The following is a 57671-nucleotide window of genomic DNA, read 5'->3' on the forward strand; positions in this document are numbered from 1 at the left end:
AATCAACACTGATGAAGATCGTCCACGGATCACTCGATACGGATGCGGGTGAGCGGATCAACCGTCAGGGAATAGAGATCAAAATGCTCTCTCAAGTACCGAAATTCGATCCGTCCCACACAGTACGCGAAGCGATCGAAGCGGGTCTTGGCGAGCTGAAATCGGCAAAAGTCCGTTTCGATGAGATATCACTCCTCCTCGCCGAAGAGGTTGACAATGCCTCACTTCTCGATGAACAAGCCCATCTCACCAATTTCCTCGATCACCACAACGCCTGGAATCTTGATGATAAAATCGAACGGGTGATGCACCACTTTATGCTCAAAGAGTATGAGAATAAAAAGGTCGATCTCCTCAGCGGAGGGGAACAGCGTCGTGTCGCCCTCGCCTCACTCTTACTCCAAAAACCCGATATTCTACTCCTCGATGAACCAACCAACCATCTTGACGTCTACATGGTCGAATTTCTCGAAGAGCTGATTCTAAAAGAGCGCTTCACCCTCCTCTTTATCTCGCATGACCGTTACTTCATCGATCAGGTCGCGACCAAAACCATCGAAGTCGAAGATTGTGCCCTGAGAGAATTTAATGGAGGCTACAGCAACTATCTGGAACAAAAGCAGGAATTGCTTCGTACCATGGCTCAACAGCATGACAACCTCCTCAAACTCCTCAAAACTGAGAACGAATGGCTCCGTCGCGGGGTCAAAGCGCGCCTAAAACGGAACGAAGGGCGGAAACAACGGGTCTTACAGCTGCGTGAAGATGCCAAGAACAACCCTAGCAAAATCCGAAAAATGAAACTCGAACTCGAACGTGAGGCAAAACACTTCAACCGCGGAGAAGGGGTAAACCGCCAAAAGATGCTTTTTGAAATCGAGCATCTCGGACTTACACTCGGCGATAAGATTCTCATCAAAGACTTTTCGACCCGAATCTTGCAAAAAGATGTTATCGCCGTCGTCGGTCCCAACGGAAGCGGAAAGTCAACTTTGCTTAAAGCACTTCTCGGACGTCTCAAACCCACCAGCGGGATTATCAAAATGGGGGATCTCACAATCGGCTATTTTGATCAACATCGTGAAATGCTCGATGACAATCTTAACCTCATCGAGACATTCTGCCCTCACGGCGGAGATCGTGTCGATGCACAGGGTCAAGATTACCATGTATATGGATACCTGAAAAACTTCCTCTTCCCAAGAGAATTTTTGGACAAAAAAATCGGTGTCCTCAGCGGCGGAGAAAAAAACCGTGTTGCCCTTGCCCTCCTCTTTACCAAAAAAGTGGACTGTCTGATCCTCGATGAGCCGACCAACGATCTCGATATCCCGACGATCAATATCCTCGAAGAGAAACTTCAAAACTTCCCCGGAGCCGTTATCCTCGTCAGTCATGACAGATATTTCGTAGATAAAATTGCGAAAAAGCTCTTTATTTTCAAAGGTGACGGAACCATCGAAGAGAGCTATAAACCGTACAGCGAATACCTCGAAGACGAAAAAGAGTTCCAGGAAATGGACGCTATGGAAGCAGAGTTTGCCAAGTCTGCAACTCCCGCTGTAGCGGTGCAGAGCGAAAAACAAAAAGTCTTCAAACTCACCTTCAACGAACAACGCGCCCTCGAAAAACTCCCAGCAGAAATCGAAGCCCTCGAAGCCAAGATCGATGAACTAAACGCCTCCCTCGCCGATCCGAAAAAATACGAAAAAATCGGAATCAGCGTTCTGGCCGAAGAGCTGGAAAAAACAAAAAAAATCTATGAAGAGAAAGTGGATGAACTCCTCGCTATTGAGGAAAAAGTCGAAGAAATCGAAGCGCTCAAAAACAGTTAAGGAAATCCAATGGACATCGAGACTCTCAATTCTCTGTATTCGCATGCAGGGTATGTCACCTTTAAAGAAGGGCCGAACGGCTTTCCGATTGCTTTAATCACGACACCTCACGCTACCGCAGCCATTACCCCATACGGTGCTCATTTGCTCTCCTATCGTTTCACCTCTGACTCGGACGATCTGCTGTTTCTAAGTGAAAAAGCGATCTTTCGTGAAGGAACTCCAATACGTGGCGGTGTCCCTGTCTGCTGGCCGTGGTTCGGCCCTGATCCGCAGCACCTAGGGCGAAGCGACCACGGACTTGTACGCACCCGTATGTGGAATGTTGTCTCTTCCGATCTTCTCCCCGATCAAGAATGCAGTATCACTTTTGAGTTGACCGATACCCCTGAAACCTATGCCCTATGGCCTCACCGATTTTGCCTGACTCTAAAGCTCACGGTCGGCAAATCACTTACCCTTGAGCTTACAACCAAAAATCTCGGAGATACACCGGTGGAGCTTACTCAAGCACTTCACACCTACTTTAACATTGGGGATATCACCCAAACAAGAATAACCGGTCTCGAAGGATTCACCTATACCGATAAAACCGATGACAGCCGAGAAAAGCCTCAAAAAAATGCCATCCGAATCGATGCCGAAACCGACCGTGTCTATCCTACCGACGGTAGAGATATCGTAATTCGTGATGAGACATTCAATCGAAACATACGTATTGAGTCAAAAGGAAGCAATACAGCTGTGATTTGGAATCCGTGGATACGGGTATGTGAGCAAAAAGCGGATTTAAATGCAGAAGACTACAAAAAAATGATTTGTGTCGAAACGGCAAATGCAGGCAATGATATTGTTACCCTCTTACCGTCTCAACACCATGTTTTAAAGACAGTTTATTCGATAAAAAGCTAGCACGTATCTGATGGGGAACGTTTAACGTCCTCCCATACCTCCGCCACCCATTCCGCCACCGCCGCCCATCCCTGAGCCCATACCGCCGCCTTGCATCATCCCTTTGCCTGAGCCTTGGTTTTTCATTTTAGGAACACGGTTTTCCGGTTTTTTCATAAACTTTTCATTTTGCTCTTTCGTCATTGTTTTCTGACGGCTCATAAGCTCATTATGAAGCTGTTCACGCTCCTGCTGAGTAGCCATCGTTCCCCGTTTTTCCAACAACTCATCCGTACTCATAGTTCGAAATCTATTTTGAATTTCGTTTTGAACTTGTACCCGTTCTTGATTCGTTGCGGCAGTTTCACCGAATGCGAATGAAGATAGTAAGGCCGCAGCCGATACGACAGTTAGTAACGTTTTCATAATGATACTCCTTTGGAAGGTTTCTACCATTATAAAACGGAAAAGTTACAAAAGAGTTAATGAATACGATCTAAAAATCAACTATCGAATATAATCGACAACTTTAGAGAGACTCGTCGCCTCTTTAATTACGCTGACAACCTCTTGGTGTGCCGGATGGGGAACATAGAAATCCAATCCTGCCTGATTCTCAAATATTGAGGTCAGAACCAAATCAAATGAACGCTCGCTTCGGCTGACATCGACACCGACTTCCATACTTTTAAGGCTATCTATCTTGGACGGAAGCGCTTCGAGCATTGCTTTTACCCGAGCCAGATTGGCCTCTTTGTTCTCTTCTTTAAACTGAAACATGACAATATGAACTAACATCTTTTTTACTACCTTTCAATTAAATCTTTTAAACTTTGTCGAGGAGATTTCCCCTCTAAAATGGCATATACCTCTGCGGCAATGGGAAGATATACCCCTCGTGCTTCTGCAATCTCATGGAGTGCATAAGCTGTCCCGATCCCTTCACTCACTTCACCTATTTCCATGCATACTTGTTCTTTGTTTTTACCCTGTGCCAATCCAAGCCCAACCCGGTAGTTACGCGACATCGAAGAACTGGCTGTTAAAAACAGATCCCCGGCACCGCTCAAACCTAAAAAACTCTCTTGTGAAGCTCCGTATGCCCGTCCGAAACGTTCCATTTCGACAAGGCCCCGTGCGATCAAACTGGCAGCTGCGTTATGGCCCAGTCCAAGTCCCTCGCAAATCCCGGCGGCAATAGCGATAACGTTTTTATACGCTCCCGTAATCTCCGCTCCGATGACATCCTCGCTCACATAGGTACGGATAAATTTTGGGAACAATGCGGCAAACTCACGTGCCGTAGAAAGCGAAGTCGAATTAATCACCAATGCAGTCGGAAGCGAACGGATCACTTCAGCCGCAAATGAAGGGCCGGAGAGAAAACAGAGATTTTCGCTGGGAATATACTGCATATAGATTTCATTCAAAAATCGGCCGCTTGAGGCTTCGATCCCTTTTGCCGCAACAAGGATTTTTTGTCCCGAAAAAACAAAATTTTCCTCAAGCCATTTCCCGATCTGTTGTGCTGGAACGGTTATGATGAGATATTCGCACTTTAACACTTCTTCGAGAGGTCTAAAATTCGGCCAGTTCCGAGGAGTGCGTGACGTAATAATAACCTCATTTTTTTCACTCATCGCAAAACTGAGCGCTTCACCCCATTTGCCTGCACCGATAATCCCTACTTTTTTCATACCGATACCTCCATTGCCTTCGAAAATGCGGCTATTTTATCCTCATAACCGATAACCACCAAAATGTCGTCGGGATCGATATGGTGATTGTGCCCTCGTGACGTAAAGCTGAACGTTGCTCCCAACTGAAAATCCACAATGGCTAAAACCAATACATCGTACTCGTTTCCCCAATCAATATCATGCAGATGTTTTCCCACCACAAAACTCCCTTTTGAAACGGTTATTTGTGCTATTTTTAGTTTTGAATCTTCATAAAAAATATCATGGAGTACTTCGGTAACCGTCGGCTTTTCAAGCATTTCGCTTATAATACCGGCAGTAATCTGCAAAATCGGCATCACTTTGTTGGCACCGGCACTTTTCATTTTCTCGGCACTTTCATGATCCCCGGCCAAAGCAATAATAGGGAGATTTTCAAACGTTGCACGTAAAGAGATCGTTAAAAAGACATTTTCTGCATCGTTGTCCAATGCACAGAAGACGATCAGTTCATTGATATTAAAACGTTCTTCAATACTCTTCCAGTCTTCACTGAGATCAAACAATTCCGCTTCAAAACCGGCTAAGCGTGCAAATGTTTTTTCCGCTTCAGTCATAACAAATACGGCAAAAGAGGGGTATTCACCGGAAATTTGCAATGCTATTTGTTTGGCATATTCATTAAAACCGAACACCAATGCGCTTTTGTAAATCATCTCTTCCCTTTTTGGTACATGAGCGTTTGAAATTCATCGATCAAGGAGCGCGTAGCAATGACAATTGCGACATCCCCCTCCTTGATGATTAAGTCTGTCGAAGGGTTAAATAAAAATTTTCTATCCGATGTTTTGTATATTCCCAATACGATCAACCGTTTATGAAAGAGCGGGAGTTTCGCAATCTCAAAAAAGCGTTCTGCCATCGTCGCATCCAATCCAATCTCTTCGATAAACACCCCGCTGTTTTCAGATCGCAGCGCATGAATAACCTCAAAGGCTACCGGCCGGCCGCTCACCTCTTTACTGATAAGACCGATTAATTCTTGCGTATAAACAATCTCATTAATCCCTGCAAAAGAGAGCTTGCGGCGGTTTTCATCTTGATGCAAAATTGAGAGTAAAGGCACTTTTTTAGAGAGTTCACGAATCGTCAAAGCCGTATAAACATTTAAAACATCACTCTCCCGCAGCAATATAACGGCTTTCGCCTGACTTGGGATGTCTATTTTGATCGCTTGATAAGAGTGCAGCGATCCTGAATCGTATGCTAAAGCGGTAAACCCGTCTTTGTGTGCCTGCTGGACTTTTTCTTTATCGAGTTCCAATATAACAATCTTATTTCCATGACGTATAAACTGCCGCGCCACCTCTGCTGCGAGTGGAGAATATCCGCATATCAAATAAAACTGATCGATCTTGCCTACATCATCGATTAATTTTTCCTCTTTAATCTGATCGAGTTTTTCCGTAAAAGCCGATACAACGATCGATGTTGCAAAAGAGATAACAGCAATCCCTGCGATGATTATCGCCATAGCGACGATACGGCCTTCATCCGTAACCGGAACAAAATCCCCGTACCCTACAGTGAAAATCGTTACGACGGACCAATACAAGGCATCAAAGAGCGTATTAATCTTCGATTCCGGATTATGCGCTTCCATAACGTAAATCAATACAGAGGAGACCAGAATAATGACTGCGGCAAAAATCCCGAGAGTGAAAATCTCAAATTTTTTGGATGAAAGAATCGAAACAAGCTGTGACAAACTTCGGGAATAGCGGAAAAGCTTGAACACCCGGAATAAGATAAAAACACGCAATATCCGAAATTCATGGAAAAACGGCATAATTGCCAACATGTCAATGATGGACGATGTAGACGTTACGAAAGTAAGCTTATTTTTAAAAATGGTACGTAAGGCATTAAAGTAATTAAATGGGCGCTGTATAAATACATCATGTTCATACTGTTCGATAACTATTTTCGAGGTGTCACTGTATACCCATAATCGGAGCATATATTCAATAAAAAAGATAAATGAAACAACATAGTTATTGAAAAAAATCCATTTCGGACTCACTTCATGTTTGACATGCAGGATCAAGATATAGACGCTGATAACAATCAGCACCATCATCGTATAATCAAAAAATCTTTTATAAGGATATGCAGGATTTTCGAGAAGATTGTAAAAAAACTTTTTGGCATGCCGATAGCGGGGGGACGCATGGAGAAAAAAAGCGATCCCTACCATCCATTGGCTGAACATCCCTAGCCTTTATTGCGCTAGTTTGGATTGGAGAATCTCATTCAGCGTATTAGGATTTGCCGAACCTTTCGATGCTTTCATAGCCTGTCCGACGAAGAATCCGAACAGTTTGTCTTTACCCGATTTGTATTCTGCCACTTTGTCGGTATTAGCCGCTAAAATCTCATCGATCAGCGCTTCGAGAGCACCGGTGTCGCTGACTTGTTTAAGCCCCAGTTTTTCGATCACTTCATCGACATCGCCCCCCTCGTTCTCAAGGAGATGGTCGAGAACTTCTTTGGCTGCTTTACCGCTGATAACACTCTCCTCGATCCGTTTGACAAGGGTACCGAGGGTTTGGGCACTGACCGGAGACTCATATGCACTGATCCCCCCTTTGAGACGCCCCTGCAACTCTACCGTGAGCCATGTGACTGCATTTTTTGCCGTAATACCGCACTCCAGCATCGATTCGAAATAATGGGCATTTTCCAAATCAGCCGTGATCACAGCCGCATCGTATTCACGAAGACCGAATGCGGTTACAAAACGCTCTTTTTTCGCATCCGGGAGTTCAGGGATATTGAGGATATTTGCATACATCGCATCATCCACGATCACTTTGAGCAAATCGGGTTCAGGGAAATAGCGATAATCCGCCGCTTCCTCTTTGCCGCGCATCGAGCGGGTTTCTTGTTTCACCTGGTCAAACAGACGGGTTTCCTGAACAATCTCCTGCTCATACACACCGTCTTCCCACGCCTCTTTCTGACGTGCTACCTCAAGCTCGATCGCACGTTGGATAAAGCGGAAGCTGTTGATGTTTTTGATCTCGACACGGGTATAGAGTTTTTCATCCCCTTTTGGACGAATAGAGACGTTTACGTCAACACGGAATGATCCCTCTTGCATGTTCGCATCGGAGATATCGATATAACGGACAATTGAGTGGAGCTTTTTAAGATACGAAATCGCATCTTCGGCTGAACGCATATCCGGTTCGGAAACGATCTCAAGCAACGGTGTCCCCGCACGGTTTAGGTCCACTTTTGAAATAGGACCGTCATGGATGTTTTTCCCCGCATCCGCTTCGATATGGGCACGGTTGATACGGATGGTTTTATGGCTTCCGTCTTCGAAGTCGATCGTCAGTTTCCCGTGTTCGACGATGGGAGTATAAAGCTGAGTAATTTGGTACGCACTCGGGCTGTCCGGATAAAAATAGCTCTTACGGTCAAAAAACGAGGTTCGGTTGATCGTGGCACCAACTGCCGTACCGAACATTCCCGCTTTACGAACCGCTTCTTTGTTGAGTACCGGCAATGCACCCGGCAATGCGAGACAGGTCGGACAGGTATTGGTGTTTTGTTCGTGGTTAAAGCTGGTAGGACATGAGCAAAAAAGTTTAGACTGGGTATTAAGCTGGACGTGGACTTCCAAACCGATAATGGTTTCAAACATACGAATAGTTTCCTTGGTTTATATAAAATATCGGATCGAAGCGAAGCCGAATACTCCGCATTTTTCGACCGCGTTTATTTGCTCATCGGTCGTAATCCCGCCGAGCGCAAAAATAGGTATACTTATTTTATCCACTATTTCTTTTAAATCCTCTAAACCCTTGGGTTCTCCTTTGTTCGGAGACGCAAATATCGGACTGTAAGTGATCGCATCGGCACCTAAATCCTGAGCTTTGAGGGCTTCTTCATAGGTATGGGTACTGATAATGACATAAAGACCCAAAGCTTTTGCGTTAATGATGAGATCAGACTGTGCAGACGTCAAATGCACTCCGTCAGCTTTTAAAGCATTCGCAAGTATATAATCACCGTGTAAAAGAACATTAGGGACGTGATGATTTCGGCATACTTCGACAAAAGTTTGTGCAAGATTAGGATAATCAGAGGTTTGTTTGTCTCTAAGTAGAATAAAATCCGGAAGTGTACGGGTAAAAACAGTTTCGAGAGAAGATGTGAGCACAAATGGCTCACTTCCATAGTAGGCGGGATCAGTGATCAGATAAGTTTTCACGCGTCTTCTGAAACTTCCTTGACACTGTCTCGGATCTCTTCGAGAAGTGCCGTTTGTTTGAGCATCATTTCATGACGATCACGATACATCGACATTGTTTCCAATACCAAAATCAAAAAAAGTGCTAAAAAGAGGAAAACAAACGTAAACATCAATGCGGGGACTAAACCCAGAAAGAGAAAGGATTTAAATGTTACCAAGGCTCCAACGATAACGAAGGCCCAGGAAACCCCGCCAAGGAAGCTTAAAAGTGCGTCAAACGTACTTCGCTTCATAGGTATAGACTCAGTGTTCGTCGTGAAGAAGAACCGCACCACCGAGGTAAACGTAGGTGAGCATCATGAAAATGAATGCTTGCAAGAATGCCATAAATGTCAACAATGCAAACGGAACGATTGGAAGAATCCATGGAGCCAACATCAACAATACCATCAAGAACATATCGTCCCCTTTGACGTTACCGAATAATCGGAAGCTCAAAGAGATGATACGAGAGATATGTGAAACTATCTCGATCGGGAACATCAACCATGCCAACCACCATACAGGACCCATAAAGTGTTTGAAGTAGCTGATAATACCGTTACGACGGATACCTTCGAAGTTATAGTATACGAAAACGACCAAAGCAAGTGCTAGCGTAAAATCCAAAAACGCACTCGGCGCTTCAAAACCCGGAAGGACTCCGATAACGTTTGCGATACCGACGAAAAGACCGATCGTCGCAACAAGAGGAAGGTAACGGCGAGCTTCCGCTTTACCCATTACATCCGCACCCATAGCAAGAACGCCGCTAAGATATGCTTCCATTACGTTTTGTGCTCCGGTTGGAACAAGACGAAGATTTGACGTCGCCATTTTTGCGATCACAAGAACAATTGCCGCTGTTAGCAACATGTGTGTGAGGAAAATGAACGTGTGTTCGTGGCTGATAAGGCCGAAGAAGGTAAACAACTCACCCATAAGTAGCGTTCCTTTGCATAGAAAATTAGTGGAATTCTACCTTTATTGAGATTAAATTCCTATAAACTCTGAGGATGAAATCCCCTCTTTACGCTTATAATATTATCATTAAGCGGTTTTTTAATCAATTTACGGGAGATTATTTTCTCTCTATTGTGTAAAAAATTGACAAAAGAGGAAAATGTCAGCGGTTAGCCCCAAAAGGGGCTGAAGGGAGGAAAAAAGTTATTTTTGACCGAATGTCGTAACGATGTACTCTGCCATTTTTTCGTCTGAAAATTTACCTTCACGCTCTTCAACTTTCTTCAAGTTCTTTTGCATTACAGAGTGCGCCGATTTACTGTCAAAATCTTTATTTCTTAAATCTTTCAATTTAACTACAAGTTCTTCTTTACTCAAAGTGTTTAGAGGAGGACCGTAAATATCACTTTTTTCTTGCGATGCCATACCGTTGGCTGCAGCTTCTTCCACCGAAGTACCCGGCTGTTCTTTGAGTTTTGGCACTCCGTTGGCTTTCAAACCATGACAGTTAGCACAACGGTTTTTATAGATCATACTCGGCGTTTCCAATGTTTTCGCGCTGCAGAAACTCGACATTAATAAAGATGCAAGACCAACTACAAATATTCCACGTGTTTTCATTTACGGCTCCTTAATGGGTATTCTTAATGATAACACCTTTGGTTTAAAAATATCTTATATTTTATAAGCTCAAATGACGCAGTTCTGTCTTGGCAAATGCAATATCGTTTTGAATCGCTTCTTTGAGAGCATCAAGGGATTCAAACTTCTGATTTTTACGTATAAATTTGACGAAACTGACCGATGCGTTCGAACACGATTCTATTGTCTCACCCAAAATATGGCTCTCGATCGCATAGCTCCCATCCGTAGTGACACGATGGCCTACAAACACGACTGAAGGGTGAAAATGTTCTTCATTATCGATACGTGTAAACGCTGCATACACTCCCTCATAAGGGAGCAAATAACCCGGGCACTCCAGGTTGATCGTCGGTACGAGTTCGGTTTTACCGATCCCCTGCCCTTTTACCACGGAGCCTTTAATGGTGTAATTATGTCCCAAAAAACGGTTTGCTCCTGTAATATCTCCGATTTGGATTTTATTTCGGATTTTATGGGAATGGACGGAATCGTTATCAAGACAAACCTGCTCGATAACCCGAATTTCACCTGTAAAAAGCTCATGCAGATTGGCGTATGAATAACGGCGGTTTTTCCCGAAATGGAAATCATATCCGACAACTATTTTGGCCAAGCTTGGGAATCGGTGTTTGAGGATGGCGATAAACTCCTCCCCTTCCAAATGGCGAATATCTTCAAGGGAATAATAAAATATCGGATAATGGGTGTAGTGTTCACGTTCGCTGCCGGGAGTAAGGTTGGCATATCCTGTCTCAATGACGACGATCGCGCCGTTTTCACCCAGTTCCTCAAATAACCGCTGATGCCCGATATGCATCCCGTCAAATCCGCCGATACTGATCGAATCAACCTTTGATAAAGGCATAACATGTCTCCTGATTTCCCTCTTTGCCGCTGATGTGGGCTACCTCTTTTGCAATACACTTCCATCCCATCAAAGCACACGTATCTTCAAAACGGATCATTGCTTTACCGATGGCTTTGTCATCTTTGACCACGCCGTTTTTATCCCGTTTGACTTCACGTCCCACTTGGAACTGCGGTTTAAAGAGGAGGACAATATAGTTGGATGCCAACCGATCGATTGATTCGAGTATCAGTTCCAACGGGATAAACGCCACATCACAGGTGACAATCTCAAACGGCACTTCACTCGAAAATGTCCGTATATCGGTATTTTCATAAAGGCTGATGCGTGCATCACCCCGCAGACTCGGATGAAGCTGATCACTCCCAACATCGACACAGGTTACACTTGAAACGTCATTTTCTAAAAGCACTTGGGAAAACCCGCCTGTACTCGATCCGATATCCAATGCCCGCAGGTTTTTTAAATCCCATCCGGTATACGGGAGGAATCCTTTGAGCTTAATTGCAGCACGGCTCACATACATCTCCGTATCTGCAACGTTGACGTCCATCCCTTCGGTAACGTCAAAAGAAACTTTATCGACAATCTTTCCATCTACGCTTACCGCATGCTCTTTTATCAGCTGCTGCGCTTTATTCCGGCTCTCAACCAGCCCTTGTTCTACTAAAAAACTATCAAGTCTCATATCAATCCATTATCTTTTAATATGTTATCGTGACATAATTTTGTTTAGGATACCATTGCGCGAAAGTTTTAACCAAGGTAAATCAATGCGATCAATTCATGTGGTAATCATCGGAGGGGGGTATGGCGGTATCCGTGCTATGGAGCATCTCACCCATCACAGTCAAATCGCTATTACCCTGATTGATAAAAACCCTTACCACTATATGCAAGCCGAAGTGTATGATTTTATTGCCAACAAGGTCGACATGTCTCATATCATGATCGATCTCCCGTCTCTGTGCAAAAGTTTCGGGTTGGTGGAATTTGTATGCGATGAGATCATCTCTATCGATACTCCCGCTTCGATCATCTCAACCGGGACTCGAAAAATCCACTACGATTATTTGATTATCGCGACTGGAAGCCGAACCTATTTTCCCGATTTTATCACCGGTCTTCGTGAGCATTCGCACGGCGTTAAAAGTGTCCCTGCCGCCCTCTATTTTAAACAGCAATTTGAAAGAGCCCTGCTCAACCGGATTGACGCCCAAAAACAAGGCTGTGACGTACAGCCTTTTAATATCGTTATCGGCGGAGCCGGGTTGTCGGGCGTCGAAATAGCCGCAGAAATGGCGGCCTATGCCAATAAGTTTTATAAAAACGGTAATTTCGGATGCCGCGGTATCGACGTTTACCTCATCGATGCGTATGAAAGTATCCTCTTCGGTATGGATCCTTTTCTGATTGAGAGTGCCTTTGAGCGTCTCACCCATCTCGGGGTTCATGTCTGGCATAACAATCGCATCAGCGAAGTGCGTGCCAATGAAATTCTCCTCGATAACGGCAAAACTCTCGGGTTTGAATTTATGATTTTTACCGGAGGGATCGCCGCATCGACTATCACCCAATATCTGGGGTTTGAAACCAATACCAAAGGGCATTTGATCGTCGATGAGATGCTCAACATCCCTTCGCATGAGAATATCTATGCGATAGGCGACATTACCCAAGCGCTGAACGAAGAGGGCAAATTCATCCCTCCGACCGCCCAACTCGCAGAACGGGGGGCGGAACACGCCGCACGCAATATCCTCCGTTCACTCAAAGGAAAAGCAAAACGGCCGTTCCGTTTTAAAAATCAGGGGGTGATGATCGCCCTCGGAGGAGAATACGGAGCGGGATTATTGCCGGGCGGGATCAAGGTAAAAGGGTATCTCGCTTTTCTAATCAAAAAGACTATATTTTGGCTCTACACTGCTCCCCTGCGTCGCCGAAGCACCATCGGAAAGCGGCGTTAAGGCACGAAACTCACTCTCGGTGAGCAAAGTGACACCCAGTTCTACCGCCTTATCGTACTTGCTCCCCGCATCTTCTCCGTACACCACATAGTCGGTTTTTTTCGAGACCGATGAGGCGACTTTTGCCCCTAGTTCTTCCAGTATCGCTTTGATCGCGTCGCGCGGTACACTCATCGATCCGGTGATGACAACGCTTTTGCCTTTAAACGGATTTTCGACCGCTTCAACTTTGACGGGTGCGACAGGATTTAAAATCGCACGCAGTGTTTCGATCTTGTCGCTATTGACACGGACAAATTCGAGGATCGATTCGACCATCTCCCCTCCGAATCCCTCCAGTGCCAGAATCTCTTCGCGCGTTGCCGTATCAAATGCGGTTCCAAAGGCTCCACACAGTGTTTTGGATGCCACTTCACCGATATGTTCGATTCCGAGTGCATTGATAAACCGCCAGCAGTCACACCCTTTTACCGCCGCGATCGCCTCGATCAGGTTACGGCTCTTTTTCTCTTTGAACCCTTCCAATGAAAGGAGCTGATCCATCGTGAGACTGAAAAGATCGCTCACCTCTCTCACCAATCCCGACTGATGAAGCGCCTCAACGATTTTATCCCCCAATCCGTCGATGTTAAGGCATTGTTTGGAAGCAAAATAGATGATCGAATTGACAACCCGTGCTTCGCACCCGAGGTTTTGGCATTTGATCAATGCCCCCTCATCGAGAAGCTCGGATCCGCACACGGGACAGTGAAGCGGACGAGGAATGATCTGCTCATTTCCCGTCCGCTCCGCCGTAATGACTTTCACGATTTTGGGAATGACGTCACCGCTGCGCAGGATGATCACCTTATCCCCGATGCGGATATCTTTACGTGTGATCTCGTCGAAATTATGGAGTGTCGAGCGCTCGACCGTCACCCCTTCGATATCGACCGGCTCGACGATGGCGACGGGGGTCACGACACCGCTGCGCCCGACTTGCATGATGACCTCGCGCAGGGTTGTCAGTTTTTCGATGGCGGGGAATTTGTACGCCGCCGCCCAACGGGGGGTTTTAACCGTATATCCCAGCTCGTCCTGTACACTAATCGAATCGACCTTAATCACCATACCATCGAGGAGCATCGCAAAATTATCCCGCTCCACACGCATCTCATGGTAAAAGGTCTCGATCTGATCCGCACTTTTGCACAAATGGGTCATATGCGGATTACGAAATCCCAGAGCATACACCCACTCCATCCGCTCGCTCAGATTTTTGATTTCCAAGGTGTTTGAACCTATCCCATAGGGCATAAATACGAGTCGGCGTGACGCAGTGATGCGGGTATCGAGCTGACGCAGGCTCCCTGCCGCCGCGTTGCGCGGGTTGGCAAACAGCGATTCGCCGTTGCGTAAGCGTTCTTCATTGATCTTTTCAAAATCGTCTTTGAAAATAACGACTTCCCCCCGAATCTCTATTCGCTCCGAATAGCCGATCGACAAAGGGATACTCTGGATCGTTTTGGCATTTTGGGTGACGTCTTCCCCTTCGACTCCGTCGCCTCGGGTGATCGCCTGAGTGAGTACGCCGTTCTCATAGATCAGGTTCAGGCTCGCTCCGTCGAATTTCGGCTCACAGTAAAATACGACGTCACCGTAGCTTTTCGTAATGCGGTTGACCCATGTCTCCAGCTCTTCACGGTTAAACAGGTCTTCCAAACTCCACATTCGGTTGAGATGCTGTGCTTTGTCAAACTTATCCTGAGGGACGTCCCCTACCCGCTGTGTCGGAGAATCGGGGATAATATCATTGGGATGTTCGTGCTCGTATGCCACGACTTTGTGATAGAGGATGTCATACTCCTCATCCGTTGTGATGGGGTCATCGAGAACATAATAGTGATAAGAATATTTTTTGAGTTGTTCTACAGTACTTTGGTATTCGGTATATGTCATTTTTTTTAATCTCTTCGTCTAAACGTATTTAATCTATCGATGCGGGGATCACTCTTGAACCGTACTCTCAATCCGTTTCCATAACTCTTCAGGTTCTTTGGTCAGCGAATGGGCTTCTTTGATCTGGTCGGAATTAAGCTCTTTTGCAATCACATATCGGATATCTTTCGCCGTTTCGTTTCCGCCGGCTGACGCCATTTCCAGCAGCGCATAGGATATAATCGAATTTTTCATGATATCCTGTCCGACACCATACATCAGCCCAAGATTGGTTTGGGCAGTCGCTTCTCCCTTTTGTGCTGCTAGCAAATACCAATATAACGCTTTTTTAATATTTTTCTCGGTTTCATAGTAATCCCCCAGCAATCTCTGCGCAAGGACATATCCTTGATCTGCGGCTTTTTGATACCATTCTAGGGCGATACACATATCTTGTGCGACACCATGCCCCTGCGCATACATCATCCCCAGACTCGTTTGAGCGGGAGCATATTCCTGCTCCGCAGCTTTTCGAAACCAAATCAACGTCTGGATGTAATCTCGGTTAACCCCTTTGCCCGAATCGTACATCACCCCGAGATTATACTGTGCGTCAGCCTCCCCTTCCAGTGCGGCTTTGCGGTACCAATTTACGGCTTCGACATAGTTTTGTTCAACCCCTTTGCCTTTTTCATACATCCATCCCAGAGCATTTTGGGCATTTGCCTCACCCTGTTGTGCGGCTTTGGTGTACCAGAGGACAGCCTTTTCATCATCGCGTGTAATCCCTAACCCGTATTCGTACATTTCCCCTAAATTGGCTTCTGCTTGGGAATGGGCTTGGTGAGCCGCTTTGGTATACCAATAAACGGCTTTTTTATAATCTTTGGGAACGTAGGAGCCTAGATGGTACATGACACCCAGTTTATTTTGTGCATCAGCATCTCCCTGTTCAGCACTCTTCTCCAATTGCTTGAAGTTTATGGCATTTAACAAAGGACGAAAGAGAGATTTGAACACACTATTCTCCTACTTTTTAAAAGTAACCATTTTATCTGTTTTATGATTTTAGCGTTTTAAAACCAAAATCAAAGACTGAAGACTTTCGTATCGAATCCATCTATTGGTTAAATTCTTAGCACAGTGATGGATTCTAAGCATATTTTTGTTGTTATAGCATTTAAACTTTTCTCGCTTCTATTTTCCCGAGTAGGCGTGTGTAGTATTAGCTTGTATTCCCACTTAGAAAGTGGAAATAAGAGAAGAAATTTACTATACTGCTTTTAATAAACCGATAATAATTGCAGTGATACCAGCAAGTAGTGGAAATATATAGTGAAACAAAAGCCAGCTTAAATATTTAAAATCAAGACTAAATCTCCACCATTCAATTTCCCACCAATGCACATTACGCGATATTAACATTGCCTTTTTTGAAATGTCTCTTTTAGCTTTCAATGTGGTTTTAAACTTTGGATAACCGTAAACCAAATAAGCAATTAAAAAATATGAAACTAAAGCGACCAATCCCAGATAAAAGTGCATTTCTTTTAGGTGTTGGAAAGTAATACCTAGAATATTTCCTGTAGTTGGATTAATTTTTGTTAGTGCAGAGAAAAACACTATAGCTGAAACCAAAAGCAGATTTCTTCGTTCAAGCTGAACCAATTGATCATATGATTCAATAATAAGTTGATCTATCTTCTCAGGTTCATCTGGGCTGTAAGTGTACGATTTTTCTCTCACATCTATTTCACTTGTGATTATGTCTAATTATTATTCAGTCCAAAAATATACCTTTTTCACCCATTTCCAAACAGCTTATCAAATACATAAAATATCTGAATATTAAAATTAAACAAAAAGACATATTTTTAAAGATTGTACTGTGAAATGAAAAAGTTTGCAAGGGAAAATGAGATAGATCACGTATCGAGCCTTAAAGGATTTCCTACGGTCATACGGGATGGCGGAGAGCTGGATTCCCGATCAAGTCGGGAATGACGAAGAGTGTTTCGTTTATACTTTAACGGTTATTGCCGTGACCTCTGTCCCCATGATCATTGCCCCGGCCTCTGTCACCATGATCACGGTTGTCATACCCGCGATCACCGTGTCTTTCTCTATAACGCGGAACATACTCGCGTTCGTACCAGTCATCACGTACAAAAAAGACCCGCTCGCCGCAGGCATGGTATTCACGACAGTGATGCTTCCAATTTCTGGCATGGCTCCGCGGGACGCGCAGATAGACTGGCGGACGATTCATTATTACCCCCCGTTGAATGATTCTCGGTTGAGCGTAAATAACCCTTGGTTGCGGGAAATCGCCGATGTCAATTTGGCCATAAAAGCCGGGTTGTCCGACGCTAATCGAAACACCAACGTCGGCTGCAAGTGCCGGAGCAGTGAGAGTGGCAGCGGCTATTACCGCTGATAGGAGAAAACGCTTCATTGTGACCCCTTGTTTTGGATATGCTTTACTATAACATAAAATGATATAAAATGATATATTTTTTAGATTCTACTAGAGTCGAACGATTTTCGCCCCGAATCCGCCCAAATGCTGAGGAGCATCGCTGAAGCTCTTGACACTCGGATGTTCTTTTAAAAACTCTTTGACAGCAAAAGATAGTTTCCCCGTTCCGATACCATGATAGATGATCACCTCATCAAACCCCTGCAAGAGTGCATCGGAAAGAAATTTATCCATCCTTTCGCACGCTTCCTCGCCGCGTAATCCGGCACGCTCGAACAGATCATCGACGTTTTGGGTCAGGACATCGATTTGATGAGGATATTTCGCTTTTAGATGCGCGATCGTCTCATGGGCGGCATTGGGATGTTTATCGGCCAGATCACGGCGGCGGGCATCATAGAAATCGGCGACCAGTTTGGGATTGCGCTCAAATCCTTTGAGCGAGCACACCTCCATCACGTCGTACTCTTCCCACAGCCCGTCGGCTTCGCGGAAGGTTCCGATACCGCTCTCGGCACTGATCCCAGCCCCACTTAATATTAGAATTTTTTTCATGCTACAAAAATCTTTTTGACATTTTCTTTGATTCTTGCCTTTTTACCTTATTTATCTGTTTTTTCTTTCCATTTCTCCTCTAAGACAGGAGCCTTAATAGCATCTTTGCTAATATTATTTGGGGGTTTCATTTCTACAATTAAGACATGTGTATCGGTTTTACCAGTATTTTCCCCGACATGCACTTGCTCTTCCATCCATATAACTTCCCCTTTTTTAAACTCTCTTTCGACTTGTTTTCCATTTGGAAAAGTTAATTTTCTTTTGAATGGTTCGAGAGCATACAACATAAAAGCCGGATGGTGATGTTGATGCGTCTTGTCTCCTGGTTTATCATTGTATTCAAGGACACGTATCTTTTCATTTTCCAATATTACTTTGTATTTATCCCCGTCTGTTTCTACTGCATCTTGAGCAAATGCACCCATTGTTAAACATGCCGAAAATATTACAATCCACTTTCCGTATTTCATGATATTCCTCCTCATTCAGTTTGATAATACCCTTTTTTATCTCTATTCATTCCCTGACTAATTTCTATTCATTACCAAAAAGCATCTTTTATACATTCTACTATTCAATTATTAAGTTATATATAAAAATCTAATACATAAAAAAATTTTAAACTGGATTGTGCCTATGCGGGAATTACAAAAGAAAAAAGAGAAAAAAGAAAACGGATCTAGAGTTCAAAGATCCGTTAATTATCTACAACCGAACGATTTTCGCCCCGAATCCTCCCAAATGCTGAGGAGCATCGCTGAAGCTCTTGACACTCGGATGTTCTTTTAAAAACTCTTTGACAGCAAAAGATAGTTTCCCCGTTCCGATACCATGATAGATAATCACCTCATCAAACCCCTGCAAGAGTGCATCGGAAAGAAATTTATCCATCCTTTCGCACGCTTCCTCGCCGCGTAATCCGTGAAGATCGAGTTTGAGACCGCTCTTTTGATCCACCTGCGACGTGACCGTCACCTTCGGTTTTTTCGGGAGATTTCCGCTCGGTTTGAGATCGGTTAGTTTGACCCGTAGGCGCATCCCCTCAACCTCGATCATCGCATCTTTGGCTCCGACACTCACTACCGTACCGCGCTGGGTTCGGTATTTGACCGCCTGCCCTACTTCGTAACGGATCAGTTCGGGTTCGGCGATTTTGATCGGCTCGGGCTTAGGGAGTTTCGCCTGTGCTTTGTTGAGCTGTCTATGAATCGCCGCCATGTCCATTCCGCGTGCCGCCTCTTTGGCCTCGCGTACCGCTTCGTCATACCCTGCACGGAGCTTCGCTTTTTCGGCATCCAACTCCGTTCTCAGATGTTCCCGCGCCTCTTTGAGGGCACTTTCCTGTGCTTTGAGCGATTCGAGCCGCTCATCCGCTTCGCGGTTTTTTCGCTTCAGTTCGCGTTCCAGCTCGCTTCCCCGCTCGATCAGGACGCTCAGTTTTTCGTGATTTTCGCCGTAAAGCGCTTTGGCACGGGTGATGATGGCAGGGTTAATCCCGTAGCGTGACGCCGTCTCAAACGCGTAACTCTTCCCGATCACCCCTTGCAAAAACTCATAGGTCGGCAAACGCCGCTCTTCATCATAGAGTGCCGCCATCAGTTCCACGTCGTCCCGATCGGCCATCAGTGCGGCGAGGCGTTTATGGTGGGTGGTGACGATGATCTTCTGACCGCGTTTGATCAGTTCATCGAGAACGATGGCAAAGAGTGCCGCCGCTTCGTCACTGTCGGTTCCCAGTTCGATCTCGTCGACCCCGACAAGGGCACTTTTATGCTCGAAGAGATGGCTGAACTGCACCATCCGTCCTGCAAATGTCGAAATATCGTTGCTGACGCTTTGGGGATCGTCGATGACCGCCTCGATCCGTTTGAAACTTCCGATCCGCGATTTGTGCGGATTGATCTTCATCGGGATGAGATATTTCGCCATCAGACTCGCCGAGAGGAGCGATTTTAGGAGCATCGTTTTACCCCCCGCATTGACCCCCGTAATCATCAGGAGGTTGGAGCGGAAATCGACACTGATCGGTTTGGGTTTATGGATCGCGGGATGAGAGAACTCTTCGAGGACGATATCGGCGTTGTTTTGGGGTTTGAGGATCGCAAAATCTCGTGCACGCGCAAACAACACCCGCGCCTGATAGTGGTCATACCGTTCAAACTCGCGGTCGATAAATCCGATGAATGGGACGAGATTCGAAAGCTTAGAGCTAAAGCGTTTCGCATATTCGTAAAGTTTAGTTTCACGCTCTTGCATCGCGTAGCGCAGCTGCTCTTTGGAACGCAATACCGCATCAGGGGCAACATAGAAAAATCCCGCTCCCGTCCGTCCGACGACGGAGCCTTTGAGGACATGGTTGAACCCGCCGCGCACGAGCAGACACTCTTCATCATTGACATAGTGGATTTGGGTGTCCACGAGATACGGGGTGAGTTTTTGGGTATGAAAGAGCCGTTTGATGGAGTCGTTGATCTCCGTTTTGATCGATTTGATCCGCTGTGCAATTTTATAGAGTTCCTCATCGCGCGATTCGATAAAGTTCCCCTCATGGTCGAAATACTCATCGATCTCGCTAAACGTCTCGGGAATGACGATCGTCCCCATCCATTCGCCGATCATGCCCGGAAAATCGTTGTTGCGCATCAGTCTAAAATAACGAACCACTTTGAGGAGTTCGAAAATCTCTTCAAAGCGCAAAACACCCTGTTTTTTCAAATGGTTGATGATGGTTTCAAACGATACACTTTTCGGTGGAGCTTTAAATTCCAACGCATCGAGGGCTTGGATAAAGCGGAAATGGCGTTCCTGATCTCCGGGGATGGCGATATTTTGTTCTCTGGAAAAAAACTGCTCTAACGAGGAGATATGGGCGAGAAGATCGAGCTTGCCGAAAAGCTCGGCGAGGTTAGAGGAGAGTGAACTCATAGAGGGTACAATCTCACTTTGTTCCCCGCAGCTGATAGGTCAAATCTCCTGCTCCGAATCCGACGATCACGTTTTTATCGTACGTTTTCACTACTTCATCTGCGACAATTACTTGGATCGTATCCCCTTCACGATGAAGTTTATCGGCCATAATGAGGTTATAACGTCCGAAACGTCCCTCAAAATCGATCTCGCGAGGCTCTTCGCTCGCTGCCCATACCGGAAGGATAATCAACTCGTCACACCCTTCGAAACACTCTACAAACGCATCGAGGTTATCGATCGTACGGGAGTATTTGTGCGGCTGCCAGATTGCAACGGTACGATCAAATCCTTTTAATTCTGTATAAGTTTTGATGGACTGCATTGTCGCTTTGATCTCCGTCGGATGATGGGCGTAATCGTCAATGATCACACGATCGCTTCCTTTGAAAATCACGTCAAAGCGCTTTTTGATTCCGCGGAAGTTGAGCAAATGGGCACGGATAGAAGCGATACTCATCGTCTGCGCTGCCGCCATGATTGCCAATGACGCATCCATCGCGATGTGTTCACCGAATCCCCATACTTCAAACTCTCCGAACCCTTTGAGATGGAAACGGGTATACGGTTCGTCATCGATTAAAATGTAGGTAATATTGGTGATATCGACACTCGGATACAGGCGCAGGGCATCGCATGTCAATGTGGCCATAAAAGGATCTTCGGCATTGATAACCCGAATGCTTCCCATCTCAATAAAACGCTTGTAGGCGCTATGGAACTCATCGATGTTGTAGTTGTAATACTCCATATGTTCCGGTTCCGCATTGGTCACGATCGAGCAGTACGGGTTGGAGTTGAGAAAACTGCCATCTGATTCATCCGCTTCGAAAAGCATAACGTCCGTACTTCCGTCATATCGTACGTTGGAACCGAATCCCTTGGACTCCGCACCGATAATCGCACTTCCGTCCATAATCGCCGCCAAAATAGCCGTCGTCGTACTTTTACCGTGTGCACCGCATACGGCATACACTTTTTTCTCGCTCAGGATTCGCAGCAATGCGTCGCGGCGATGAAGTACTTCGATACCGCGACGGTGCGCTTCAACAATCTCAGAGTTGGTCGGTCGGATAATCGCCGAATGGATTACCAGCTCGCACCCCTCCGGAATATTTGCCGCATCGTGCCCGATAAAGACTTTGATCCCGCGATCAATAAGACGTTGTGTGATATGGGTGGCTTTCATATCCGAACCGCTCACTTCATGTCCGCTGAAACGCATATATTTTGCCAATCCAGAAATGCCGATACCGCCGATGCCGATAAAATGAATTTTCATTGTGCAATTTCCTTTTTAAAAGTGCTGATATAAAATTTTCCGCCGTTTTGTGTCGCGGCCATATCGACATACTCATCGATAAAATCATCAAACGGGATTTGTGTATCACATGCCGCACGATGCACTTTCATCGCTTCTGAAAAAGTGTCATCATTACTTAAACCACTGAGGACTTCAAACAAAGCACTCGCATCGGTTACGCTTCCCGCACTGTAATGTTCGATCGCATATTCGTATAAAGCCCGCAAAGTTGCAAAATCCTGCACCTCATTCATGTCTAGTTTTTCAAGATTTTCCAATGCATTGGTCAAACGCTCTAGCGCCAGATCGAGGATGTTAGCATAATACGCCATCAAGGTATCTTCATCAAATGTCTCATGGGCCTGAGCTTCGAGGACGTACAACGACGCTATATCTCCCTCACTTTGTGCCTGAAAAATTTTTTCTTTAAGTTCTTTCATTTTAAAGCCTCCTTTAGGCGATTGAGCGCATTAATGGTACGTACCGTCTCTTCGACGAGAGCGATACGGATATAGCCGATCCCCGGATTTTCACCTCGGGCATTCTCACGGGCCAAAAACTCTCCCGGAAGGACTTTAAGATTGTACTCGCGATACAGACGCTGAGTAAATTCCAAAGCATTATCGACTTTCAGCCAGATATAAAAGGTCGAATCCGAAGTCGTAATCCCTAAAATTTCCTGTGCCGCTTTGAAATTCGCCGCATACACTTTGCGTGCCGCTTCAACATGGACCTCATCCGCCCATGCCATTGCCGCCGCCGCTTGCAGAGGCAATGGAGAAGCGCATCCGACGTATGTGCGGTATTGTGCGTACCCTTTTAAAATCTCAGCGTCTCCCGCGATAAATCCGCTACGAAGCCCCGGTGCGGAAGAGCGTTTGGAAATCGAGTTGATAACAAGGACATTTTTAAACGAGGTGTTCCCGACATAGAGTGAAGCTTCGAGGAGCGAAGGAACTTTTTCTGCCGTATAAATCTCACTGTAGCACTCGTCATTGATGAGACAGAAATCGTGTTTGAGTGCGAGTTTGACCCACACCCCCAACTCTTCGAGACTGAGCACCGATGCCGTCGGATTGTTCGGAAAGTTCAAAATCACAAGATCGCATAGAGCCAGTTCGTCTTCATCGATGTGGGGTTTGAAACCGTTTGCTTCGGTCAGGTTCAGATGGATCACTTTCGCACGTGACGCGATTGCAGCCCCTTCGTAAATCTGATAAAACGGATTCGTATAGGCCATCACGGGACTTTGTTTGTCAAACAGATAATATTGTGGGAAATTAAAAAGCACTTCCCGCGTCCCGAACGAGCTTATCAGTTCATTGGGTTTGAGCTTGACGCCGAAACGGCTCTCAACAAAACCGCGCATCGAATCGTTCAGGTACATTTCTCCTGCCGTTTTCGGATATCGGCGCAGCTCTTCGGAATGCTTTGCCAGCGATTTTTGGATAAATGCCGGAGTCTCGAACTGCGGTTCCCCGATCGTCAATGCGATGGGTGAGTATGCGGGATTCGGGGTGATTCCCTCTAAAAGCTGAGTCAGTTTTTCAAATGGGTACGGTTCAAAATGCAAAGGACGGTCTTTGTAATGGAATTTGTTCTTATATTATAGCGTTGTGAGGCTGTAAATATATTATAGTAGCTATCCAAATATCATTGTAGTGCAAAATCAGGATTAAATTTTTACCTTCATGAACAAGACCTTCCGTCTCATCGATCGTATCATTGGTATTATCGATCGTTGCGGATAATTTTTCGATGACATCGGCTTTTTTTTATCTCTTGGACGAGAGATGAACTCTCTTTTGCCAGCGTTTTGGTCTAAAATTCCGCTGTAGCCGGTAATTGCGTTTAGTAAACTACTGCCTCTTTTTTCCCGTGTGCACTTTTTTCTTCCGCTCCGTTTACCATATTTTCGAACGCTTTAATATCATGCTTGCTAATCACCATATAACGCCCTTGAGCCATCATGTTAGCACTCGAAGCGGTATGACGGCGATCAATCGTAAATGCCATCTCATAACCTGCTTTTTTCGCATCCACCAGCAGAGCATCATCGTAAATACCGAATACCCATGCAAGATATTTGATCTCGTGTCCCATGCGTTCTTCGAGTTTTTTCTTCGCACCGCCGAGCTGTTTATCGACAAACTTAGCATACTCTTCGGGTGAGAGTTTTTTCTTCTCATGGTTGAAATTCGGATGCCAATAAGTGTGAGATTCTACATGAAACAGTTTGGTCGATTCGAGCTCATGCAGCTGTTCCCACGTCATCGCATACTTGGCATTGGAGATCGCGCTTGGATAGATGAACAGCGTCACCGGGATTTTGTATTTTTTGACGATCGGAGCCAGATCGGTATAAACGCTTTTATGACCGTCATCAACGGTAATGACAACTGATTTTGCGGGAATTGTTTTTACTTTGCCTTCCAGATACGCCGCTGCGGTATCAAGAGGGATAACCGTATAACCGTTTGTTTTGAGCCACTCCATCTGTTCCGTAAAAGCAGAGGTTTTAATTGTCATCGAATCAACAACCTCAGTTCCGAAACGGTGATAACACAAAATCGGAACTTTTTTCTCAACCGTTACACCCCATAACGAACCTATAAATGCAACTGCAAGCAAAAACAATCGTAGCATGTACTTTGAAATCCTTCCCCATAAAAATCGTCGGATTATAACGCATATCGTCTCCTTAATTATTAATATTATTAACAAATCGCCCTTGACTTTCAGCAAGTAAATAAAATAGAATTCGATCAATTAGTTGCATATTCAACTATTTAGGAGAATTTTATGAATCGATGCGAATGCCCGACCGAAGAGTCACTAGGTTGTCTAACCAACCTCTCCGCCATGGCTGCACGCAACTATCTCAGCCGTAAACTGGCTCTTCACGGAATCGATATGACGATTGAGCAGTTCAAAGTAATGGTCGTTTTATGGAAAGAAGGAAGTTCAACCCAGCAGAATATCGCTGATTTCGTCGGCAAGGACAAAACCAGCGTTACCCGCCTGATAGCAGGTTTGGAAAAACGCTCACTCATCCAAAGAGCGACCGATTGTCAGGATAAGCGATGCAATCTCGTCACCCTCACCCCTCAAGGAATTGCCCTTGAAAAACCAACGATGGATGTTTTGGCGCAAGCGACATACGATCTTCATCGAGGAATCGACCCTGAAGAACTCGTTATCACGCTGCGTGTCTTAAAACAAATGTGCCTAACCTTAAACTACACTATAAAGGAATCCGAATGAATCGCATCACTTCTCTTGCCCTATCATCTTTTTTACTACTCGCATTAAACGGCTGCCAACGCCCAAAAGCTGCCGGTATGGATAAACCACCGGAAGGTCCGGTACCCGTCACAATGACAGAGGTCAAGACCGGTAATTTTCCCGCTGTTTTGCAAGCAACCGGTCAGACTCAAGCGTTTTACACCGTACAAATTTTTGCTCGTGTTAACGGTTACCTCCAAAAACGTGCGTATACGGAAGGCTCCTTTATCAAAAAAGGGGAGACTTTATTTGTTATCGATCCAAGCGATTTAAAAAACTCCCTTGAAAGTGCCAAAGCAGCGTATGAACTCGCATCTGCCAACTACACAAATGCCAAAGCGGTCTTAAACCGTATCAAACCTCTTGCAGAAGCGAATGCCGCAAGTCAACAAGATTTGGATACGGCAACCGCAAATGAGCGTAGCACCGCTGCAGCGGTATCTGCAGCTAAAGCCACACTCGAGCAAGCCAAGCTCAACCTCAGCTATACCAATGTAACCTCTCCAATCAGCGGGTTTGTCGATAAATCCAAAATGGATGTCGGTACGTACGTTGCTGCGGGGGCAAACGGATTGCTAACAACCGTGTATCAAACCGATCCGATGTATGTCAACTTTACCTTTAGCGAAAATGAAAAAATTGCCCGACAAAATGCGATTGCCAGCGGTAAACTCACTGCACCGAAAGATGGGAAATACGAAATCGAGCTGACCCTCAGTGACGGAACGACATTGGCCCGTAAAGGTTCCATCAATTTCATCGCACCGTTTATTGATTCGACAACCGGAAATATCACGTATCGGGCTGAGATCGATAACAGTGATCATAAACTTCTTCCGGGGCAGTTTGTTCACGTAAAAGTGAAAGGGATGGAGTGGAAAAATGCCCTCTATGTTCCTCAAAAAACACTTCTGACGGGTGAAAAAGGGAAATTTGTCTACAGCATCGAATCCAATAATACCGTAACGCCGAAACCCGTTGTTGCGGGAGAGTGGGTAGGTGAAAACATTCTCATAGAGAGCGGTATCAATGCAGGTGACAAAATTGCGGCAGACGGACTTCCTAAACTCAAACCGGGAGCGGAAGTAATTCCGAATACGAAATAATGATGTTTAGTAAATACTTTATTAACCGCCCTATATTATCGGCTGTTATAGCAATGATTATCATGCTGCTCGGATTTGTAGCGATAAAATCGCTCCCTATCTCACAGCTTCCGAATCTAACTCCTCCTACGGTTGTCGTTACGGCACAATATCCGGGGGCGGATGCACAAACCATTGCTAACAATATTCTCACTCCGCTAGAGTCCCAGATCTCCGGAGCCGATGGGTTAATGTACATGTCTTCCAAAGCAGCTGCCCTCCCAGGAACGGCGACGATCACATGTACCTTCAATATCGGTGTCAACCAAGATTTAGCGGCAGTCGATGTCCAAAACCGTATCAACTCGGTCATTTCCCAACTTCCCCAAACAACCCGTGATTTGGGTGTGACCGTTCAGAAAAAAACGTCCGATATTTTGTTATTGGTAGCGATCACGTCACCGGATGGAAGCTACGATTCAACCCAAATCAGTAACTATATTTCGGCGAACCTCATCGACGAGATCAAAAAAATTCCGGGTGCCGGACGTTCACAGATTTTCGGACAGCGCGATTATGCAATGCGCATATGGCTTAATCCGGATAAAATGGCATCCTTAGGGGTCAGTACATCTGAAATTGCTGCTGCCATCAAAGATCAAAACCTCCAAGTCTCACCCGGACGTTTGGGACAAGCCCCTACGAATGATGAGCAAATGTGGACAATGCAGCTCACCTCAAAAGGGCGCTTCTCTACAGCTGAAGAGTTCCAAAATATCATCGTTCGTGCAAAAGGTGACGGGTCTATGATCCGTTTACGCGATGTTGCACGTGTTGAACTCGGAAGCCAAAACTATGAATTCTTCGGTCGCGTAAACGGAAAACCTGCAGCCATGATCGGTGTTTTTGCCGATGTCAATGCCAATGCGCTCGACACCTCTGCAGCTGTTGCCGCTAAAATGGAAAAACTCTCTAAAAAGTTCCCTCATGGAATCGCATACGATATCCCTTATGATACGACCGATTTCGTTAAAATCTCGATTGAAGAGGTCCTTTTCACCTTATTTGCTTCAATCATATTGGTCAGTTTGGTTATTTACCTCTTTTTACAAAGTTCACGTGCGGCGATGATTCCGATCATGTCGATCCCGATCGCTCTTACGGGTGCCTTTATTGGTATGTATCTATTGGGCTATTCAATCAACACCCTTACTCTCTTCGGACTTGTACTTGCAATCGGGATCGTCGTCGATGATGCCATCGTTGTCATTGAAAATATGGAGCGGATACTCCAATACGAAAAACTCTCCCCGCGCGAAGCGGCGATCAAGGCAATGGGGCAAATTTCGGGTCCCGTCGTCGCGATCGTATTGGTTATGTGTGCCGTCTTTGTTCCTGCCACGTTCATGGGTGGAATGACCGGACAGCTTTACAAACAATTCGCCGCAACTATCGCTATTTCCGTTGTTTTCTCAGGCTTCATGGCCTTGACGTTTGCCCCGGCTATCGGAGCATTACTGCTCAAACATCATGAAAATGAACCGGCGGCATTCTTCCGTTGGTTTAATCGTGCTTTCGGAAAAATGACCGATAACTATGTCCGACGTTCCGGTTTCATGATCCGGAAATCGTTACTATTTTTAGTGATTTACCTGTCAACTTACTTTTTCATCGGATTTTTTCATAAAACGCTTCCGACAGCCTTTTTACCGATGGAAGACCAAGGATATTTTATCACCAGTATCAATCTTCCTGACGGTGCAACGGCCAACCGTACTCTGGAAGTAGTCAAACAGGTTGAAGCGATACTAAGTAAACAAGAAGGGGTTGCAAAATATACCGCCATTACCGGTATCAATATTCTCACCTTCTCCCAAGAGCCGAATTCTGCCGTTGTCTTTACACGTCTCAAACCGTGGGATGAACGAACGAGCAAAGAACTGAAAGTCTTCGGTATCCTTAACTCTCTCGGACCGAAATACGGTGCCATCAAAGAAGCAAAAGTATTTGCAATGCCTCCGCCTCCGATCCGAGGTATGGGACCATCGGATATGTTTGTGTTACGATTGCTGCAACCGGGAAGCAATGATTATAATAAGCTTGCCGAAGCAACAAACAACTTTGTAACGAATTTGCGAAGTGATCCTGGTATCAAAAATCCGATCACGACGATGAATATCAACACTCCGACACTGTCGATTGAAGTAAATCGTGAAAAAGCTAAAATGATGGGACTCTCGATCAGTGATGTGTACCAGACACTTCAAGCAACAATCGGGGCAATGTACATTAACCAGTTTGATAAAAACGGTAAAACTTACTGGGTACAAATGCAAGCGGATTCGCCTTATAGAGCAACACCTGAAGACATCGGTCGTGCATGGGTCCGTTCCGCTAACGGTCAGCTTGTCCCGCTCTCATCAGTTGTCACGGTCAAAATGTCGAGTGCCCCTTCATCGATTGAGCATTTTAACGGTGTTCTCTGTACTACTGTTATGGGTTCACCCGCCCCGGGATACAGTTCAGGAGATCTGATCAAAAATTTGGAAAACAAAGGGGATACGATACTCCCTTCTTCCATGAGCTACGATTGGGAAGGATTGTATCTTCAAGAAAAACTTGTCGGATCCAAAGCACTTATAATTATGGCGTTTGCCTTGGTTATGGTTTATCTTATCCTGGCGGCACTGTATGAACGATGGACATTGCCAATATCGATAATGCTCGCTGTACCGTATGGTATCATGGGGGCATATACGGTAGTATGGTTGATTCCATTTCTAAACAACAACGTCTTTTTCCAGATCGGTTTGCTCACACTCATCGCTCTCTCGGCAAAAAATGCGATTTTGGTTGTCGAATTTGCAGAGGAACAACGACATAGTGGCAAAAGCATCTATGATTCAGCAATGGAAGCGGCACGTTTACGTTACCGTCCGATGATGATGACCTCATTTGCCTTCTTAGCCGGGATGCTTCCGCTAATTTTCAGTTCGGGTGCCGGAGCAGCCGGACGGTTCTCGATAGGGGTAGCGATGTTCGGAGGGATGTTAGCAGCAACCTTTATCGAACGTTACTTCATTCCGTTCCTGTATTATTGGGTTTCAACCATCAAAGAAAAAATTGCCCCGGACAAAGGAGTCATTCATGAATAGAATATCCCTCTCACTCATCCTAGCAGGACTGCTAGGAGGGTGTGCGATCGGTCCCGATTACGTACGCCCGGAGGTAACCGCTCCTGAAACATTTATTTATAACGATGTTAACAAGACAAACATAACAACGATAGATACACAATGGTGGAAACAATTCAATGACCCCGAATTAACACGATCTGTGGAAAGTGCGCTCTCCGCAAACTACGATCTCCAGGCATCCCAAGCGTCTGTAGACGCTATTTTAGGTAAATTCGATCAAGCTAAATCGTATCTTTATCCGCAGATCAATGCAAACGGATCATTAGATCGGAAGTCTGTAGACAACGCTACTAGCGGCGGATATCAACTTCGTGAGGGGATAACATCCACCTATGCATCTTCCCTTTCGTTAGTCAGCTATGAAATTGACTTGTTCGGTAAAGTACGTCGTGCGAACGAAGCGGCACGCGCGACACTTCTCTCTACGGAATATGCTTCGCAAACACTCAAAATTTCTATAGCATCCAATGTAGCGGCATCGTATATCAAACTCTCCTCCATACAAGGACAAATTGATTTGGCTCGTGAAAATCTTTCTGTTACACAGGAAATTGCACACCTCAATGAGTTTAAGTACAAACATGGTGTTATCGCTGAAAGTGTTTTACTCCAATCTCTTTCAGAAGTAGAAAGTGCCAAAGCGACACTCTCCCAGCTCGAAGCCGCTAAAATATCTGAAGAATCAACTTTTAATCTCTTGTTGGGACGCAACCCGTCAAAGGTTGCGGTATCAGACTTAAATGCTATTCTCCTTCCTGACGTCCCGGCAGCGTTGCCTTCGGATGTATTGAACAAACGACCAGATATTGCATCGGCAGAACAAAACCTGATTGCGGCAAACGCTCAGATAGGTGTCGCACGCGCCGCATACTTCCCAAGCATTAAACTAACAGGTATGTTAGGGATTCAAAGTATGGAACTTAGTAACTTTGTCTCTAATCCTGCGAAGATATGGGAGCTAACACCGTCAGTCAGTATCCCTGTCTTCTCAGCAGGCTTGATTTCAGGACAAATCAAAACTGCGGAAGCCGATCGGAACCAGACCCTTGCCGTCTATAAAAAAACCATCGTAAGCGCTTTTAACGATACGGACAATGCCATCGGACAAACAGCCAAAGCAAAAGAACAAATTACCTATCAAACGGCACGTACGGCAGCGATACAAAAAGCGCTGATGCAAAGTAAATTGCGCTATCAAGTCGGCACCATCGCTTACAGTGATATGCTCCTTGTCCAACAACAATGGCTACAGGCTTCTCAACAGTTGCTCATTGCCAAACAAAATGCCCTTACTTCGACCATTGCCCTTTATAAAGCATTGGGAGGCGGATGGAATCAGAATCAAACACCTCCATTGCCTAATCTCCTTCCTGCAGGACGATAAACCGTTTCACCCGATCTCCTGTTCTGCTGCTTTTTGCAGTAGTACCCTTACAACGAAAATCGAAAAAATCAATTAAAAATAATCATAAAACAGTCTCATTCCTCTATCCCAAATGCCGCCAAAAAGATAACAGTTGGTAAACAGACTTGAAAATCCGCAAAAAAAGTCAAAAAACAACTCTTTTAATGTTGACATTTACCCCATTTTTTCGCCTAAAATTAGAAAAATTCAATCCGATCAAAGTCCCTATTTTAGGGACTTTTAAAAAAGATTTCAAAATTTTGCAAAAACCACTTGACAAGAATGGGGTGAGTAGTGGTATACTTCCGCCATATTTTTTAAGGAGCCTTACATGATGAAAATCGTATCTGCACTACTTTTAGCTGCAATGTTTATCGGATGCAGCGAGTCTGCTAAAACTGAAGAAGCTGCTGCACCAGTAGCTGAAGCTGCTATGCCTGCTGAAGAAGCTGCTGCACCTGCTGCTGATGCAAACGCTGAAGCTGCTATGCCTGCTGCTGACGCTGCTGCACCTGCTGCTGAAGCACCTGCTGCTGACGCTGCTGCAACTCCAGCTAAATAAGTTTTCCTTAGCAAGTTGTTTCGCACTTCGGTGCGAAACTTTTTACACTCTTCTTTCTTCTTTTAAAACAAAATCAAACTAACTTATCGTAAACTACCCTAAACTATTTTAGGAGTACTCTTAATGAAATACATATTACCCCTTATTTCTTCTCTTCTTATCATCGGTTGCAGTGATTCGACTCCGGCAAACGCCCCTGAAGCACCCAAACAAATAACAACACAGTCAACTTCTCCCGCTTTGGAAGCAAACGAAAGTTCAACAGTTGCAACAACAGCGGCTGAACCTGTGGCTGCATCCACTCAACCATCTGAAGCAAAAGCACCTATACCTGCCGCAGCTCCTGCTGCTCCTACAACAACAGCCTCGATTGACGGGGGAACGCTATTTGGGCAAAAATGCAGTGCATGCCATGGAAGCAAAGCTGAAAAATCTGCACTCGGAAAATCACAGATTATTGCCGGATGGAAAGAAGACCAAGTCAAAAATGCCCTCAAAGGATACCAAGACGGCACCTATGGCAAAGAGATGAAAGGTGTCATGCAAGGACAAGCCAAAGGGCTTAGCGATGCACAGATTGACGCTTTGGCTAAATATATTTCGACCCTTTAATTTTGACTTTTCGGTAACGCAAATTTTTGCGTTACCAACTCACCCTCTGCATTAAAAAAAAGATAATACAGTGTATCTTTTTTAACCGATAATCCTGCCAAGTATCGTAAAGCCAAATTAGCTTGAAGCGAAGCAATATGCATGACAATCGGAGCGGCAATCCCTGCAGGCGTTTTTTGCGTTATTTTAAAAAGCTCATTAAACGATGCCTCTTCGAAAAAACAGATTTGCCCGTTAAATGCTTCGACCGATCCGTATACCCATGGCAATCCTTTAGATTTAGCATACATATTGATTGCACCGCGTGAGGGGAGATTATCCGTCGCATCGATTATAAGATCAACCTCTATATTTTTTTGAACAAACTCATCGAAATTGCATACATGTGCATATGGCTCGACATAAGGACAACGTTCTTTTATCAGTGTTGCACACACCTCTGCTTTGTATTTCCCCTCATCTCCCATTTTAAACGCAATTTGCCGATGGATATTGTGAAGACTTACCTCATCAAAATCCACCATATGGATCGCACCGATGCCTGATGAACCCAAAGCAAAAGCCAAGGAACTTCCTAGCCCACCACTGCCTATTATGGCAATTCGTTTACCCTGAAGAGATTGTTGTGTCTCTTCACCCCATAACTGAACCTGACGGTGGAAATAATGCATCATATGTTTCTCCTGTGACTCTCATCGTGAATTGGTAATGCTTGTTCTTCTTCCCCAATAAGAAAGATAATAAAGCGGGCCCCACCCGGAATATTTTCGACTGAAATTTTCCCTCCGAAACTCTCTTCAATAATATATTTTGACATATGTAATCCCAAACCGGTACCATGATCCGGATCCTTAGTCGTAAAATAGATATCAAAAATTTTCTCCATTACATTTGGAGATATTCCTCCGGCATTATCTTCGACACTAATTTTAACCCCTGATCCGAAATCTTCCACATTGATTGTAATTTTTCCATCGCTTATCCGTTGTTCTACAATCGCATCATGGGAATTTTTTATCAGATTCATCAATACATGAACCATTTCATTTTTAGCAATGTTCACTTTATTGACTGCGGAGACATGTAATTCCGTCTTGATCTTTGCGTATTTTAAAAATACGTCACTCAAACGCAGTGCATCAACAGCCAGCTTTCCTAGGTCTTCAAGTGATTTAGACTTATCCGTTTTGTAAAAATTTCGAAAATCATCAATGGTTTTGGAAAGATATTGAAGATGTTCATCTATACTGCTGTGACTTTGTTCAAAACACTCGTTATCGCATTTTCCCAGCTTCTGGTTGATATACATATCTTGATTAATCAAAGCCAGTGTATGAAGTGGCTGTCGCCATTGATGGGCGATTTGTTCAATCATTTCCCCCATTGCCGCCAATCTGGATTGTTGTACAAACAAACGGTCTTTCATCCGTGCTTCATTCAATGCAACTTCTACTTTTTCCGTGAGTGTATCGTTTAGACGATTGAGCTTACCGATGTATTCACGCTGCAAAAGATAAACCCGATCGGCTAACGCAAGAGAGAGAAAAATCATCTCAATCGCCGATCCGATCTGCTGTACATGATTCACTCCGTAAAATGTCGGGATAAGATCAAATTTGTTGAAAGCAAAAATAATGGTTGCAATTAAAAAAGAGCTCCATCCTGCCACATAAAACCGCGCAGCCCTGTGTTCATGCTGCATCACAACTACGCCCGCTATCAACAAAATGATCGGGATAAACGATGCCAGCGCGGCATTGATCGGAATGACATCGCCGTACGGAAAAATTGCGGAAGCTACTGACATGACCAGACTAATCAACATCACCAAAATAATCGCTTTGTCTATTTTAGGTGCATACATGGCAGTGTTTAAAAAGTGTCGGCTGAAATAGAGAGCACAAAAAGCCGTAAAGGCGATGAGAGCGCTCGATCCATGATCAATCAACCATCTACCATCCCCCCAAAGATATTTGATCCCTAAACCGTCAAAAGAGAGTTGCCAAAGGATAAATGAGGTAATGAAAAGTATATAGCGAAGATAATTTTGATCACGTGTATAAATATACAAAACGATGTTATACAGCAAGACGATAAAAAAGATGCCGTAATATCCGCCTACAAAGAGATTATTCTGTTCCGTCTCTTCAAGTAACTTTTCTGATGAGAGGATCGCAAGCGGGAGCTGCATCGAGCTTTGTGTTTTCACACGTATCAAGAGAGTTGCATTGGAAATATTTTGGAGAGGAAGCTCGGAAATAAAATTATGTGATGCTATTTCACGCGACGTAAAAGGCTGCGATGTTCCCATCCGTTTATATTTAATCACACGGTGATCGGGGCCGATCAGATAAATATCGATTAACTCCAGCAGCGGGTAATCAATTTTAATCCACCAATGGGTGTCGTCTTGGGCTGATATGTTTTGAAGATCAATTTTAAACCAATACACCGACTTCGTAAATCCAAAGTTTAGACTTCGTTCTTGCGTATACGGAATAAAGTGGGAATGTTGTACTTGTTGATAGGTCAGGTCTCCCTTTGTATCTTCCATATATGAGATGGATTTTTCAATCGGAGACTGAAGAGCGTTTTGCAATATATGAATGGAAGCTTGAAGGGTATATGTAAAAACTATAAAGAGAAAGATTAGCTTTTTCAACCTATTTTCGCTTTCGTAACGCCTCTTTAAATCCCCAACCTTTTCGCGATTCAGTAAGACTTTTACGATCTAAATCCATAATCAATAACTCTTCCGTATTGCCAAGATCCGCTTCAATCTCCCCATCGGGAGAGACAACCATCGAATCACCGTAAAACTTCCATGCATGTTTCTCATCAAAATATTCTCCGACACGGTTTGCACGAAGAATGTAGCAATTATGGGTAAATGCCCGTGTTTTAATCAGTTCGCGCCAACGATTATGCGACTCAAACGTTGAAGCGCTTGGGATCAATACCGCATCAACTGCTTTAGCGCTTACAGCTTCCCATAATGGATCGAAATGGGTCTCAAATCCCCCCATAACAGCAAACTTAAACCCTTCACACGCAAAAATCATCGGAGGTTTGACCGGCTCAATCGGGTTGTTAAAAAACTTCTCTTCGTTCCAATGGGGATAATTGATCAAAAATTGCTGAGGGTAATACATAACACTGCGTCCATTGATCTTTGCAATCATCTTCGTACACTCTTTTTTCTTGACCGTAACAATGGGTGCAACAAACGTAAGATCGTATTTGAGGGCTAATGCCTTAAGGATTTCGATTTGATGGGCACTTTGTTCCGCAATCATAGAGACCGGAGTCTGAACCAGCTCTTTAAAAAATGGGTTGAGAAGGTATTCCCCCATCAAAATAAGTTTTACCCCTTTTTGATGGGCAACGCGGGCATAATTTTCGAGTTTATTGCTCCCCATACCGATGGAAGGGAGCTGGAGTATTGCGACACGCATTATTGCTCCTGATTTTTGATGATTTGAATCTGCAACTGCGCATCTTGGAGCATTTTTTCAGCGACACGAAGTTCTTTCATCCCTTCTTCGTACGCCTTTACACTCTCATTCATCGGTAATGCAGGATCCATTAGTTTTTCCAAAATCGCTTTTGCATTCGTAATTTTTGTTTCAAAACTCTCTTCCGTACTCATAGTGCCTCCCGAACGTATTGCTCTATTTTATCAATTTCTACTAAAAAAGCATCATGACCGTAATCGCTTTTTACCTCGAGATAATCACTGTTGGATTTTCCTAATGTTTGCATAATCGTATGGACATTTTCCATCTCGGAAGGGAGGAAAAGAATATCTTTTTCAAATCCGACCAGATAAAGTTCGGCATTGATTTTTCCTAAAGCCTCTTCGAGTGAATCAAACCCTCGTGAAAGGTCATAGATATTGATCGCTTTGGTAATATAGAGATATGAGAGCGGATCAAACCATTTGGTAAAATTGTACCCGTTATACTCCAAATACGATTCGACCTGAAACTTCCCGAATAATTCAAACAAACCATCCGTCCGTTTGTATTCACGTCCGAATTTCTTAGCCATCGATTGATGCGATAAAAAACTGATATGCCCTGCCATACGGCCGATTGCCATACCGCTAAGACCGTTTTCACGGATGACTTCAGGATCGTAATAGCCGTTTTTAAACTCAGGATCTTTGAGAATCGCCTCTTGCGCCACTTTGTTAAACGCAATAGCCCACGGTTGTGTTGCCGCCGTCGTTGCCATAGCGATGATCTTTTTGGCAAAATTCGGGAAAAAGACACCGAATGCAAGCGCCTGCATTCCTCCCATCGATCCGCCGATTATCGCATGGACCTGATGGATCCCCAAACGGTCAAACAGAATCCTCTGTGCTTTGACCATATCTAAAATCGTCACAACCGGAAATTTATAGCGATACGGTTCATTATACGGGTAACGAAGTGACATCGGTCCGGTAGAACCGAAACAGCTCCCTATTACATTGGTACAGATCACGAAAAATTTGTCGGTATCGACCGCTTTTCCCTGACCTATGAGTCCATCCCACCAACCGCTTTTGTTATCCCCTTCATACGTCCCGGCTGCATGATGAGACCCTGTAAGGGCATGGCAAATTACAATCACATTATCTTTCGCTTCATTGAGCTCTCCGTATGTCTCGTAAACAATGTCATACGGTTCTAAAATACGTCCGCTCTCCAAATAGAGCGGATTGGTAAAATGTTCAGTGTGAATTTGCAGATTTAACATAATACCCTTTACGCGTCGAACGCCGCTTTCAAATCAGCGATCAGATCATCATATGCTTCCAAACCGATACTAAGACGAATAAGCCCTGATGGTACACCGCATGCAATCAATTCCTCATTCGAGAGCTGTTGATGGGTCGTTGATGCCGGATGGGTAATGATCGATTTTGAATCTCCAATGTTTACAACGAGAGAGAAAAGTTTTGTAGCGTCTACGATTTTTTTCGCCGTTTCAAAACTCTCTACCTCAAAACTGAGCAATCCGCTCGACATACCGTTTTGGAAGTAGCGTTGTGCATTCGTGTAGTTACTGTTACTTTGAAGCCCCGGATAGTTTACTTTTTTAACTAACGGATGAGACTCCAAAAACTCTGCAACGGCTTGAGCGTTACGTGAATGTTCTCTCATGCGGAGCGACAATGTTTCGATCCCCTGAATAAAGAGCCATGAGTTAAACGGAGACACAACAGCACCCAAGTCGCGTAACAGCGATAATCGGGCACGCAAGGTAAACAACGGCAACGGTACATCCACATAGACCAGTCCGTGATAACTTTCATCCGCTTCGTTAAATTGAGGATAGCGAGGATTTGAACGGATCATATCGACTAATCCGGTACGTTCAACCATAATCCCGCCGATCGCAAGCCCTTGTCCGGTAGTGTACTTGCTTGCACTGTGAACGACGACATCCACTCCGTATTCGAATGGTCGGCAAAGAACCGGAGTCGCTACCGTATTGTCCACAATCGTAAGGATGCCATTTTTTTTAGCGATAGCCGTAATCGCAGATATATCGGCTACATCAATACTCGGATTGGTCAATGTCTCAAAAAAAATCGCTTTGGTTTTATCATCTACCAGTGCTTCGATCTCACTCGGGTTTTGAACATCAAAATAACGTGCAGTAATGCCGAAACGTTTTAATGTATACGAAGCTTGGGTCAGTGTTCCGCCGTAAAGCTGACGAGCACAGATTATGTTGTCTCCTGCCTCTGCAGCATTGGCAATTGCGTAAAAAATAGCCGCCATGCCGCTGGCAGTTGCTAAACCGGCTGCTCCCCCCTCGAGTGTCGCAAAACGTTTTTCAAACACATCGGTCGTAGGGTTATTCAAACGGGTATAGATGTTTCCCAGTTCTTTTAGAGCAAACAAATTTGCCGCATGTTCAACGTCTCGAAACTCATACGCGGTTGTTTGATAGATGGGAACGGCCATCGTACTTTGAGAGTCTTTGTCATATCCCGCGTGAAGTGCTTCAGTTTGGAGTTGCATAATCATCCTTTACATTTTTTTGTAAATTATTGTATCGTCATCCCACATTTTTTCCCAAGTATCCCTACTGATTTTATAGGGATTATTCTTGAAGAAATAACTTAGATATGATAATTCGGCGCTTCTTGCGTAATAATGACATCATGAACATGGGACTCTTTAAGACCGGCACTGGTGATTTCAACAAATTCCGCTTTATCCCAGAACGCTTCGATACTTTCCGATCCGCAATACCCCATAGACGAGCGAAGTCCACCCATCATTTGATGAACAACGGCTGCAATACTTCCGCGGAACGGTACACGCCCCTCGATCCCTTCAGGAACCAATTTATCCGCTGCAGTCCCCTCTTGGAAATAACGGTCCGTTGAACCTTTGGTCATAGCCCCGATCGAACCCATACCGCGATATGATTTGTATTGACGCCCTTGGTACATGATCGTATCTCCCGGAGATTCTTCAGTACCTGCGAGGAGCGATCCCGCCATAATTACGCTCGCACCTACAGCAAGAGCTTTGGCAATGTCACCTGAATAGCGGATTCCGCCGTCGGCGATGATCGGTACTCCGTGTTGACGTCCGACTGCGGCACACTCATCGATAGCTGAGATTTGAGGAACCCCTACTCCGGCAACGATACGAGTGGTACAAATAGAACCCGGTCCGATACCCACCTTAACACCGTCAACTCCTGCTTCGATCAACGCAAGCGTTGCTTCACCTGTCGCAACGTTTCCTGCAATGACGTCGACAACCATATCTTTTTTGATCGCTTTGACTGTATCGATAATCCCTTTTGAATGACCGTGTGCCGAATCCAAAACAAGTACATCAACACCGGCATCAACAAGAGCACGTGCGCGATCAAGCTGTCCGACACCGATCGCCGCACCGACACGAAGGCGGCCGAAGTCGTCTTTGTTCGCATGAGGGTATTCAATCCGTTTTTTGATATCTTTGATCGTAATAAGACCTTTTAAAAATCCGCTTTCATCAATAATCGGAAGTTTTTCGATCTTGTTTTTGTGCATGATTTGCTCAGCCTCTTCGAGAGTAATACCCGCTTTTGCCGTAATAAGAGGCATAGGTGTCATTACCGCTGATGCCAGCTTTTTCAAATCTTTTTCAAAACGCATGTCACGATTGGTCAAAATTCCCAGGAGCTTATTGTGTCCGTCCACAACCGGAACACCGGAAATTTTGAATTCGTTCATCAACTCTTCCGCTTCTGAAAGTGTTGCATCCGGGTGAACATAGATCGGATCGATAATGATTCCACTTTCGGATTTTTTCACTTTTTTGATCTGTTTCACTTGGGTTTCGATATCCATATTTTTATGGATGATTCCGATACCGCCCAAATGTGCCATAGCAATTGCGGCTCGGTATTCCGTTACCGTATCCATCGCCGCAGAAACCATCGGAATATTGAGTGGAATGTTACGAGTCAACATTGTTTTCAAACTCACCTCTTTAGGAAGAACCTCAGAGTATTTTGGGATGAGCAATACATCTTCAAAAGTGAGGGCACGTTTACGAATATTCATGATAATTATCCTTTGAGTTGAGTTTCGAGGCTAAGAGCCCCGTTAAATAGGGTTTGCTCCGCATATGGAGCCGCTATGAGTTGAAGACCTACGGGCATCCCGTTTTCAGCAATATCCACCGGCAAAGAGAGTGCCGGGAGTCCTGCCAAGTTGACTGAAATAGTATAAATATCGCTCAAATACATCTCGAGCGGATCGCTGAGCGCACCGAATTCATAGGCTGTACGCGGTGCTACCGGAGTAAGGATCAAATCGACCTCTTCGAAAATCTTATTATACTCCTCTTGGATCAATCGACGTACTTTTTGAGCTTTGACATAATACGCATCATAATACCCGGACGAAAGGACAAAGTTGCCGAGCATGATACGTCGTTGTACTTCCGGACCGAATCCTTGCGATCGTGTTTGAAGAAACGTATCTTTGAGATTTCCTCCCTCTACGCGATTACCGTAGCGGATACCGTCGTATCGGGCGAGATTGGTGGTCGCTTCCGCCGTAGCGGTAATGTAATAAGCCGAAATATCGTATTTCGGGTCCATAAGAGATTTTTCAACGATGGTATGGCCTGCATTTTTAAGCGCTTCAACGGCTTTAGTATACGCTTTACGGACATCTGCTGAAGCATCTTTGACATAATCAGGGACAATAGCGATTGTAAGTTTAACGTTAGTATCAAGTTTGTCGCTCACTGTTCCGTCATTACGATCTGCAGAGGTCGAATCTTTCGGGTCATACCCTTGGATAATGTCATATAAAATAGCCGCATCTTCGACATTTTGGGTCATAGGGCCGATTTGATCGAGCGAACTGGCATACGCACCCAACCCGTAACGGCTGACACGCCCGTAGGTCGGTTTCATTCCTACAATTCCGCAAAAAGCGGCCGGCTGACGGATCGATCCGCCCGTATCGCTCCCCAGTGCCGCTACCGCAAGCCCTGCCGCTACCGCTGCAGCCGATCCGCCCGAACTTCCGCCGGGGACACAGTTGTGATTAAGCGGGTTAAGGGTTTTGCCGTAACAGCTGCTCTCAGTCGTTGAACCCATCGCGAATTCGTCCATATTGGTACGTCCGAACGGCGACATATTCGCGGCTAACAGTTTTTCGATAACAGTCGCATTATAGGGAGCAATATATCCTTTCAAGATATTTGATCCCGACGTGACCGACCAGCCGGTTACTTGGATGTTATCTTTAATCGCAATGGGAATCCCTTCGCCGACGTTAAGAACATCGATATACGCATTTAATTCAGGGTTTGCGGCAATTTTTGCTTTTAATTCTTCTTTGAGTGAAGCAAGTTCTTCTTTCGAGAGCTTTAACGCCTCTTTGAGTGTTATCATACACTTTCCTTTCTACGTTTTGCTTGTTTTACCATCACAATACCCATGGCAATAACTGCGAAAATTACACCGACCGTTTCAAAAACAAAGCTCATCGGTACAGGTTGTGATACATCGATCATTCAGCGACCATCCACCCTGAAATAACGCCGCTGCAGCGTGGGCATACCATCTCTTCTTTTTCACTGTGGTATTTCCAACAGCGAGGACATTTAGCTTTTGTCGCGAGGGCAATATTAAATGTATCCCCTTCATATTCAAACGATCCTAAAACATCTTTCAATTCACAAGCGCACCATTTTGAAATCACCAGATATTCTTCGATATCCGCTTTTTTCATTGATTTGGCGCATTCTGACGTCGTTGAGATAACAAGTTCAAGGGTATTCTTGATTACTTTCTCTTTTTTAAGTCCGTCAACGATCTCATTGAATTTTTCACGAATCACTTTCATCGTTGCATCATCCCAGCTGCTCTCAACCGCTTCGATGGAACGATAGGTAATATCAAAAATATCGTTTGCGGACCCTTTTAAAATCGCCGGGGCATTTTCAAAAATTTCATCCGCGGTGTACGTCAAAATCGGTGCGATAAGGCCGAGCATTGAACGGGCGATAATAGCCATCGCACTTTGGGTTGAACGGCGCTCAATTGAACCTGTCGCGTCGCAGTACATACGGTCTTTTGTAATATCGATGTAAACACCGCTGAGTTCATTGACGATGAAATAATTAAGCCCGCTCATTCCGTGAACAAAGTTGTATTCTCCGAAAAGACGATGGGTTTCGTCGAAAACCTCTTTCGCCTTTGAGACAATCCATTTATCGATTTCACCCATCTCACTGTAGGGAACGATCGATTCCAATCCGTCAAGATTCGCAAGCATAATGCGGAATGTATTACGAAGTTTACGATATTGATCTGCTGTTTGCTTGAGGATATTAGCAGAGATTTTCAAATCACCCTGATAGTCACTCATAGCTACCCACAAACGCAAAATCTCTGAACCATACTCTTTGAGCACGGTTTCAGGAGCGACAACGTTTCCTTTGGACTTGGACATCTTCTCACCCTTCTCATCGACGGTAAACCCGTGGGTAAGAAGTGCTTTATACGGTGCAATATGCTCAACTGCCGTACTCAAAAAGAGAGAGGACTGGAACCATCCGCGATGTTGATCGCTTCCTTCGATATACAAATCCGCCGGATAGGTTCCCGCATCATAATTTCGTGATTTGAGAACCGCATTCCAGGTTGATCCGCTGTCAAACCAGACATCGAGAATATCTGAAACTTTTTCAAGTTCATCCGCTTTATACGCACATCCCGGGTAGAGGAGTTCTTCGATACTCATCGAGTACCATGCATCGGTACTGTGCATTTCGAAAATCATTGCGATGAAGTTGAGAACTTTCTCATCCAAAATTACTTCACCGGTCGCTTTGACACGGAAAAATGCGATCGGTACACCCCAGTCACGCTGACGTGAGATACACCAGTCAGGGCGGTTTTCAACCATTGAGCCAAGACGGTTGCGTCCTGACTCTGGGAAGAATGATGTTTTTGCCACTTCAGCCTGCGCAATTTCACGAAGGGTTTTCGATTCGCCCTCAGGAGTTCCGTCTACACTGATAAACCATTGCTTCGTCGCACGATAAATCAGAGGAGTATGCGACCTCCAGCAGTGCGGGTAGGAGTGACGGAATTTGGACACTTTCAACGCTTTGTCACCTAACAGCGAAATGATCGGTTCGTTCGCTTTGAAAATATGCATTCCGACAAACGCTTCAGCATCCGGAAGGAGATTTTCACGAATCACCGTTTGATCGTAACATCCCGTCTCATCGACCGGCATAACCACTTCGAGGTTATAACGAAGCCCGATTCGGTAGTCGTCTTCCCCATGACCCGGTGCGGTATGAACACATCCCGAACCGTTGTCCATCATAACATGTTCACCCAAAACCAAATGGGAAGCACGTCCGTTAAGAGGATTGATCGCATAGAGGTTTTCAAACTTTTTCGCTTCGATTTTTTGGACGACCGTTCCCGTAAAGACACCCTCTTCAATGAGAGCGTTATAACGTTTTTCGGCAACGATATAGCCATCCGACGTTCGGACATACATCTCTTCCGGATTGAGCGAAATCCCGGTATTGGCAGGCAATGTCCACGGAGTCGTCGTCCAAATAACGACAGCGGCTGAACCTTCGATCCCTGCTCGGACTTTGGCTTCATCGCTCAGTTCAAAAGCGACATAGATCGAATAATCTTCTTTGTCTTCATACTCGACTTCCGCTTCTGCGAGCGCCGTACGCTCCGCCCAGCTCCAGTAAACCGGTTTTGAACGCTCGATCAACAGCCCTTTTTTGGCAACCGAACAAAGAGTTCGATAAATATTGGCCTCAAATTTGGAATCCATCGTCAAATAAGGGTTGTCCCAATCGGCGATAACACCCAATTTCTTGAATTCTTCACGCTGAATACCGACAAATTCGCTTGCATGTTCGCGGCACATTTTTCGCACTTCAGCAGTGCTTAGAAGCTCTTTTTTCTGTTTTCCGCCGAGTTTTTTCTCTACTTGCTGCTCGATCGGAAGACCGTGACAGTCCCAACCTGGGGTGAAACGTACCGATTTGCCGTTAAAATAGTGATATTTGACAATAATATCTTTAAGTATTTTATTGAGTGCATGACCGATATGGGTATGTCCGTTAGCATACGGAGGACCGTCATGCAGTGTAAAACTCGGAGCATCTTTACGATTGGCTTTCATCTTGCCGTAAACATCGTTGGCAATCCACGCCGCATAGCGTACAGGCTCATTTTGGACCAAATTCCCGCGCATCGGAAATTCGGTCTGAGGTAGAAGGAGGGTCTCTTTATAATCCATCTGTTACCTTATATAAAAAGTGGTGCATTATAGCGTTCAGGTGATTAAATTTTGCTGTCACTATGCTATACTATCCCAAATTTATCATCTGGGAACTTCATGAATCGCGATGTTATTTTCGTAGGTAATCGGCTGATTTTGAATGAAGCATTCGAGCGATACATCCTCCGCAGCATTAAAAGCCGTCTCGCTTCTATCGACTCAATCAGCTATTTCGAAGAATCGGACAAAGGGCTTTTTTTACACTTGGAAGGGCTTTTAAAAAATGACTCCAAGCTCATCATTGTAACAACCAAAAGCACCTTTACGATTGTCGGGAAACTCCTCAGTACCGTGACGGCAGACAACCAGATTTTAAAAGAGCAAATGCTCATCCCGTCGCGTGCCAGCATTCTCGAAAACGGCAGCTATTTACTGAGCCACAATACGTCGGAGATCAATGTTGTTTTAGCTACAGAGGGAAAAACTCTCCCCCCGATTCTGATAGACGATGAATCACGCCAGGCTACCATTCATCTTTTCAATGAAGAGCTCCTCAGTGCACAGACCCTTCTCGAACCGTTAGCCCAAAATTTTGACGTGAAATTGGAATTTAGCGAACTGGTAGAGGGATGGCTTAAAATCCGTATCCACACCCGTCGACATGGAAATCTGTCTCAATTTATCGCTTCAGCACGCGGACTTATGCATCATAAAGTAATCAGTGCAACCAATATCGCCGCATTTATTATCGAACGTCTCGGGAGTCATCATAAAAAACTCTCGTTCGCCGAAAGCTGCAGCGGAGGTTCGCTTGCCCATTTTTTCACGTCTCAAAGCGGTGCTTCCAATGTTTTTGAGGGTTCGCTCATTACCTACTCCAACACTCTCAAAGCCAACTGGTTAGCCGTAGACGATGATTCTATCGAAGCACACGGTGCGGTAAGCGCAGAAGTCGTTCTCCAAATGTCAGAAGGTTCCATGAACGTCAGCTATGCCGATTATTCCTTGGCTATCAGCGGTGTAGCCGGACCTACCGGAGGGACAGACGCAAAACCGGTCGGTACCGTATATATCAGTGCACGCTCTAAAACATCGGTTCATACCGAACGATTTCTTTTCGAAGGGGATCGTAATTACATCCAAGAGCAAAGTGTCCTTATGGCGGTAAAAATGCTCCTAAATATCGATCGAGAATTATTTTTTAGTTAATCCGACATTTTTCCTTGACAAAAAGAGTTCTTTCCCCTATAATTTCGCCCTCACAATCACCGAGTTTGGATGGTTGAAGAGGTCTCGTTAGCTCAGCCGGTAGAGCATCTCACTTTTAATGAGGGGGCCGATGGTTCGAATCCATCACGAGACACCATTGTGTTGATTCAGTGACCCTTTCGTCTAGTGGCCAAGGACACTATCACTTCATGGTAGGAACAGAGGTTCAAATCCTTTAGGGGTCGCCACTTGTTCAAGTTATTTTATTTATAAACTCATGGGAGTTTAGCTCAGTTGGTAGAGCGCTACCCTTACAAGGTAGATGTCACAAGTTCGAGTCTTGTAATTCCCACCATAATTTTTGGCTGCAGCGGTAGTTCAGTTGGTTAGAATGCCTGCCTGTCACGCAGGAGGTCGCGGGTTCGAGTCCCGTCCGCTGCGCCATATGTTATTTCGATTTCTTTGTATTAAAACTCTGGGAGTTTAGCTCAGTTGGTAGAGCGCTACCCTTACAAGGTAGATGTCACAAGTTCGAGTCTTGTAATTCCCACCATTCGTTTAGGTTGCAGCGGTAGTTCAGTTGGTTAGAATGCCTGCCTGTCACGCAGGAGGTCGCGGGTTCGAGTCCCGTCCGCTGCGCCACCTTTACTTTCCCTATTCTCTTTCTTTCACAACAAACAATTTCACTAACAATCTTTATAGTCTTAATCGAAAATGACCAATCCCCGTCCAAACGGAACTTTTGCTTTTCGCGATAATGCCCATAGTACTTCATAATTCGGCGGAATCCGCGGGAATGAGCCTTCTCCATCGGTAAAATAGAGCAGCATTGTCGTCATCGGCAGATTGGCTTCGACGTAATCAAACGTCGGTCGATAATCCGTACCCCCTCCCCCTTTGAGACGAAAGTCCATCTTCTCTCCCCCTTGGAACGTGTGATGAGCATGAACCTTTGCATCGGCGATGATGAGTTCAATCTTGACCGAGGGAAAATTTTGCATGATGGTCTTAAACTCCTCCATAAATGCTCCCAAAAGCGCATCATCGATAGAGCCGGATGTGTCAATCGCAACACATAGACTAAGGGTATCACTCGTAAGCGAAGGAAGTGCAATACCGCGATGGATATGTTTTTTATTCGGCGGCATAAAAGCGTAGTTGTTACGCATATGGCGATTGACCGCATTATAGAGTTCAAAACGCCAGTCTACATCGCTGGGCTTGACCTTTTTGCCTAAGCGCTCCAACCCCAGAGGCATCGCCCCTTTGCGCTGTGCGACTTCTTGTGCGATGGATGCGGCGTATTGCCACTGCGATTCATCCTGCGAATCCATTTCATCGCTGATTCCGTCAATGTTGGCGAAACCTTGCGAATCATCCGCTTCCTGAGACATACCGGCTTCTTGAGGTGCCGCGTCGCCGCTTTCGCTGAATGCATCTCCCCCCTCGCCGAAATACTCTTCTTTTAGAGCATCATAGATCTCTTCGGCGTACATCCCCTCAAATTCTTTGTTGTAGTTTGCCCCTTGCGGAATCGCCAAACCGTTTTTTGCGAGGAGATTGTTAATGGCATAATCGGTTGCCAACTGCCATAATCGTCCTCTGCGGTTTAGTTTTCTCTGTTGATGGGAGAGAACATGGTGCATCACGGCATTGGTGAGGATAAACATCACCTCCTCGACACTTCTGCGCTCCAAGAAATCGCTGTTGTAGATAAAACGTTTCCCGTTACTGGCATATCCCGACACCGAGTCGCTGGGTTCATGCTTTAACCGTGAGGCCAGCATCCCGAAATAAGGATATTTGACGGTGAGCAGGCTTTTTGCTTTGAGCAGTAGTTGTTCGGATGACATTATCGTAGCAATGTATTAAACTGGCGCATCCACAACGGCCAGCTTTCGACATGGTCGAGTTCGATTTTACGGGCACGAAGGTCTTGGATAATCATTACCGCAAATTCTCCGGGAAGTTTGAGCGAATAGGTGATAAGATTGTTCAGTTTTTTGCTTCCGGTATAATCATTTACCCGCATCGTAAGGGCGGTGCAGAGGATATGCAAAGCCGAAGGATCGGTAGGGACATCCGTACACGTTCCCTCCATAATCGCATCCAAATCAGGCAATTGTGCCGCAACGAGTCGAAAGCCCAGATACGATGCGGCCAATTCTTCCCCGATCGCTCCGGAAACCATCGCCATGACCAAATCTTCTTCGGGTTGCGAGGCCATGATATCGTTTACATAGGACCAGGTACGCGGTGTCGCAAAAGATCTGCTTTCGGAATTAAAAACAAACAATGCATCGGGACGATGAGAAATGTAGGCCACTATTGACGGTTCTATCCCTGCACTGATCGCCCAATTACGCCAATCTTCGACATTTGCTTCCATTTCCAAATGGACAAAACGGTTTGCCAAAGGAGCCGCCATCCGGAAAACGACACCGCGGTCACTCTCACGATTTCCGGCAGCAACAATCGCCCACCCATCCGGAAGGCGATATTCGCCGATCTTTCGGTCCAATATCAGCTGATAAGCCGATGCCTGAACCATCGGGGCGGCAGTATTGAGTTCGTCGAGAAAAAGTATCCCCTCTTCTTGACTCCCATCCGGTAAAAATGCGGGCGGGGCCCAAATAGCCGTATCATTCTTGGCATTAAAAAACGGAATACCGCGCAAATCAGTCGGATCGAGAAGAGAAAGACGCAAGTCGATAAACCCGATCCCCCGTTCACGGGCGATTTGGGCGACAATGGAAGATTTACCGATCCCCGGAGGCCCCCATAAAAAGACGGGGACTTTACGTTCACACAAATGTGCGAGAGATCGTTTGGCACTCTGAGGATTCATACACTATTCCTTTAGCTATCAGTACCGAAGGAAATGCAATTATTGTACGAACAAACCCCTACTTTTAATGTGTTTCAATAACCCCGCGCGGATACGATTTTCGTTTTACCTTCGCTTCGTTTCTTTCAACCGTTTCCACTTTAAGCTTTTGAGGAGCGTCTAACACTTTTTTTTGATTTTTTAGATTGTCTGTTTTTTGTTTCTGAGTATTTTGATGAGATGTAAGCTCTTGCGATATTCCATTAGTACTTACTACTAATGATGTCAGTACTAATGCACTCATGTATTTTTTCATTCAAATCCTCTTCTTTAACTGTTCTGATATGCACTTTGTGCCTGCACCTTTATATTTGCCGCATTAAATACATTGGCCGCTTTCTGCCCTTCACTACCGGATAATGCCGTCAGGTTGATCGATACACCCGTCTCTTGCGTCGGTTTTACTTCTGTTTGTGCCGGAGCCGAAACTTTTGTATCTTTTGCCAAATTCTGTGTAGCGGAATCACTTTTTTGTGCTTGAGCCGACGGATCAGGACGCCCTATTTGAACAGGCTGTGAATACGGGCTTTGAAAAAGATAGGAACTGACTGTCATCGGAAACCTCCTTTGCTCTTTTAAGAGAATTTACACCCTATTAACTCAAAAAGCCATTAATTTTTTCCATTATATAGACCCTATGCCCTAAAAAAAGATACAATAATCCTAATCTATGTTTCAAAAGGAATCGTATGCAGATATTTTTAATCATTCTCGGTATTCTTGCCATCATTTCGATCTTGATGTACAACTCGCTTATCGGAAAAAAGAATCAGGTCGATAATATCTTTGCAGGGGTAGATACCGTGCTAAAAAAGAGGTACGATCTTATCCCGAATCTCGTGGCCTCTGTCGAACGATACATGGAGCACGAAAAAGGGATTCTCGAAAATGTAACGGCACTTCGTGCGCAAGCCATGAAACCCAACCTCAGTGATGATCAGAAAATCGCTCTCGATACCAAACTCTCTGCTGCTCTTGGGGCAATTACCGTTGCCATAGAGAACTATCCCGAACTCAAAGCCAACGAAAATGTCATGCATCTGCAACGTTCACTCAGCGAAATCGAAGAGCAGATCTCCGCAGCACGCCGTGCCTACAACCAAGCGGTTACCGATCTCAATAACGCCATCGAAATGTTCCCGACCAACCTCATCGCCGGATGGATGAATCTCCAACGCCGGGCCGTATTTGAAATCACCATTGCAGAACGTCAAAACGTCAATGTCCATGAGCTCTTTAATCGTTAATGAAATCCATCTCTGAACTCACCGATTTTTATTACAAAGAGCTATACCCCTATCTCGAAGAGCTGGAGAAAACGCGTATTCATATCCTTTCGCAGCTCAAATGGTACGGAGGGATAGGAACCGTTTTTTTTCTGATTGTCGCACTTTGGATGGGAAAAAACTTCGGGCTGTTTCATCCGTTGATGATTGCTGTTGCCGTAGGCTTTGTTTTAATCGCTTTGATCACGTACCGCACTATGACCCAAGGCTATGCAAAAGATTTCAAAAATCACATCATTACCCCTCTTATCGGAGCGATTGATTCGCATCTGTCCTACAATCCTGATTTTATCGTCTCGCAGTACCTCTTTGAACGCTCAAATCTGTTTCAACACTCTATCGACCGTTACACCGGAAACGATTATGTCAAAGGTTCTATCGACGGTGTCCCGATCGAATTTTCGGATATCCACGCCGAATACCAAACCCGTGATTCCAAAGGACGTACACAGTGGCATACCCTCTTTCGAGGGCTTTTTCTCGTCGCGGAGTTTAACAAAAATTTCAAAAGTAAAACCGTCATACTCCCCGATCTGGCTGAAAAAACTTTCGGGAATTTAATCGGCGGATGGCTTCAATCCATCAATATATCGCGCGGAAAAGTCATACAGCTGGATGATCCGATATTTGAAAAAAAGTTTGTCGTCTACGGCGACGACCCCATCGAAGCACGCTATATCCTGAGCCACTCGATGATGATGCGCATCGTTGAGTTCCAGAAAAAAATCTCCTATCCGCTTTTTATCTCATTTGTCCAAAATCATATCCATATCGCTATCGGAACCGGAAAAAATCTGTTTGAACCGACCGTTTTTAAATCGCTTTTGGATTATAAGCAGGCGATGGAATATCTCCATACATTGCGCAATACAATCGGAATTGTTGAAGAACTAAAGCTCAATGAAAAACTGTGGAGCAAAGAGTAGCTATATTTTTTGTACCGTTCTACCGAGCGCCGTATAAAACCGTTCTAAATTTTCCGCTGTCCCTTCGATCGTAAAAACCGCCCCTTTTTCACCGAACTCTTTCGTTGAAATCCGAATATGCTGCTGTAAACATTCATACTCGACCATAGAGACATGTGAATAGTCACACTCGATTTTTTGGTTAAAAAGTTTCTCATACGGGCGTAAATCCGCTTGTGCATAAGCAGCGTTTGCCGCTTCGGCATACGCCCGGACCAGCCCTCCCGGCCCCAACTTTGTCCCGCCGAAGTAGCGGACCGTAATGATCGCCGCATTGATCAGATCATGTCCCTGCAATACCGCTAGCGTCGGTTTGCCGGATGTCCCTTTTGGCTCTCCGTCATCACTAGAGTATTCGACGATTTGATCAAACTCATTGAGGCTGCGATACGCACTGACAAAATGGACCGCTTTAGGGTGAAGTTCCCTCAATCGTTTCATCTCCTCATCATAGAGTGATATCGGCATCAAAAAAGCGATAAATTTAGACCCTTTGATCTCGATAATATCGCTAAAAACTCCCTCTACGGTCTCCATCTGTCCTCTTTATAACGCTTCATTCTCTTTAATTTGCAATTGTATCGTGTTCAGTGATCACATTTTCATCACCTATAAGTAATGATGATATGATATAGTTGCGCTACAACTGCCACTAGGAATGAAAAACTTTGTGTAAAAAAATTTTTTGGATACTTTTTTTGAACGGCTTTTTTCTGTATGCAAACGAACCGCAGGATCGGCCGAAACTGCCGCTAAGCCAGAGTCTTCCTTACCTTCAAACGATTGAGCATGATGCTCTTATTCTCGGTGAAGGACCGACAAAAGTCTATGTTTTCATCGATCCCTATTGCCCGAATTCCAGAAACTTTCTCTCGTTGATCGACGAAAACAGTAAAATGCGTTCAAAATATACCTACTATTTTTTTCTCTACGAACTCAAGCGCTTTAACTCTGCGGAGATGATCGCAAAAATATACAGTTCTTCCAATCCTCTGGATGCCCTAAAGCGGGTAATGATTCAAGATCAAAACCTAAGTGACACTATAAACCCTTCAGTTTCAGGTAAAATTGCTCAAATTTCAAATGTCGCCCAAACACTCGACATTTACAAACGCCCCTATATCATCATGGTCAAAAGAGAGAAATAATGTACTACGATACCCCGAATATGACCCGCTATGTACGGTTTATCAAACGTTATCGTCCTTACATTTTGGCTCTCTATACACTCCTAGGCATTATCGCCCTCATTTTTTTCAAACCGATATTTATCTCTTCCGACAGCCTATTATGGTTAGAAGAGTCCAAAGAGTATCAAAAGACACTCTCTCACGAACTCAGTGCGGGATATGTCAGTCGACTGGATATTGATATCAGCACCTTCGATGAGAAAACCAAGTTGGAGCTCGAACATTTACATACCCGTCTGAATGAAATTCCTTCAGTTACACGGGTCGATTCGTTATTCAGTACCTACTATATCCACAATAACACGGACGGAGAAGATTCATCGCTTGTAGAAGCGCTCAATATCACCGATCTTAATGTGACCGAACTCAAACACTTGATCCGTGTTTTCCACACCCCATATGCCCAATACGTTGATCCAAGCTTTAAAGCATTTCATTTTTATATCTATTCATCTTCCCCTATTTCCATAAACACCATTGCGATCCCTTTCCATCATACGTTTTTTACGACGGAAGATACTCCGATGAAGTGGACATCACTACTAAGCTACACGCTGCTTACCCTTGCTATCCTCATCATCATCTTTCGTCTCATTTTCAAAAACTACGTTTCTATTTTTACTTCCCTGGCAGTGGTACTGTTTACGTTGATCGGTACCTTTACCCTGATATGGCTTCTGACCGGAATCTCTAAAGTCTACATCGCACTCACCCTCATGGTTTCAGGAATAGCCCTTGTAGACAGTCTCTATTTTTATTATCGATGGCATGTTTCCCACTACAAAGCTGACAGTGAACGTTCGCTTCTCAAAGCAATCAATCGCAATATTACCCCTGCCCTTTGGACTTCCATTATTACGTTACTGGGATTGGGCTCGCTTCTCTGGGTAGATTCGGCTATTATCCGACTCTTATGTCTCAGTATCATCTTTGCATCCGTTATCTCTTATCTTCTGAATATCACGCTTCTTCCCGCTTTATTAAGCTATTTCAGCGTCCTTCATCCCAAAGTCGAATTTGGTCGCTACGGCTATCTGTTTGCCAAAAACGAAGTCCATTACAATCGCAACTATCTTCTCCTCTTTTTAGGAGCAACGACTATCGTGGCAGCGTTGGGCGCTTACTTCATGATAACGAATCCGGAACGCCTTTTTGCCCAAAGCGTCAATGACCATACGATCATCGCCAAAGTCCCCTATAAGCAGATTGATTTAAAAACCGTCACTGCGCTTAAACAATTCGAACAAGATCTCAAACAATCCAACAAAGGAGTCGGAGAAGTCACCTCTGTTGCTACCGTTCTTTCATTACTGAATCTTGCCAATACCGGAACAACCACATGCGATGAACAAAATCTCATGCAGGCACTTTTCTTTCTCGAACTCTATGATTTGGAACAAAACTATTTTGAAAACGGGGCATTGACGATCACGATCCATCTTGACCATGCTGATAAGATTGCCGTTATGCAATGGCTCCAATCGTATAAGAAGCTCCCTATTTATTTTGCCGATTATGACAGTCTTATCACCAATGCCAAGATTGACAATGTCATGCTTTTAGGAATCTCCTTATTAAGCGTTCTCGTGATTATCGGCCTTATCATGGGTCGAATCTTCCGAAAATACAACTTGATCTGGGTAGGATTTATCGCCAATGCAATTCCGATTGTATGGTTTGGGCTCTTTATCGAACTAATGCACATACCGCTCAGCCTCGAAGTGCTTATAGCAATGACATTAAGCGTCGGTCTCTCCTCGGATGCCACTGTCCATTTTGCTTTCAAATATTTCCGAAGCCGCTATTTCGGCCGTACACAACGCCACTCTCTGGAAGTGATGTTCTTTTATGCGGGGATTCCTGTCGTAATCGGGTCTTTGATGCTTGCGGCTATCTTTACTTTTTTGGCCTTTACTCCGATACACTCGCTTCAGCTTATCGGCGGGTTCGGCGCTGTCTTAGTCCTCCTCTCACTCCTAACCGATCTTTTTATCCTTCCTGTCTTGCTGTTAGCGATCGATCCGTTCAGAAGTGAGCACTAAGTCCTCCTTCTGTACAATTGCTGCATGAATACTTCTCCCCATGCCACCCTTTTACAATGGTACGCAGACCATGGTCGCCATGACCTTCCATGGCGTACAAATCCGGATCCCTATGCAATCTACGTTAGTGAGATAATGCTTCAGCAAACCCAAGTCAAAACGGTACTGGAACGATTTTATTTCCCTTTTTTGGAACGCTTTCCGACATTAACCGCTCTGGCAGAAGCAGATCTGGATGATGTCCTGAAAATGTGGGAAGGGCTGGGATACTACACCCGTGCACGTAATCTCTATGCTGCCGCACGCCAATGCAACGGACAACTCCCGGACAATGCACTAGACCTCCTTAACCTGCCCGGCATAGGGCAAAGCACCGCACACGCCATTGCCGCTTTTGCCTACCGTGAACCTCTCCCGATTATGGATGCCAATGTCAAAAGGATACTTCACCGTTATTACGCATTGACGGAGCGTAACGACAAAAAGCTATGGGACTATGCCTACACTCTTTTTGACTCGGCACATCCGTTCGAATACAATCAAGCGATGATGGACATCGGCGCCACAATCTGTTTGCCCAAAAAACCGCTCTGTCCCCTCTGTCCGCTGGAAAAAAGCTGCCTGGGGAAAACTTCTCCCCTCGCCTATCCCGCTTCCAAAGCAAAAAAAATAAAACCTGTTCGATTCCGAAATATCATTGTGTATCAAAAAGAAAATCGCTATGCTCTTATCCAGCGAAGAACACGGTTTTTATCCGGATTATGGAGCTTTTATGAAAGTGAAGATAAGCCTGATATCCACATGAAATATTTAGGGGAAATTATACAAAACTACAGCCACTTCACATTAGAGGCTCATGTATATCTGTGTACTGAAAGCGTTCTGCCGGAGGGGTATGAGTGGTTTAGTGTGGAAGAGATCGCACAGCTGTCACTGAGCCGTGCGGATCATAAAGTGGTGAGTTTGTTATAGAACTCTCCCGCACTCGATGCGGGTAGCTTTAGGGGGCTGTAGGGACTTTAGTCCCTGCCACTTTTATGGGCTTTGCTCATAAAAGTGTATAACATTTGTTACATGTTGAAGCGTGTCGGGTCAAAAAACGTATCATCGCTGATATGACCGAAGGCCGAGTTGATCGAAACAAAGAGATCCGGATATTTTTGTTCCATCTCAAACAGCATCGTTTTCATAGAAGCACGCGCATGAGGCATTTTTACATCGAAACGCATCGATGGACAGGCCTCATCACCAATCGTCGGCATATCATTTTCCAATGCACACGCAGCAAGCTGACGCTCTCGAAGCTGTATGAGCGGGCGGATAACAATGAGCCCGTTCCCGGCCCTATATTTAGGTGCAAGAGCACGCATATGACCGTTATAGATAAAATTCATAAAGAAACTTTCTGCCGCATCATCGAGGTGATGGCCCAACGCTACCTTATTGCATCCGTACTCAATCGCCGCACTGTAGAGTGCACCGCGCCGCATACGGGAAAAAAAGCTGCAAAACGATGAGTTTTGGCGAATCTTTTCTCCCGCGATTTCATAGGTATTGGTCTCGTAAATTCGGTGAGGGATACCGAATTCTTCACAATGAGCACTCAATCGAGTTAAATCCTCACCCATCCCGTACGTTACCGTTACCGCAATAATCTCAAAGGAAAACGGGGCACGCCTCTGCTGTTCCATCATGGCATGGATCATCGTAAGCGAATCTTTGCCTCCGCTCAATCCGACAAGGATTTTATCCCCCTCTTCAATGAGACCGAATGTAGCATTGGTACGTCCGATTTGACGCATGATTTTTTTACTGAGTTTAATCGCCAATGCGTTTTACCATCTCTAAAATAAATTTTGCACTGACCTGTGCCGAACTTTGCAAGAACGTATCAAAATCAACGCCCGCTTCGCCGTCAGCACTGTCACTGATAGCCCGCAGCACAAAAAACGGGATCCCGAAGTTGTGGCATACACAGGCTACGCTTGCCCCTTCCATTTCCAAGGCATCCGCATTAAACGTTTTTTCGATCCATGCTTTTCGCTCTGCTGACGCAACGAATTGATCGCCTGTTGCAATAATTCCCTCATAAAGGTCAATACTCATATCGACTGCAATCTCTGCCGCAAGCGACCGTAAATCGCTGTCTGTTTCGATCATTACCGACCCTTCAGGGATAAATCCGTACGGGTGGCCGAATGCAGTGATATCGACATCATGCTGGCATAGTGCACTTGCCATAATCAAATCACCGATTTTGAGTTCTTTGCTGATCCCTCCGGCGACACCGCTGAATAACAACACCTGCGCACCGAAACGCTCAATCATCACAGAAGCGGTAATCGCTGAAAAAACTTTACCGATTTTTGAATACGCAATGACCAATTCATGAACACCATAGGTACAGGTATAAAATACATTACCGGCATACTCAAACGTTTTATACGATTCAAACTTCTCTAAAATCGGGTCAATCTCTTCGCGCATTGCCCCCATAATTGCTATTTTCACTGATTCCCTTTGATCAAAAATTTTTCGCTAAATAGCGTCCCACTTTTTGGAGGCTGTTATTCAACTCAATCGAAGTCCATGAGGATTCAAAAAGGGGTAATACTGTCTCAACAGCTCCCATTGGAGAGACGACACGGCTCCCTCCCCAGAACCCCAAACCGTCTTCGAATCCGACACGGTTTACAAATACGACGTAATTATGACTGAGTAAAGCGGTAGTTTTTAAAAGTGCATCCCATTGAGACTGAATCTCGAGTTCCTCATCGTTAAACCCGCGCGCGGGTGAGGCAGCCAAAACATACACAATCTGTGCTTCAGATGCCGCGATAGCAGCGATCGTCTCTGCACGCCACACATCTTCACACACCACCATGATCGCTTCACCATAAGGAGTCATGAATGATGTTATCTCATCTCCTGCCGTAAAATAGCGTCCTTCTTCAAACATTCCGTACGTTGGCAAATGGTTTTTACGGTGAATATGGATCACATGTCCCTTGGAAAAATAAAGCGCACAGTTATACACCTTACCTTCATCCCAAAGCGCCGCACCAATGACAATGTCACACTCATTGCTGGCAAGCGACAATTCATTAAGTTCTTCTATTTTCCACGCGTCTTCATACAGCTTGTCTTGGAGCAGATACCCGCTCAATGCGAGTTCAGGGAAGATGACAACATCCGCATCTTTATGCTCATGTACCAATCTCAGCACATCGTGCAAATTGGATCGGTTCAGTTTGGGAGCGGATTGTATCAGGGCAATCTTCATGAGAGTGCTTCACAAACCTTTGCCAGAGAGTCCATATCGGAGATACCATAAGTTTCAATGTCTGGGGCATTACGTTTGTTTAAGCCTTTGAGAACCGCACCGTTTCCAAACTCGATCATAAGATCGATTTCACCTGCGATTGCTTCAATCGATTGTTTGTATTTCACCGGCTGAATCAGTTGTATTTTCAATAATTTCAACGCATCATCTTTATTCATATACTTTTCAGTCGTGACATTGGATACGATAGGAGCACTAAACGTGTTTGAAACCATTTGTTCCATCGCAATGCCGAGCGGTTCCATCGCACTTGAAAGCAATGGGCAATGGCTTGCGATCGACATATTCAAAAGCAATGCCCGTTTTGCACCCGCTTCTTTGAAAACACTCTCCATAGCTTGTAAATCTTCTTTAATCCCGGCTACGACTAATTGACCGTTTTGGTTGAAGTTTGCCGGCCAGACACGTTTACCTTCACCATTGGCTTTTGTACATAGTTCTTC

General features: G+C 44.9%; 56 protein-coding genes, 6 tRNA genes and 2 pseudogenes (1 of these 64 running past the window's edge). 22 read left to right on the plus strand and 42 right to left on the minus strand.

The window, feature by feature from the left end:
• Together PHE37_RS05955 and PHE37_RS05960 are read left to right on the plus strand one after the other, a co-directional pair.
• On the plus strand, window positions 1-1835 hold a 1835-nt coding region (locus tag PHE37_RS05955; protein ID WP_300008301.1), incomplete at its 5' end, for an ABC-F family ATP-binding cassette domain-containing protein.
• Window positions 1836-1844: 9 nt separating this feature from the next.
• Complete coding sequence (locus tag PHE37_RS05960) at window positions 1845-2747, plus strand: D-hexose-6-phosphate mutarotase (RefSeq protein WP_299997770.1); 903 nt, start codon at window positions 1845-1847, stop codon at window positions 2745-2747.
• Between the two features lie 21 nt (window positions 2748-2768).
• Here the strand turns inward: PHE37_RS05960 and PHE37_RS05965 are convergent, their stop codons facing one another.
• The 12 genes from PHE37_RS05965 to PHE37_RS06020 all read right to left on the minus strand — a co-directional run bounded on the left by PHE37_RS05965 (window position 2769) and on the right by PHE37_RS06020 (window position 11872).
• Complete coding sequence (locus PHE37_RS05965) at window positions 2769-3152, minus strand: hypothetical protein (protein ID WP_299997767.1); 384 nt, start codon at window positions 3150-3152, stop codon at window positions 2769-2771.
• 81 nt (window positions 3153-3233) lie between these two features.
• Window positions 3234-3524, minus strand: a complete 291-nt coding sequence (locus PHE37_RS05970) for a Dabb family protein (RefSeq protein WP_299997764.1) — start codon at window positions 3522-3524, stop codon at window positions 3234-3236.
• 8 nt (window positions 3525-3532) lie between these two features.
• Complete coding sequence (locus tag PHE37_RS05975) at window positions 3533-4423, minus strand: NAD(P)H-dependent glycerol-3-phosphate dehydrogenase (RefSeq protein ID WP_299997761.1); 891 nt, start codon at window positions 4421-4423, stop codon at window positions 3533-3535.
• Complete coding sequence (locus PHE37_RS05980; protein WP_299997758.1) at window positions 4420-5121, minus strand: NAD-binding protein; 702 nt, start codon at window positions 5119-5121, stop codon at window positions 4420-4422. The genes PHE37_RS05975 and PHE37_RS05980 overlap by 4 nt, the downstream gene beginning before the upstream one ends.
• Window positions 5118-6677, minus strand: coding sequence for an ion transporter (locus PHE37_RS05985; RefSeq protein WP_300008303.1), 1560 nt, complete (start codon window positions 6675-6677; stop codon window positions 5118-5120). The genes PHE37_RS05980 and PHE37_RS05985 overlap by 4 nt, the downstream gene beginning before the upstream one ends.
• A gap of 9 nt (window positions 6678-6686) precedes the next feature.
• The gene (gene gatB, locus PHE37_RS05990; protein WP_299993644.1) at window positions 6687-8117 is read right to left on the minus strand and encodes an Asp-tRNA(Asn)/Glu-tRNA(Gln) amidotransferase subunit GatB; all 1431 of its coding nucleotides are present in this window, start codon (window positions 8115-8117) and stop codon (window positions 6687-6689) included.
• Between the two features lie 18 nt (window positions 8118-8135).
• Window positions 8136-8687, minus strand: a complete 552-nt coding sequence (locus PHE37_RS05995; protein WP_299993645.1) for a thiamine phosphate synthase — start codon at window positions 8685-8687, stop codon at window positions 8136-8138.
• Entirely contained in the window at window positions 8684-8962 is a 279-nt protein-coding gene (locus PHE37_RS06000) for a hypothetical protein (protein ID WP_299993646.1), read from the minus strand. The genes PHE37_RS05995 and PHE37_RS06000 overlap by 4 nt, the downstream gene beginning before the upstream one ends.
• A gap of 10 nt (window positions 8963-8972) precedes the next feature.
• Window positions 8973-9650 carry a F0F1 ATP synthase subunit A gene (locus PHE37_RS06005; RefSeq protein ID WP_299993647.1) on the minus strand — a complete coding sequence of 226 codons (678 nt, stop codon included), beginning with the start codon at window positions 9648-9650 and terminating at the stop codon, window positions 8973-8975.
• A 225-nt stretch (window positions 9651-9875) separates the two neighbouring features.
• Window positions 9876-10292 carry a c-type cytochrome gene (locus tag PHE37_RS06010; protein ID WP_299993648.1) on the minus strand — a complete coding sequence of 139 codons (417 nt, stop codon included), beginning with the start codon at window positions 10290-10292 and terminating at the stop codon, window positions 9876-9878.
• A gap of 61 nt (window positions 10293-10353) precedes the next feature.
• A complete protein-coding gene (locus tag PHE37_RS06015; protein WP_299993649.1) occupies window positions 10354-11181 on the minus strand; it encodes a bifunctional riboflavin kinase/FAD synthetase in 828 nt (275 codons plus the stop codon).
• Window positions 11162-11872, minus strand: coding sequence for a TlyA family RNA methyltransferase (locus tag PHE37_RS06020; protein ID WP_299993650.1), 711 nt, complete (start codon window positions 11870-11872; stop codon window positions 11162-11164). Before PHE37_RS06020 ends, PHE37_RS06015 begins: the two co-directional genes overlap by 20 nt.
• Before the next feature lie 85 nt (window positions 11873-11957).
• Between PHE37_RS06020 and PHE37_RS06025 the strand changes: the two genes are divergently transcribed.
• Window positions 11958-13151 carry an FAD-dependent oxidoreductase gene (locus tag PHE37_RS06025; RefSeq protein ID WP_299993651.1) on the plus strand — a complete coding sequence of 398 codons (1194 nt, stop codon included), beginning with the start codon at window positions 11958-11960 and terminating at the stop codon, window positions 13149-13151.
• On the opposite strand, the gene ligA is transcribed toward PHE37_RS06025, so the two are convergent.
• The 3 genes from ligA to PHE37_RS06040 form a co-directional block, all read right to left on the minus strand.
• Window positions 13077-15089 (minus strand): NAD-dependent DNA ligase LigA, encoded by a 2013-nt coding sequence (gene ligA / locus PHE37_RS06030; protein ID WP_299993652.1) that lies wholly within the window; start codon window positions 15087-15089, stop codon window positions 13077-13079. The two genes, PHE37_RS06025 and ligA, sit on opposite strands and share 75 nt — an antisense overlap.
• Before the next feature lie 48 nt (window positions 15090-15137).
• Window positions 15138-16088, minus strand: coding sequence for a tetratricopeptide repeat protein (locus PHE37_RS06035; RefSeq protein WP_299993653.1), 951 nt, complete (start codon window positions 16086-16088; stop codon window positions 15138-15140).
• Between the two features lie 252 nt (window positions 16089-16340).
• Window positions 16341-16814, minus strand: coding sequence for a hypothetical protein (locus PHE37_RS06040; protein ID WP_299993654.1), 474 nt, complete (start codon window positions 16812-16814; stop codon window positions 16341-16343).
• A gap of 220 nt (window positions 16815-17034) precedes the next feature.
• Between PHE37_RS06040 and PHE37_RS06045 the strand changes: the two genes are divergently transcribed.
• A complete protein-coding gene (locus tag PHE37_RS06045; protein WP_299993655.1) occupies window positions 17035-17505 on the plus strand; it encodes a hypothetical protein in 471 nt (156 codons plus the stop codon).
• Window positions 17506-17595: 90 nt separating this feature from the next.
• On the opposite strand, the pseudogene PHE37_RS06050 reads toward PHE37_RS06045, so the two are convergent.
• The 8 genes and pseudogenes from PHE37_RS06050 to PHE37_RS06085 form a co-directional block, all read right to left on the minus strand.
• Window positions 17596-17811: pseudogene (locus tag PHE37_RS06050) on the minus strand (Smr/MutS family protein); the annotation flags it as partial.
• Window positions 17803-18102: pseudogene (locus tag PHE37_RS06055) on the minus strand (Sir2 family NAD-dependent protein deacetylase); the annotation flags it as partial. The pseudogenes PHE37_RS06055 and PHE37_RS06050, both read right to left, overlap by 9 nt.
• A gap of 47 nt (window positions 18103-18149) precedes the next feature.
• Complete coding sequence (locus PHE37_RS06060) at window positions 18150-18575, minus strand: hypothetical protein (RefSeq protein ID WP_299993656.1); 426 nt, start codon at window positions 18573-18575, stop codon at window positions 18150-18152.
• Window positions 18576-18810: 235 nt separating this feature from the next.
• Complete coding sequence (locus PHE37_RS06065) at window positions 18811-21030, minus strand: endonuclease MutS2 (protein WP_300008305.1); 2220 nt, start codon at window positions 21028-21030, stop codon at window positions 18811-18813.
• 13 nt (window positions 21031-21043) lie between these two features.
• The gene (gene murC, locus PHE37_RS06070) at window positions 21044-22354 is read right to left on the minus strand and encodes a UDP-N-acetylmuramate--L-alanine ligase (RefSeq protein WP_299993659.1); all 1311 of its coding nucleotides are present in this window, start codon (window positions 22352-22354) and stop codon (window positions 21044-21046) included.
• Window positions 22351-22815 (minus strand): hypothetical protein, encoded by a 465-nt coding sequence (locus PHE37_RS06075; protein ID WP_299993660.1) that lies wholly within the window; start codon window positions 22813-22815, stop codon window positions 22351-22353. Before PHE37_RS06075 ends, murC begins: the two co-directional genes overlap by 4 nt.
• Window positions 22812-23948, minus strand: coding sequence for a succinyldiaminopimelate transaminase (locus tag PHE37_RS06080; protein ID WP_299993661.1), 1137 nt, complete (start codon window positions 23946-23948; stop codon window positions 22812-22814). The genes PHE37_RS06075 and PHE37_RS06080 overlap by 4 nt, the downstream gene beginning before the upstream one ends.
• A 278-nt stretch (window positions 23949-24226) precedes the next feature.
• Window positions 24227-25021 carry a polysaccharide deacetylase family protein gene (locus tag PHE37_RS06085; RefSeq protein WP_299993662.1) on the minus strand — a complete coding sequence of 265 codons (795 nt, stop codon included), beginning with the start codon at window positions 25019-25021 and terminating at the stop codon, window positions 24227-24229.
• A 156-nt stretch (window positions 25022-25177) separates the two neighbouring features.
• Here PHE37_RS06085 and PHE37_RS06090 point away from each other — a divergent pair, with 156 nt between their 5' ends.
• The 6 genes from PHE37_RS06090 (at window position 25178) to PHE37_RS06115 (ending at window position 32521) form a co-directional block, all read left to right on the plus strand.
• Entirely contained in the window at window positions 25178-25639 is a 462-nt protein-coding gene (locus PHE37_RS06090; protein WP_299993663.1) for a MarR family transcriptional regulator, read from the plus strand.
• Window positions 25636-26766: an efflux RND transporter periplasmic adaptor subunit gene (locus PHE37_RS06095; RefSeq protein ID WP_299993664.1), complete on the plus strand. Its 1131-nt coding sequence runs from the start codon at window positions 25636-25638 to the stop codon at window positions 26764-26766. The genes PHE37_RS06090 and PHE37_RS06095 overlap by 4 nt, the downstream gene beginning before the upstream one ends.
• A gap of 2 nt (window positions 26767-26768) precedes the next feature.
• Window positions 26769-29900 carry a multidrug efflux RND transporter permease subunit gene (locus PHE37_RS06100; protein ID WP_299993665.1) on the plus strand — a complete coding sequence of 1044 codons (3132 nt, stop codon included), beginning with the start codon at window positions 26769-26771 and terminating at the stop codon, window positions 29898-29900.
• Window positions 29893-31326 carry an efflux transporter outer membrane subunit gene (locus tag PHE37_RS06105; protein ID WP_299993666.1) on the plus strand — a complete coding sequence of 478 codons (1434 nt, stop codon included), beginning with the start codon at window positions 29893-29895 and terminating at the stop codon, window positions 31324-31326. The genes PHE37_RS06100 and PHE37_RS06105 overlap by 8 nt, the downstream gene beginning before the upstream one ends.
• Window positions 31327-31678: 352 nt before the next feature.
• Window positions 31679-31909 (plus strand): hypothetical protein, encoded by a 231-nt coding sequence (locus PHE37_RS06110; protein ID WP_299993668.1) that lies wholly within the window; start codon window positions 31679-31681, stop codon window positions 31907-31909.
• A gap of 123 nt (window positions 31910-32032) precedes the next feature.
• A complete protein-coding gene (locus PHE37_RS06115; RefSeq protein WP_299993669.1) occupies window positions 32033-32521 on the plus strand; it encodes a c-type cytochrome in 489 nt (162 codons plus the stop codon).
• On the opposite strand, the gene PHE37_RS06120 is transcribed toward PHE37_RS06115, so the two are convergent.
• The 10 genes from PHE37_RS06120 to ileS form a co-directional block, all read right to left on the minus strand.
• Window positions 32518-33195 (minus strand): ThiF family adenylyltransferase, encoded by a 678-nt coding sequence (locus tag PHE37_RS06120; RefSeq protein ID WP_299993670.1) that lies wholly within the window; start codon window positions 33193-33195, stop codon window positions 32518-32520. The genes PHE37_RS06115 and PHE37_RS06120 overlap by 4 nt on opposite strands.
• Window positions 33192-35183 carry a sensor histidine kinase gene (locus PHE37_RS06125; RefSeq protein WP_366881146.1) on the minus strand — a complete coding sequence of 664 codons (1992 nt, stop codon included), beginning with the start codon at window positions 35181-35183 and terminating at the stop codon, window positions 33192-33194. Before PHE37_RS06125 ends, PHE37_RS06120 begins: the two co-directional genes overlap by 4 nt.
• Before the next feature lies 1 nt (window position 35184).
• Window positions 35185-35976 carry a carbon-nitrogen hydrolase family protein gene (locus PHE37_RS06130; protein WP_299993672.1) on the minus strand — a complete coding sequence of 264 codons (792 nt, stop codon included), beginning with the start codon at window positions 35974-35976 and terminating at the stop codon, window positions 35185-35187.
• Window positions 35976-36170, minus strand: a complete 195-nt coding sequence (gene xseB / locus PHE37_RS06135; RefSeq protein WP_299993673.1) for an exodeoxyribonuclease VII small subunit — start codon at window positions 36168-36170, stop codon at window positions 35976-35978. The genes PHE37_RS06130 and xseB overlap by 1 nt, the downstream gene beginning before the upstream one ends.
• On the minus strand, window positions 36167-37264 hold the full coding sequence (locus PHE37_RS06140) for a homoserine O-acetyltransferase (protein WP_299993674.1): 1098 nt from the start codon (window positions 37262-37264) through the stop codon (window positions 36167-36169). The genes xseB and PHE37_RS06140 overlap by 4 nt, the downstream gene beginning before the upstream one ends.
• A gap of 8 nt (window positions 37265-37272) precedes the next feature.
• Window positions 37273-38538 carry an O-acetylhomoserine aminocarboxypropyltransferase/cysteine synthase family protein gene (locus tag PHE37_RS06145; protein ID WP_299993675.1) on the minus strand — a complete coding sequence of 422 codons (1266 nt, stop codon included), beginning with the start codon at window positions 38536-38538 and terminating at the stop codon, window positions 37273-37275.
• 101 nt (window positions 38539-38639) lie between these two features.
• Window positions 38640-40085 (minus strand): IMP dehydrogenase, encoded by a 1446-nt coding sequence (gene guaB, locus PHE37_RS06150; protein ID WP_299993676.1) that lies wholly within the window; start codon window positions 40083-40085, stop codon window positions 38640-38642.
• Window positions 40086-40090: 5 nt separating this feature from the next.
• Window positions 40091-41431 carry an Asp-tRNA(Asn)/Glu-tRNA(Gln) amidotransferase subunit GatA gene (gatA, locus tag PHE37_RS06155; RefSeq protein WP_299993677.1) on the minus strand — a complete coding sequence of 447 codons (1341 nt, stop codon included), beginning with the start codon at window positions 41429-41431 and terminating at the stop codon, window positions 40091-40093.
• Entirely contained in the window at window positions 41428-41553 is a 126-nt protein-coding gene (locus tag PHE37_RS06160; protein WP_299993678.1) for a hypothetical protein, read from the minus strand. Before PHE37_RS06160 ends, gatA begins: the two co-directional genes overlap by 4 nt.
• Window positions 41550-44324, minus strand: a complete 2775-nt coding sequence (ileS, locus tag PHE37_RS06165; protein ID WP_299993679.1) for an isoleucine--tRNA ligase — start codon at window positions 44322-44324, stop codon at window positions 41550-41552. The genes PHE37_RS06160 and ileS overlap by 4 nt, the downstream gene beginning before the upstream one ends.
• A 99-nt stretch (window positions 44325-44423) precedes the next feature.
• Here ileS and PHE37_RS06170 point away from each other — a divergent pair, with 99 nt between their 5' ends.
• From PHE37_RS06170 to PHE37_RS06200, 7 genes are all read left to right on the plus strand, one after another.
• On the plus strand, window positions 44424-45515 hold the full coding sequence (locus PHE37_RS06170; protein ID WP_299993680.1) for a CinA family protein: 1092 nt from the start codon (window positions 44424-44426) through the stop codon (window positions 45513-45515).
• 81 nt (window positions 45516-45596) lie between these two features.
• Window positions 45597-45672: transfer RNA gene (locus tag PHE37_RS06175), tRNA-Lys, on the plus strand.
• A gap of 15 nt (window positions 45673-45687) precedes the next feature.
• A tRNA-Glu gene (locus PHE37_RS06180) sits at window positions 45688-45763 on the plus strand.
• Between the two features lie 31 nt (window positions 45764-45794).
• Window positions 45795-45870 (plus strand) — tRNA-Val (locus tag PHE37_RS06185).
• A gap of 12 nt (window positions 45871-45882) precedes the next feature.
• Window positions 45883-45959 (plus strand) — tRNA-Asp (locus tag PHE37_RS06190).
• Between the two features lie 33 nt (window positions 45960-45992).
• Window positions 45993-46068 (plus strand) — tRNA-Val (locus PHE37_RS06195).
• Between the two features lie 12 nt (window positions 46069-46080).
• Window positions 46081-46157, plus strand: a tRNA-Asp gene (locus PHE37_RS06200).
• A 62-nt stretch (window positions 46158-46219) separates the two neighbouring features.
• Here the strand turns inward: PHE37_RS06200 and PHE37_RS06205 are convergent.
• The 4 genes from PHE37_RS06205 to PHE37_RS06220 all read right to left on the minus strand — a co-directional run bounded on the left by PHE37_RS06205 (window position 46220) and on the right by PHE37_RS06220 (window position 48957).
• The gene (locus PHE37_RS06205) at window positions 46220-47368 is read right to left on the minus strand and encodes a VWA-like domain-containing protein (protein WP_299993681.1); all 1149 of its coding nucleotides are present in this window, start codon (window positions 47366-47368) and stop codon (window positions 46220-46222) included.
• Window positions 47368-48363 (minus strand): MoxR family ATPase, encoded by a 996-nt coding sequence (locus PHE37_RS06210; protein ID WP_300008308.1) that lies wholly within the window; start codon window positions 48361-48363, stop codon window positions 47368-47370. The genes PHE37_RS06205 and PHE37_RS06210 overlap by 1 nt, the downstream gene beginning before the upstream one ends.
• Before the next feature lie 64 nt (window positions 48364-48427).
• The gene (locus PHE37_RS06215) at window positions 48428-48658 is read right to left on the minus strand and encodes a hypothetical protein (protein WP_300008310.1); all 231 of its coding nucleotides are present in this window, start codon (window positions 48656-48658) and stop codon (window positions 48428-48430) included.
• 14 nt (window positions 48659-48672) lie between these two features.
• Complete coding sequence (locus PHE37_RS06220) at window positions 48673-48957, minus strand: hypothetical protein (protein WP_300008312.1); 285 nt, start codon at window positions 48955-48957, stop codon at window positions 48673-48675.
• 134 nt (window positions 48958-49091) lie between these two features.
• Between PHE37_RS06220 and PHE37_RS06225 the strand changes: the two genes are divergently transcribed.
• Together PHE37_RS06225 and PHE37_RS06230 are read left to right on the plus strand one after the other, a co-directional pair.
• Complete coding sequence (locus PHE37_RS06225; RefSeq protein ID WP_300008314.1) at window positions 49092-49649, plus strand: LemA family protein; 558 nt, start codon at window positions 49092-49094, stop codon at window positions 49647-49649.
• Window positions 49649-50614, plus strand: a complete 966-nt coding sequence (locus tag PHE37_RS06230) for a DUF3137 domain-containing protein (protein ID WP_300008316.1) — start codon at window positions 49649-49651, stop codon at window positions 50612-50614. The genes PHE37_RS06225 and PHE37_RS06230 overlap by 1 nt, the downstream gene beginning before the upstream one ends.
• Here the strand turns inward: PHE37_RS06230 and PHE37_RS06235 are convergent, their stop codons facing one another.
• On the minus strand, window positions 50615-51190 hold the full coding sequence (locus PHE37_RS06235) for a YigZ family protein (RefSeq protein WP_300008318.1): 576 nt from the start codon (window positions 51188-51190) through the stop codon (window positions 50615-50617).
• 161 nt (window positions 51191-51351) lie between these two features.
• Between PHE37_RS06235 and PHE37_RS06240 the strand changes: the two genes are divergently transcribed.
• Genes PHE37_RS06240 through mutY form a run of 3 tightly spaced genes read left to right on the plus strand, consistent with a single transcriptional unit; the run spans window position 51352 to window position 54857 of the window.
• Window positions 51352-51801 carry a hypothetical protein gene (locus PHE37_RS06240; RefSeq protein WP_300008320.1) on the plus strand — a complete coding sequence of 150 codons (450 nt, stop codon included), beginning with the start codon at window positions 51352-51354 and terminating at the stop codon, window positions 51799-51801.
• Entirely contained in the window at window positions 51801-53885 is a 2085-nt protein-coding gene (locus PHE37_RS06245; protein WP_300008322.1) for a hypothetical protein, read from the plus strand. Before PHE37_RS06240 ends, PHE37_RS06245 begins: the two co-directional genes overlap by 1 nt.
• A gap of 24 nt (window positions 53886-53909) precedes the next feature.
• Complete coding sequence (gene mutY / locus PHE37_RS06250; RefSeq protein WP_299997354.1) at window positions 53910-54857, plus strand: A/G-specific adenine glycosylase; 948 nt, start codon at window positions 53910-53912, stop codon at window positions 54855-54857.
• Window positions 54858-54955: 98 nt separating this feature from the next.
• On the opposite strand, the gene PHE37_RS06255 is transcribed toward mutY, so the two are convergent.
• The 4 genes in view from PHE37_RS06255 to fabD are tightly spaced (at most 13 nt apart) and all read right to left on the minus strand, a layout consistent with a single transcriptional unit that may run on beyond the window.
• Window positions 54956-55714 carry an ATP-binding protein gene (locus PHE37_RS06255; protein ID WP_299997352.1) on the minus strand — a complete coding sequence of 253 codons (759 nt, stop codon included), beginning with the start codon at window positions 55712-55714 and terminating at the stop codon, window positions 54956-54958.
• Window positions 55704-56396, minus strand: coding sequence for a 5'-methylthioadenosine/adenosylhomocysteine nucleosidase (locus PHE37_RS06260; RefSeq protein ID WP_299997349.1), 693 nt, complete (start codon window positions 56394-56396; stop codon window positions 55704-55706). The genes PHE37_RS06255 and PHE37_RS06260 overlap by 11 nt, the downstream gene beginning before the upstream one ends.
• Window positions 56397-56409: 13 nt before the next feature.
• The gene (locus PHE37_RS06265) at window positions 56410-57168 is read right to left on the minus strand and encodes a nitrilase-related carbon-nitrogen hydrolase (protein ID WP_299997347.1); all 759 of its coding nucleotides are present in this window, start codon (window positions 57166-57168) and stop codon (window positions 56410-56412) included.
• Window positions 57165-57671, minus strand: partial view of an ACP S-malonyltransferase gene (gene fabD, locus PHE37_RS06270; protein WP_299997344.1) — the 3' portion only. It continues 429 nt past the right edge of the window; only the last 507 of its 936 coding nucleotides appear in the window; its start codon lies off the right edge, out of view; its stop codon occupies window positions 57165-57167. Before fabD ends, PHE37_RS06265 begins: the two co-directional genes overlap by 4 nt.

This window comes from Sulfuricurvum sp. (assembly GCF_028681615.1).
Taxonomy (GTDB): domain Bacteria; phylum Campylobacterota; class Campylobacteria; order Campylobacterales; family Sulfurimonadaceae; genus Sulfuricurvum.

Excerpts from the sequence above, each read along its gene's own strand:
- PHE37_RS06090 (WP_299993663.1), top strand. The coding sequence starts at position 25,178 with ATGAATCGATGCGAATGCCCGACCGAAGAGTCACTAGGTTGTCTAACC.
- PHE37_RS06105 (WP_299993666.1), top strand. The coding sequence starts at position 29,893 with ATGAATAGAATATCCCTCTCACTCATCCTAGCAGGACTGCTAGGAGGG.
- PHE37_RS06265 (WP_299997347.1), bottom strand. The coding sequence starts at position 57,168 with ATGAAGATTGCCCTGATACAATCCGCTCCCAAACTGAACCGATCCAAT.
- PHE37_RS05965 (WP_299997767.1), bottom strand. The coding sequence starts at position 3,152 with ATGAAAACGTTACTAACTGTCGTATCGGCTGCGGCCTTACTATCTTCA.
- PHE37_RS06170 (WP_299993680.1), top strand. The coding sequence starts at position 44,424 with ATGAATCGCGATGTTATTTTCGTAGGTAATCGGCTGATTTTGAATGAA.
- PHE37_RS06025 (WP_299993651.1), top strand. The coding sequence starts at position 11,958 with ATGCGATCAATTCATGTGGTAATCATCGGAGGGGGGTATGGCGGTATC.
- murC (WP_299993659.1), bottom strand. The coding sequence starts at position 22,354 with ATGAAAATTCATTTTATCGGCATCGGCGGTATCGGCATTTCTGGATTG.
- PHE37_RS06130 (WP_299993672.1), bottom strand. The coding sequence starts at position 35,976 with ATGCGTGTCGCAATACTCCAGCTCCCTTCCATCGGTATGGGGAGCAAT.
- PHE37_RS06075 (WP_299993660.1), bottom strand. The coding sequence starts at position 22,815 with ATGAAAGAACTTAAAGAAAAAATTTTTCAGGCACAAAGTGAGGGAGAT.
- PHE37_RS06210 (WP_300008308.1), bottom strand. The coding sequence starts at position 48,363 with ATGAATCCTCAGAGTGCCAAACGATCTCTCGCACATTTGTGTGAACGT.
- PHE37_RS06060 (WP_299993656.1), bottom strand. The coding sequence starts at position 18,575 with ATGAAATACGGAAAGTGGATTGTAATATTTTCGGCATGTTTAACAATG.
- ligA (WP_299993652.1), bottom strand. The coding sequence starts at position 15,089 with ATGACATATACCGAATACCAAAGTACTGTAGAACAACTCAAAAAATAT.
- PHE37_RS06085 (WP_299993662.1), bottom strand. The coding sequence starts at position 25,021 with ATGCTACGATTGTTTTTGCTTGCAGTTGCATTTATAGGTTCGTTATGG.
- PHE37_RS06245 (WP_300008322.1), top strand. The coding sequence starts at position 51,801 with ATGTACTACGATACCCCGAATATGACCCGCTATGTACGGTTTATCAAA.
- PHE37_RS06015 (WP_299993649.1), bottom strand. The coding sequence starts at position 11,181 with ATGCCTTTATCAAAGGTTGATTCGATCAGTATCGGCGGATTTGACGGG.
- PHE37_RS06145 (WP_299993675.1), bottom strand. The coding sequence starts at position 38,538 with ATGCAACTCCAAACTGAAGCACTTCACGCGGGATATGACAAAGACTCT.
- PHE37_RS06045 (WP_299993655.1), top strand. The coding sequence starts at position 17,035 with ATGGCGGAGAGCTGGATTCCCGATCAAGTCGGGAATGACGAAGAGTGT.
- PHE37_RS06100 (WP_299993665.1), top strand. The coding sequence starts at position 26,769 with ATGTTTAGTAAATACTTTATTAACCGCCCTATATTATCGGCTGTTATA.
- PHE37_RS06005 (WP_299993647.1), bottom strand. The coding sequence starts at position 9,650 with ATGGGTGAGTTGTTTACCTTCTTCGGCCTTATCAGCCACGAACACACG.
- PHE37_RS06160 (WP_299993678.1), bottom strand. The coding sequence starts at position 41,553 with ATGATCGATGTATCACAACCTGTACCGATGAGCTTTGTTTTTGAAACG.
- PHE37_RS06095 (WP_299993664.1), top strand. The coding sequence starts at position 25,636 with ATGAATCGCATCACTTCTCTTGCCCTATCATCTTTTTTACTACTCGCA.
- PHE37_RS06230 (WP_300008316.1), top strand. The coding sequence starts at position 49,649 with ATGAAATCCATCTCTGAACTCACCGATTTTTATTACAAAGAGCTATAC.
- xseB (WP_299993673.1), bottom strand. The coding sequence starts at position 36,170 with ATGAGTACGGAAGAGAGTTTTGAAACAAAAATTACGAATGCAAAAGCG.
- PHE37_RS06065 (WP_300008305.1), bottom strand. The coding sequence starts at position 21,030 with ATGAGTTCACTCTCCTCTAACCTCGCCGAGCTTTTCGGCAAGCTCGAT.
- PHE37_RS06215 (WP_300008310.1), bottom strand. The coding sequence starts at position 48,658 with ATGAAAAAATACATGAGTGCATTAGTACTGACATCATTAGTAGTAAGT.
- PHE37_RS05970 (WP_299997764.1), bottom strand. The coding sequence starts at position 3,524 with ATGTTAGTTCATATTGTCATGTTTCAGTTTAAAGAAGAGAACAAAGAG.
- PHE37_RS05975 (WP_299997761.1), bottom strand. The coding sequence starts at position 4,423 with ATGAAAAAAGTAGGGATTATCGGTGCAGGCAAATGGGGTGAAGCGCTC.
- PHE37_RS06115 (WP_299993669.1), top strand. The coding sequence starts at position 32,033 with ATGAAATACATATTACCCCTTATTTCTTCTCTTCTTATCATCGGTTGC.
- guaB (WP_299993676.1), bottom strand. The coding sequence starts at position 40,085 with ATGAATATTCGTAAACGTGCCCTCACTTTTGAAGATGTATTGCTCATC.
- PHE37_RS06020 (WP_299993650.1), bottom strand. The coding sequence starts at position 11,872 with ATGAGACTTGATAGTTTTTTAGTAGAACAAGGGCTGGTTGAGAGCCGG.
- gatA (WP_299993677.1), bottom strand. The coding sequence starts at position 41,431 with ATGATAACACTCAAAGAGGCGTTAAAGCTCTCGAAAGAAGAACTTGCT.
- PHE37_RS06110 (WP_299993668.1), top strand. The coding sequence starts at position 31,679 with ATGATGAAAATCGTATCTGCACTACTTTTAGCTGCAATGTTTATCGGA.
- ileS (WP_299993679.1), bottom strand. The coding sequence starts at position 44,324 with ATGGATTATAAAGAGACCCTCCTTCTACCTCAGACCGAATTTCCGATG.
- PHE37_RS06010 (WP_299993648.1), bottom strand. The coding sequence starts at position 10,292 with ATGAAAACACGTGGAATATTTGTAGTTGGTCTTGCATCTTTATTAATG.
- mutY (WP_299997354.1), top strand. The coding sequence starts at position 53,910 with ATGAATACTTCTCCCCATGCCACCCTTTTACAATGGTACGCAGACCAT.
- PHE37_RS06225 (WP_300008314.1), top strand. The coding sequence starts at position 49,092 with ATGCAGATATTTTTAATCATTCTCGGTATTCTTGCCATCATTTCGATC.
- PHE37_RS06120 (WP_299993670.1), bottom strand. The coding sequence starts at position 33,195 with ATGATGCATTATTTCCACCGTCAGGTTCAGTTATGGGGTGAAGAGACA.
- gatB (WP_299993644.1), bottom strand. The coding sequence starts at position 8,117 with ATGTTTGAAACCATTATCGGTTTGGAAGTCCACGTCCAGCTTAATACC.
- PHE37_RS06000 (WP_299993646.1), bottom strand. The coding sequence starts at position 8,962 with ATGAAGCGAAGTACGTTTGACGCACTTTTAAGCTTCCTTGGCGGGGTT.
- PHE37_RS05960 (WP_299997770.1), top strand. The coding sequence starts at position 1,845 with ATGGACATCGAGACTCTCAATTCTCTGTATTCGCATGCAGGGTATGTC.
- PHE37_RS06205 (WP_299993681.1), bottom strand. The coding sequence starts at position 47,368 with ATGTCATCCGAACAACTACTGCTCAAAGCAAAAAGCCTGCTCACCGTC.
- PHE37_RS06235 (WP_300008318.1), bottom strand. The coding sequence starts at position 51,190 with ATGGAGACCGTAGAGGGAGTTTTTAGCGATATTATCGAGATCAAAGGG.
- PHE37_RS05980 (WP_299997758.1), bottom strand. The coding sequence starts at position 5,121 with ATGATTTACAAAAGCGCATTGGTGTTCGGTTTTAATGAATATGCCAAA.
- PHE37_RS06140 (WP_299993674.1), bottom strand. The coding sequence starts at position 37,264 with ATGTTAAATCTGCAAATTCACACTGAACATTTTACCAATCCGCTCTAT.
- PHE37_RS05985 (WP_300008303.1), bottom strand. The coding sequence starts at position 6,677 with ATGTTCAGCCAATGGATGGTAGGGATCGCTTTTTTTCTCCATGCGTCC.
- PHE37_RS06220 (WP_300008312.1), bottom strand. The coding sequence starts at position 48,957 with ATGACAGTCAGTTCCTATCTTTTTCAAAGCCCGTATTCACAGCCTGTT.